The organism is Sphingomonas sp. 37zxx (assembly GCF_000786205.1).
Lineage (GTDB): Bacteria > Pseudomonadota > Alphaproteobacteria > Sphingomonadales > Sphingomonadaceae > Sphingomonas.
The window spans coordinates 56,482-114,152 of sequence record NZ_JROH01000009.1 but is presented as its reverse complement, the minus strand read 5'-3'; the positions used below and the strand labels follow the sequence as shown (position 1 = coordinate 114,152).

41 protein-coding genes (1 of these 41 running past the window's edge) are annotated in these 57,671 nt (G+C 64.7%); 28 read left to right on the top strand and 13 right to left on the bottom strand.

Annotated elements, in window-relative coordinates:
* Positions 1 to 15: 15 nt before the first annotated feature.
* The 4 genes from QU44_RS06015 to QU44_RS06000 all read left to right on the top strand — a co-directional run bounded on the left by QU44_RS06015 (position 16) and on the right by QU44_RS06000 (position 2,736).
* Positions 16 to 723: a CoA transferase subunit A gene (locus QU44_RS06015; RefSeq protein WP_033920883.1), complete on the top strand. Its 708-nt coding sequence runs from the start codon at positions 16 to 18 to the stop codon at positions 721 to 723.
* A 113-nt stretch (positions 724 to 836) separates the two neighbouring features.
* A complete protein-coding gene (locus tag QU44_RS06010; RefSeq protein WP_052134375.1) occupies positions 837 to 1,634 on the top strand; it encodes an HAD family acid phosphatase in 798 nt (265 codons plus the stop codon).
* 29 nt (positions 1,635 to 1,663) lie between these two features.
* Positions 1,664 to 2,101: a hypothetical protein gene (locus tag QU44_RS06005; protein ID WP_052134382.1), complete on the top strand. Its 438-nt coding sequence runs from the start codon at positions 1,664 to 1,666 to the stop codon at positions 2,099 to 2,101.
* Positions 2,101 to 2,736 (top strand): CoA transferase subunit B, encoded by a 636-nt coding sequence (locus tag QU44_RS06000; RefSeq protein WP_033920881.1) that lies wholly within the window; start codon positions 2,101 to 2,103, stop codon positions 2,734 to 2,736. Before QU44_RS06005 ends, QU44_RS06000 begins: the two co-directional genes overlap by 1 nt.
* Before the next feature lie 21 nt (positions 2,737 to 2,757).
* Here the strand turns inward: QU44_RS06000 and QU44_RS05995 are convergent, their stop codons facing one another.
* The 6 genes from QU44_RS05995 to manD form a co-directional block, all read right to left on the bottom strand.
* Positions 2,758 to 4,257, bottom strand: coding sequence for a tryptophan halogenase family protein (locus QU44_RS05995; RefSeq protein ID WP_033920880.1), 1,500 nt, complete (start codon positions 4,255 to 4,257; stop codon positions 2,758 to 2,760).
* A complete protein-coding gene (locus QU44_RS05990; protein ID WP_331377431.1) occupies positions 4,254 to 5,285 on the bottom strand; it encodes a cupin-like domain-containing protein in 1,032 nt (343 codons plus the stop codon). Before QU44_RS05990 ends, QU44_RS05995 begins: the two co-directional genes overlap by 4 nt.
* Entirely contained in the window at positions 5,282 to 6,007 is a 726-nt protein-coding gene (locus tag QU44_RS05985; RefSeq protein ID WP_033920879.1) for a SapC family protein, read from the bottom strand. The genes QU44_RS05990 and QU44_RS05985 overlap by 4 nt, the downstream gene beginning before the upstream one ends.
* A 121-nt stretch (positions 6,008 to 6,128) precedes the next feature.
* A complete protein-coding gene (locus QU44_RS05980) occupies positions 6,129 to 9,293 on the bottom strand; it encodes a TonB-dependent receptor (protein WP_081987882.1) in 3,165 nt (1,054 codons plus the stop codon).
* A 184-nt stretch (positions 9,294 to 9,477) separates the two neighbouring features.
* Positions 9,478 to 10,755: an MFS transporter gene (locus QU44_RS05975; protein ID WP_033920977.1), complete on the bottom strand. Its 1,278-nt coding sequence runs from the start codon at positions 10,753 to 10,755 to the stop codon at positions 9,478 to 9,480.
* Positions 10,756 to 10,781: 26 nt separating this feature from the next.
* Positions 10,782 to 11,993, bottom strand: coding sequence for a D-mannonate dehydratase ManD (gene manD, locus QU44_RS05970; protein ID WP_033920878.1), 1,212 nt, complete (start codon positions 11,991 to 11,993; stop codon positions 10,782 to 10,784).
* 152 nt (positions 11,994 to 12,145) lie between these two features.
* Here manD and QU44_RS05965 point away from each other — a divergent pair, with 152 nt between their 5' ends.
* The 6 genes from QU44_RS05965 (at position 12,146) to QU44_RS05940 (ending at position 19,633) form a co-directional block, all read left to right on the top strand.
* Entirely contained in the window at positions 12,146 to 14,317 is a 2,172-nt protein-coding gene (locus tag QU44_RS05965; protein ID WP_033920877.1) for an alpha-glucuronidase family glycosyl hydrolase, read from the top strand.
* A 21-nt stretch (positions 14,318 to 14,338) separates the two neighbouring features.
* Positions 14,339 to 15,913, top strand: a complete 1,575-nt coding sequence (locus tag QU44_RS05960; protein WP_033920875.1) for an aldehyde dehydrogenase (NADP(+)) — start codon at positions 14,339 to 14,341, stop codon at positions 15,911 to 15,913.
* Positions 15,914 to 16,066: 153 nt separating this feature from the next.
* On the top strand, positions 16,067 to 17,209 hold the full coding sequence (locus QU44_RS05955; protein WP_033920873.1) for a fumarylacetoacetate hydrolase family protein: 1,143 nt from the start codon (positions 16,067 to 16,069) through the stop codon (positions 17,207 to 17,209).
* 57 nt (positions 17,210 to 17,266) lie between these two features.
* Positions 17,267 to 18,067, top strand: a complete 801-nt coding sequence (locus QU44_RS05950; RefSeq protein WP_052134374.1) for an SDR family NAD(P)-dependent oxidoreductase — start codon at positions 17,267 to 17,269, stop codon at positions 18,065 to 18,067.
* Positions 18,064 to 18,942 (top strand): SMP-30/gluconolactonase/LRE family protein, encoded by an 879-nt coding sequence (locus QU44_RS05945; protein WP_033920871.1) that lies wholly within the window; start codon positions 18,064 to 18,066, stop codon positions 18,940 to 18,942. The genes QU44_RS05950 and QU44_RS05945 overlap by 4 nt, the downstream gene beginning before the upstream one ends.
* 31 nt (positions 18,943 to 18,973) lie before the next feature.
* Positions 18,974 to 19,633, top strand: coding sequence for an HPP family protein (locus QU44_RS05940; protein WP_033920869.1), 660 nt, complete (start codon positions 18,974 to 18,976; stop codon positions 19,631 to 19,633).
* A 222-nt stretch (positions 19,634 to 19,855) separates the two neighbouring features.
* Here QU44_RS05940 and QU44_RS05935 read toward each other — a convergent pair whose 3' ends face one another.
* From QU44_RS05935 to QU44_RS05925, 3 genes are all read right to left on the bottom strand, one after another.
* Positions 19,856 to 21,628: an IlvD/Edd family dehydratase gene (locus QU44_RS05935; protein ID WP_269429163.1), complete on the bottom strand. Its 1,773-nt coding sequence runs from the start codon at positions 21,626 to 21,628 to the stop codon at positions 19,856 to 19,858.
* A complete protein-coding gene (locus QU44_RS05930) occupies positions 21,628 to 23,037 on the bottom strand; it encodes a sugar porter family MFS transporter (RefSeq protein ID WP_033920867.1) in 1,410 nt (469 codons plus the stop codon). Before QU44_RS05930 ends, QU44_RS05935 begins: the two co-directional genes overlap by 1 nt.
* A 154-nt stretch (positions 23,038 to 23,191) precedes the next feature.
* Complete coding sequence (locus tag QU44_RS05925; RefSeq protein WP_033920974.1) at positions 23,192 to 24,238, bottom strand: LacI family DNA-binding transcriptional regulator; 1,047 nt, start codon at positions 24,236 to 24,238, stop codon at positions 23,192 to 23,194.
* A 172-nt stretch (positions 24,239 to 24,410) separates the two neighbouring features.
* On the opposite strand from QU44_RS05925, the gene QU44_RS05920 reads away from it, so the two are divergent.
* Positions 24,411 to 26,840: a glycoside hydrolase family 3 N-terminal domain-containing protein gene (locus QU44_RS05920; RefSeq protein ID WP_033920865.1), complete on the top strand. Its 2,430-nt coding sequence runs from the start codon at positions 24,411 to 24,413 to the stop codon at positions 26,838 to 26,840.
* Here QU44_RS05920 and QU44_RS05915 read toward each other — a convergent pair.
* Together QU44_RS05915 and QU44_RS05910 are read right to left on the bottom strand one after the other, a co-directional pair.
* Positions 26,827 to 28,587 carry a glycoside hydrolase family 9 protein gene (locus QU44_RS05915; RefSeq protein WP_052134373.1) on the bottom strand — a complete coding sequence of 587 codons (1,761 nt, stop codon included), beginning with the start codon at positions 28,585 to 28,587 and terminating at the stop codon, positions 26,827 to 26,829. The genes QU44_RS05920 and QU44_RS05915 overlap by 14 nt on opposite strands.
* Positions 28,584 to 30,284, bottom strand: coding sequence for a glycoside hydrolase family 43 protein (locus QU44_RS05910; RefSeq protein ID WP_033920863.1), 1,701 nt, complete (start codon positions 30,282 to 30,284; stop codon positions 28,584 to 28,586). Before QU44_RS05910 ends, QU44_RS05915 begins: the two co-directional genes overlap by 4 nt.
* Before the next feature lie 353 nt (positions 30,285 to 30,637).
* Between QU44_RS05910 and QU44_RS05905 the strand changes: the two genes are divergently transcribed.
* Positions 30,638 to 31,825 (top strand): endo-1,4-beta-xylanase, encoded by a 1,188-nt coding sequence (locus QU44_RS05905; protein WP_081987880.1) that lies wholly within the window; start codon positions 30,638 to 30,640, stop codon positions 31,823 to 31,825.
* Positions 31,822 to 33,030 carry an SGNH/GDSL hydrolase family protein gene (locus QU44_RS05900; protein ID WP_033920862.1) on the top strand — a complete coding sequence of 403 codons (1,209 nt, stop codon included), beginning with the start codon at positions 31,822 to 31,824 and terminating at the stop codon, positions 33,028 to 33,030. The genes QU44_RS05905 and QU44_RS05900 overlap by 4 nt, the downstream gene beginning before the upstream one ends.
* Before the next feature lie 91 nt (positions 33,031 to 33,121).
* Here QU44_RS05900 and QU44_RS05895 read toward each other — a convergent pair whose 3' ends face one another.
* A complete protein-coding gene (locus QU44_RS05895) occupies positions 33,122 to 36,346 on the bottom strand; it encodes a TonB-dependent receptor (protein ID WP_033920860.1) in 3,225 nt (1,074 codons plus the stop codon).
* Between the two features lie 216 nt (positions 36,347 to 36,562).
* On the opposite strand from QU44_RS05895, the gene galB reads away from it, so the two are divergent.
* The 7 genes from galB to QU44_RS05860 all read left to right on the top strand — a co-directional run bounded on the left by galB (position 36,563) and on the right by QU44_RS05860 (position 47,830).
* Positions 36,563 to 39,277 (top strand): beta-galactosidase GalB, encoded by a 2,715-nt coding sequence (gene galB, locus QU44_RS05890; RefSeq protein WP_081987879.1) that lies wholly within the window; start codon positions 36,563 to 36,565, stop codon positions 39,275 to 39,277.
* Between the two features lie 14 nt (positions 39,278 to 39,291).
* On the top strand, positions 39,292 to 41,730 hold the full coding sequence (locus QU44_RS05885; RefSeq protein WP_156140972.1) for a glycosyl hydrolase 115 family protein: 2,439 nt from the start codon (positions 39,292 to 39,294) through the stop codon (positions 41,728 to 41,730).
* Positions 41,727 to 43,013, top strand: a complete 1,287-nt coding sequence (locus tag QU44_RS05880) for an MFS transporter (protein WP_231621636.1) — start codon at positions 41,727 to 41,729, stop codon at positions 43,011 to 43,013. Before QU44_RS05885 ends, QU44_RS05880 begins: the two co-directional genes overlap by 4 nt.
* Positions 43,010 to 44,620 (top strand): glycoside hydrolase family 43 protein, encoded by a 1,611-nt coding sequence (locus QU44_RS05875; RefSeq protein WP_033920858.1) that lies wholly within the window; start codon positions 43,010 to 43,012, stop codon positions 44,618 to 44,620. The genes QU44_RS05880 and QU44_RS05875 overlap by 4 nt, the downstream gene beginning before the upstream one ends.
* A gap of 105 nt (positions 44,621 to 44,725) precedes the next feature.
* Positions 44,726 to 45,286 carry a sigma-70 family RNA polymerase sigma factor gene (locus QU44_RS05870; protein ID WP_033920856.1) on the top strand — a complete coding sequence of 187 codons (561 nt, stop codon included), beginning with the start codon at positions 44,726 to 44,728 and terminating at the stop codon, positions 45,284 to 45,286.
* The gene (locus tag QU44_RS05865) at positions 45,279 to 46,001 is read left to right on the top strand and encodes an anti-sigma factor (RefSeq protein WP_033920854.1); all 723 of its coding nucleotides are present in this window, start codon (positions 45,279 to 45,281) and stop codon (positions 45,999 to 46,001) included. Before QU44_RS05870 ends, QU44_RS05865 begins: the two co-directional genes overlap by 8 nt.
* A 329-nt stretch (positions 46,002 to 46,330) precedes the next feature.
* Complete coding sequence (locus QU44_RS05860; protein WP_033920853.1) at positions 46,331 to 47,830, top strand: CoA-acylating methylmalonate-semialdehyde dehydrogenase; 1,500 nt, start codon at positions 46,331 to 46,333, stop codon at positions 47,828 to 47,830.
* A 92-nt stretch (positions 47,831 to 47,922) separates the two neighbouring features.
* Here the strand turns inward: QU44_RS05860 and QU44_RS05855 are convergent, their stop codons facing one another.
* On the bottom strand, positions 47,923 to 48,261 hold the full coding sequence (locus tag QU44_RS05855) for a GIY-YIG nuclease family protein (protein WP_156140970.1): 339 nt from the start codon (positions 48,259 to 48,261) through the stop codon (positions 47,923 to 47,925).
* A gap of 138 nt (positions 48,262 to 48,399) precedes the next feature.
* On the opposite strand from QU44_RS05855, the gene QU44_RS05850 reads away from it, so the two are divergent.
* From QU44_RS05850 to QU44_RS05815, 8 genes are all read left to right on the top strand, one after another.
* Positions 48,400 to 49,545 carry an acyl-CoA dehydrogenase family protein gene (locus QU44_RS05850; RefSeq protein WP_033920849.1) on the top strand — a complete coding sequence of 382 codons (1,146 nt, stop codon included), beginning with the start codon at positions 48,400 to 48,402 and terminating at the stop codon, positions 49,543 to 49,545.
* Between the two features lie 208 nt (positions 49,546 to 49,753).
* The gene (locus tag QU44_RS05845) at positions 49,754 to 50,794 is read left to right on the top strand and encodes an enoyl-CoA hydratase/isomerase family protein (RefSeq protein WP_033920847.1); all 1,041 of its coding nucleotides are present in this window, start codon (positions 49,754 to 49,756) and stop codon (positions 50,792 to 50,794) included.
* Positions 50,791 to 51,564 (top strand): enoyl-CoA hydratase, encoded by a 774-nt coding sequence (locus QU44_RS05840; protein WP_033920966.1) that lies wholly within the window; start codon positions 50,791 to 50,793, stop codon positions 51,562 to 51,564. The genes QU44_RS05845 and QU44_RS05840 overlap by 4 nt, the downstream gene beginning before the upstream one ends.
* A 78-nt stretch (positions 51,565 to 51,642) precedes the next feature.
* Positions 51,643 to 52,674 (top strand): 3-hydroxyisobutyrate dehydrogenase, encoded by a 1,032-nt coding sequence (gene mmsB, locus QU44_RS05835; RefSeq protein WP_443018076.1) that lies wholly within the window; start codon positions 51,643 to 51,645, stop codon positions 52,672 to 52,674.
* A gap of 79 nt (positions 52,675 to 52,753) precedes the next feature.
* Entirely contained in the window at positions 52,754 to 54,778 is a 2,025-nt protein-coding gene (locus QU44_RS05830; RefSeq protein WP_156140968.1) for a protein-disulfide reductase DsbD family protein, read from the top strand.
* A gap of 89 nt (positions 54,779 to 54,867) precedes the next feature.
* On the top strand, positions 54,868 to 56,358 hold the full coding sequence (locus QU44_RS05825) for a circularly permuted type 2 ATP-grasp protein (protein WP_033920842.1): 1,491 nt from the start codon (positions 54,868 to 54,870) through the stop codon (positions 56,356 to 56,358).
* Between the two features lie 40 nt (positions 56,359 to 56,398).
* Positions 56,399 to 57,334: an alpha-E domain-containing protein gene (locus QU44_RS05820; protein WP_197054262.1), complete on the top strand. Its 936-nt coding sequence runs from the start codon at positions 56,399 to 56,401 to the stop codon at positions 57,332 to 57,334.
* A protein-coding gene (locus QU44_RS05815; RefSeq protein ID WP_033920839.1) for a transglutaminase family protein crosses the window boundary here: on the top strand, positions 57,334 to 57,671 show its beginning. The gene runs 466 nt beyond the window's last position; only the first 338 of its 804 coding nucleotides appear in the window; the start codon lies at positions 57,334 to 57,336; the stop codon falls past the right edge of the window. The genes QU44_RS05820 and QU44_RS05815 overlap by 1 nt, the downstream gene beginning before the upstream one ends.

Here is a 57,671-nt window from a genome sequence, read left to right as displayed (position 1 = left end):
TAGGAGACTTGCCCGATGAAGAAACTCTATCCCGATGCCGCCGCCGCGCTCGACGGGCTGCTCCATGATGGCATGACGATCTGCGCCGGCGGGTTTGGCCTGTGCGGTATCCCCGAACGGCTGATCGATGCGATTCAGGCATCGGGGGTCAAGGATTTGACGATCGCCAGCAACAATGCCGGTATTGATGGCGAAGGATTGGGCAAGCTGCTTCGCACCCGCCAGGTCAAGAAGATGATCTCGTCCTATGTCGGCGAGAACAAGGAATTTGAACGGCAATATCTGTCGGGCGAGCTGGAAGTCGAGTTCAGCCCGCAGGGGACGCTGGCCGAACGCTGCCGCGCCGGCGGGGCGGGGATACCGGGTTTCTATACCAAGACCGGAGTCGGCACCAAGGTGGCCGAGGGCAAGGAGACGATGATCTTCGACGGCGAGGAATATATTCTCGAACGCGGCATCCGTGCCGACCTTGCCATCATCAAGGGCTGGAAGGCCGATGAAGCGGGCAATTTGATCTTCCGCAAGACCGCCCGCAACTTCAACCAGCCGATGGCGACCGCCGGGCGGATCTGCGTTGCCGAAGTCGAAGAAGTGGTGCCGGTCGGCGCGCTCGATTCTGATGCGGTGCATCTGCCAGGCATTTATGTGAAGCGGATGATCGTCGGCGCGCCGTATGACAAGAAGATCGAGTTTCGGACGGTGCGCGAGCGGACTGTCGCGTGATTTCTGCCAGCCTCGTCCCCTCTTACAGGCGAAAGGGGTGGCTGAGGCTAGGCCGAGGCCGAAGCAAGCCTGTCGTGGCGATCGCCGCGTTGGTTGCGTTGTCTGCCTGCTCGATGAATCAGCGATCGCTGGTCCCTGCGCCCATTGCAGCGCCGTCGGTACCGATGGGCCAGCAATGGCTATATAGTTCAGCCGAAGGGGCAATCGCGGTTCAGCAGACCTATCATGCGTTGACGACATATGCGCTCGCCAAGGCAAAGGTGCGGCCTGTTGATAGCGTGATTATCGATGAGGCGACCGGGAAGCCTGTTGCGTGCGGCGACAAACCCCTCGCGGCGGTGTTCGATGCGGACGAGACGCTGATCTGGAATATCGGCCCAATGCGCTGGTTCGCGCTGAAGGGGGCACAGTTCGACGCCAAGACCTGGGACGACTGGGAAAAAACCGGCACCGGCAAGGCAGTAGTGATGCCGGGCGCGGTAGAGGCCTTGGCCGCCCTGCGTGCCGCTGGGATCACGCTGATCGCCAACACGAATCGCGATGCCGCCAACGCGGCGAATAGCGAGCAGACCCTTTCGGCAGCAGGGCTTGGTGATTTCAAGCATGGCGAAACCTTGTTCCTGATGGGCGATGACGCGAGCGGTTCGAGCAAGGACTTGCGCCGCGCCACGATCGCTGCGCGCTGGTGTGTCGTGGCGATGGCGGGGGACCAGCTTGGCGATTTCCGCAACGGCTTCAACAAGCCCGAATTGCCGCCGCTGCAACGCCGAGCGATGGCCATGGGCGCACCCTATGATGGCCTGTGGGGCAATGGCTGGTTCCTGTTCGCCAACCCGGTCTATGGCCCCTCCATCCGGGGCGATTTTGACGATGTTTACCCGCCCGAAACGCGCTGGGAACCGCAGCCGTGACGCGCCTTGGGCAGGGCAAAAGCTGGTTGATGGTTGGCGGTTGCCTGAGCTTGATTGCGGCCCTGCTGCATATCGGGGTGATCATCGGCGGGCCGGACTGGTATCGTTTCTTCGGTGCTGGTGAAGGGATGGCGCGCATGGACGAACGCGGCCTGTGGCAGCCCATGCTGATGACGATCGGAATCGCCGCGGTGCTTTCGGTCTGGGCACTCTACGCCTTTGCGGGTGCCGATCGCTTTCCGAAACTGCCGTTGATGCGCACCGCGCTGGTGTTGATCAGCGGCATTTATCTGGCGCGAGGGCTGTTGATCGTTCCGATCATGATCGAACCGCACGCACGCACCGCATTCAACATCTGGTCCTCGCTCATTGTCCTCGTTTATGGCCTCGTTCACGCGGTGGGCACTTGGCTGGTGTGGCCAGCCCTCAAACCAAAGCCGATTCTCTCGCAAAAGGAAGCGTTGTAATGCCCTGGACTCGTGACGAGATGGCGGCGCGCGCCGCCAAGGAATTGCAGGACGGTTTCTATGTGAACCTGGGCATCGGCATCCCGACGCTGGTCGCCAATCATATTCCCGATGGTGTCGAGGTGACGCTGCAGTCGGAAAACGGGATGCTCGGCATCGGCCCGTTTCCTTATGCCGGCGAGGAAGACCCCGATCTGATCAATGCGGGCAAGCAGACGATCAGCGAGCTGCCGCAATCGGTGTATTTCTCTAGCGCCGATAGCTTTGCGATGATTCGCGGCGGGCATATCGACCTGACCGTGCTCGGCGCGATGGAAGTCGCCGAAAATGGCGACATCGCCAATTGGATGATCCCCGGCAAGATGATCAAGGGGATGGGCGGCGCGATGGATCTGGTCGCCGGGGTGAAAAAGATCATCGTGGTGATGGAGCACACGTCAAAGAACGGCGATCCCAAGTTCATCCCGGCCTGCACGCTGCCGCTGACTGGACGCAACGTGGTCGACATGATCATCACCGACCTGGCGGTGTTCCAGCGGCCCGACCATGCCAGCGCGTTCCGGCTGGTCGAAATGGCACCGGGCGTCACCGCCGAGGAACTCGCCGCCAAGACGACCGCGCATTACGAAAGCTGATCGCCGGACGGGTACCGGCCATCAGGCGCGGGCGCGCAGCGGCACTGGTTCGAGTGCGACCAATTGATCGACGAAGGATTGGTGCGAGGGCAGCTTTTCCACGCCGGCGGTCACTTGCGCCGCCAGATTGCCCAGCACCTCCTTCAGCCGGCCCGGCGGCATCAGCATCGCCAGCCGGTTGTGCGCGGCGGGTTGCAGTTCCTGGCCCAGCATCACCTGCACCCAGGAGGTGACGGTGAATAATTCATCGCTGGCCTGAAATGCCTGGGCGCTCTGGCGGAACAGGTCGATCCGCTCGGCCAGGCTGTCGGGCAGCGACGCTTCGCGGTGCGCGCGCCAGAACGGTTCGTCGCGCTGGTTGAGGTGGTAATGCAACACGATGAAGTCGCGCACCCCTTCGATCTCGCGGCGCGACATGTCGTTGAATCGTGCCGCCGCCGCCGGGCTGACGCCGTCGAATGGGAATAGCTGTAACAGCCGGGTGAGGGTGATCATGATCAGGTGGATGCTGGTCGATTCGAGCGGCTCGACGAAGCCGCCCGCCAGGCTCAGCCCGACGCAATTGCGCTCCCACGCCCGCGCACGGCGGCCGGTCTGGAAACGGATCAGCCGCGGTTCGGTCAGCACCTTGCCCTGCACCGCGCGCAGCAGCCGGTCTTGCGCTGCATCGTCGGACAGATAGTCGCTGCAATAGACGATGCCGTTGCCGACACGGTGTTGCAGCGGAATCCGCCATTGCCATCCGGCGTCATGCGCGCTGGCGCGGGTATAGGGCAGGGCAGGGCCGGTCGCGGCGGTCTGTACCGCAAGCGCGCGGTTGGTCGGCAGCCAATGGCTCCAATCCTCATAGGGCACGCCCAGCGCATCGCCGATCAGCAGCGCGCGAAAGCCGGTGCAGTCGATGAACAAATCTCCTTCGATCCGCGAACCATCGGCCATCACCACCGCGGCGATATTGCCGGTTTCGGCGTCCAGCTCGGCGCGGGTGATCCGGCCCTCGATCCGGGTCAGGCCATCGGCTTCGCAGCGTTCGCGCAGGAAACGGGCATAGCGAGCAGCGTCGAAATGATAGGCATAGTTCAGCGCGGCATGGGGCCGGGCGGCGAAGCGTTCGGCGCGCGCCGCTTCATGCTCCAGGCAATAGGCGCCGATGTCGGCGACATTGCCCTGCGCCCTGGCTTCCAGCCAGAAATGGTGGAAATCGGCCATCCAGGTCGAGGTGCCCAGCGTTCCGAAGGAATGGATGTAGCGCGAATCGGGGTGCGACCACCCTTCAAACGAAATGCCCAGTTTGAACGTCGCCCCGGTTTCGCGGACGAAATCCTGCTCGTCGATCCCCAGCAGCGCATGAAAGGCGCGGACGGTGGGGATGGTCGATTCGCCGACGCCGACGGTGCCGATTTCGTCCGATTCGATCAGCGTCACCTCGACCGCGGCACCGATCTGCCGAGTCAGCAGCGCTGCCGCCAGCCAGCCGGCGGTGCCGCCGCCCGCAATTACCACACGTCTTACCGGCTTCATCGGTTCAGCCTCCGCAAGAGTTCAGCGCGCAGCCTTCGCGCGCCCATGTCGTCGAGTGGCGCAAGCGGCCCCTGCGCTGCCGATGGCAAATGCGCCGCCGGGCGGGCAGCGGGGCCAAAGACATAATAATCGAACATCGCCGCCCACGCATCCTTTTCAGCCTGGGGCCGATCGCGCAGGCTGAGCATGGCGTGCAGCAGCGCAGTCATCGGCGGATCGAGGAAGGCGGGCGCGGCGTTCCACCAGTAATTCACCAGAATGTTGAAATCGTCCTGCGCTTCCACCTGATGCCACCATAGCGCCGGATAGACGACCGCATCGCCCGGTTCGAGCTCGGCAATCTGCGCCGCCTGCGCCGCGATCGCGAAGTTGGGAAAGGCGGTGAGATCGGGATCGGCAAGGTTGACCAGCGAGACGACCTGGCCGCCGGGCGTAGGCTCCAGCGGGCCGGGATAGAGGTTCGCCACTTGATCGGGGGGGAATAAGGTGAAGCGCCGACGGCCTGCCGCGACGCAGGCGATGTTGTTCGACATGTCGTAATGCGTGGTCGCGGTGGTGCGGTTGCCGATCCAGATGCTGCGCAATGCCCGCTCGAACGCGGGACCGTTCAGCGCCAGGGGGTTGGCATCGCCGAAGCCGGGGAAATATTGGTCGAGGTCGGTCGATCCGACATAGAAGGATGGCGCGTCTGCATCCCCCAGCGCGCCGAGGATGCGCGCGAGATAGGCGTCGAGCTGTACGCGCTCGCGCTCGAAATCGAGCGCGGTCAGCGTGTCGTCGTAGAAATACCGCCCTTGCAGCGCCGGGCGGGCGGTATAGCCGGTGCCGGGGCGGCCATTGTAGAACCCCAGCAGGTAATCGACCGCCGCCTGCGCGCCGGTTTGGCCTGCCGCCACCATCGGCCAGTCGGCGACGAGACCCCGGATCACCACCGGCTGCCCCGCTGCAACCAGCGCTTCGAAATCCACCGCCGCCGGATCGTCGGCCGAAATCTCGCGCGCATGCCGGCTGGTGATGGGCGGTGTCACGTTGCGGCCCGCTTCCGATTCTTGCGCGTAATCAGCTCTTCGATGTTGCCAAGCGAACAGGCTGCCATGGTCGCTGCATGCAGCAGCCCGGATCGGTGCAGCCGTTCGAGCGGCTCGCCCGAAAGCTCGGCCAGCGCTTGCGGGTCGACCGTCAGCAGGTTGGGCAATTCATATTGGGTTTCGTCGTCCAGCGCGATTTGCATCGTCACCGGCTTGAGCAGCCCGGCTGCATCAAGCTCAGCATTGACCGCGTGCGCGGTCTGCATCCCTTCGAAAATGACGCGAAGCACCGCGCCGGTTTGATCGAGATATGGCGCATTGCCGCCATGTTCGCGAAACAGCGGCAAGCCCGCGGGATCGCCGACCCGGTCGTCGTCCAGATCGACATGGATCATCAAGTCATGGTTGGCGGGTGCCCCGTCGGCATCGGGCCGCGCCAGTGCGATCGAGAACGGGCCGCGCCGCTGCACCGCCGGGACATAGCGGCTGGTCCAGCCATGTTCGCCCAGGAACAGGTTTTCGTCGCGGTCTAGGCCGAGCAGCGCGAAAGCGTCGATCGCATCATGGTTGCGGCGAAAGACAATGGCGAATTCGCGCTGGAGTTCCTGAAATTCGGAAGGAAAGACCGGCAATTGATTGACGCAATCGCCAAAGGCAGCGCCGGTTCGGATCGCGACCTTCATATCGTGATGATCGACATTGTTGAGCAGAACGCGGTTCATGCGGTCGAAACGCCCTTCATAAGTACGACAGGGTAGCAATCGTCGGGGCCGGGTCCAAACGGAAAGGGCCGTCCATGACGAACGGCCCTTCCTGCTTTGTACGGTATCGCCGGGAAGACGATCAGAAGCGGTAACGGGCACCCAGCAGGAAGCGGGGCTTCAGTTCCTGCGCGAAGACCAGGTTGGTCTCGGTCCGGCCATAGGTGCGAACCACTTCGCTGGTCAGGTTGATGCCTTCCAGCGTTACCGCGATCGTGTCGTTCAGGTCGTAGCTGATGTTGACGTCGAGGGTGCCAAAGGCGTCGGTGAACAGCGGGTTGCGGTTGCCGCCCTGGTTGGTGGCGGTGAGGTAGCTCGCACGCCAGTTATACGCCACGCGCGCCGAAATGCCGTAGCGGTCATAGATGCCGGTGAGGTTCGCGCTGTCGCCAAGGCCGGTCAGTGCGAAGATGTTCACCGTCGGATCGGCGAACGGATCGACCCGCACATCGCCATTCACCTTGGTATACGACCCGGCAACGCCAAAGCCCGTGTCGCCAAAGAAGTGCGTTACCGCGAATTCAAAGCCGTTGAGCTTGCCCTCGCGGTTGTTGATCGGTGCCGATACCGAAAATTGGAACAACGGATCATTGGCGTCGGCGCGAATATCGACTTCGTTCAATATCCTATCGACAAACGACTGATTGAGACCGCCTCCGGCAAAGTTGGCGGCAAAGATCGCGTCGGCGGCGGCGGTGTTGCCGTTATTCTGGATCAGCAATGCGGTGTAGGTGAACAGGTTTACGTCGCTTAGATCATAGCTTTGGGCGGTCAGGCGACTGGCTGCTGTACCCGACCGGGTGCCGGGCGCGCCCGAGCTGGGATCGCGCAGACCGAACAGATTCTGTTCGGTCACGCCGCTACCGACGAAGTTGCGCACGCGCTTCTCAAAGAAGCCGATCGATATGAAGCTGGCCGGCTTGTAATACCATTCCAGCGACACGTCGAAATTGTCCGACAGCAGCGGCAGCAGCGCCGGGTTTTGGGTGCTGCCCGCAGCGATGCCGCCAAGCAACGTCGGACGGTTCGGCGCACCGGCAGATGCGGTGGCGAACAGATTGCCGTAGTCGGGACGTGCCAGCGTGCGGCTGAATGAGACGCGCGCCTTTACGTTGGTGATCGGCTCGATGCTGAAATCGGCGGCTGGCAGCAAATTGGTATAGCGGCCACGCCCGACAATCTGCGTAGCCACGCCGCTGTCGCGAATGAAGAAGTCGTTATCGGCCACCCAATCGATGAACGGTTCGCCCTGAACGGCTGTGGATTTGACCCGGGTTTCTTCATAGCGGACGCCCATCACCAGATTGGCCGCCCGGCTGGCGACTTCACCATTCCAGGTGAACTGGCCGAATACTGCCCAGGTTTGTTCGGCAACGGTGTCGTCAACCGGGGTGCCCGGTTGCGCCTGGTTGCCGCGCGCCGAATAATATGGCCCCAAGACATTGAGGAGATCGACCGCGCTGCCACGGAACGCGGTCAACGACGAGCCTTGGGCGTTCGGGTTGAACTTGTCGAACTTGCAGGTGAGGCAATAGGTTTCGACCAGGTCGCCGGCGATCTGTTCGATCAGGCCGGTGTCCTCGATGCCCCAATTGCCCAGCGTCTGGGTCGATTGCACCTGGGTCGATCGCATCTCCGAATCGATGTAGTTGGCCCCCACATCGACGCGGCTGCCACCGCCCAGATCCCAGCCGACCATCGCGCGGGCTTCGCTGATACGATGGGTTTGCCGCGACGTAATGGTGCGGCCGATCTGTGATCCAAGATCACCGATATCGAGCACGTTGTTGCAATTGCCCTTGCCGGCGCAATCGTTGATTGTCTGGGACTGCTGTGGGAAGCCATTCGAATAATCGACCGAATGGCCCGCGATGACCGGCGCGCCGATCGCGACCAGCGTTGCCGACGTGCCGTTGGGATTGTCGGGCGACGAGGTCGAGCGCGAATGATGCCCGTCCAACGTCAGCGTGAAATCATCGGCGAACTCCCATTTGGCGTTCAGGCCGACCGAGGCGAGGCGGCTCTTGGTGGCGAATTCCTGTTGCTCGAAGCCCAGATCCTTTGGCCCGCTGGGCAGGAAGTCCTGCAGGAAAATTGCGGTTGCCATGTTCGGATTGTCGTCGAAGGTTACGCGACTGAACGGGCGGTTGAACCAGTTGGTCTGTTCGGAGCGGTTTTCCTTCAGGCGGTTCTGCGCGAACAAGCTGTCGACACTGAATTCAAGCCGGTCGGTCGGGCGGAATTGCAGAACGCCCTGGAAGTTGATCCGTTCGCGATAGTTTTCGGAAAACTGATACCGGCTGTCGTTGGGAATCTGCACGAACGGCGTGGTCGGGCGATTGTCGACCACAGTCCCCGCATTCACATAGGTGCCCGGCCTGAAGAAGGTGCTGGTTGGAACGATGTTCCAGTAATTGGGGTTGGACTGGACCGAAGCTGAATCGCGGAGCTGATAACTGCCGAAGATGGCGGCACCGAAGGTCCGGTCCTCATTGGCATAATTCAACAGTCCAGAAAGTTCGGGCGTGATCCGGCTGCCGGCCCCTTCGTCGATGTCGACTGAAGTGTCATACAGCGCCTTTGCACCGATCGAGCCGTTGACACCCGTTTCGCGGGATTCGAGCGGGCGGCGCGTGACGATGTTGATCGCGGCACCGATGCCGCCCGAGGGGATGGCGGCGCGACCGGTCTTGTAGACCTCCAGCGTCGAGACGCCTTCCGATGCAAGATTCTGGAAGTCGAACGATCGGCCCGTTCCCCGGGCAAAGCCGTTGCCCGCGCTGGTATCGACGTTCGACGCCGGCATCTGCCGACCGTTGATCGTCACCAGGTTGAAACTGCCCGAAAAGCCGCGAACCGCGACTTGTGACCCTTCGCCATTGGCCCGGTTGATCGAGACACCGGTTACCCGTTGCAGCGACTCCGCCAGATTGGTGTCGGGAAACTTGCCGATGTCTTCGGCCGAGATCGCGTCGACGACGCCTGAGGAGTTGCGTTTGATGTCGATCGCACGCTGAAGGCTGGCGCGGACGCCGGTGACGACGATGTCTGCCTGCTGTTCGGCGGCATCCTGCGGATTTTGCGCCATGTCAGCGGCTTGGCTGTCGACGGTGGCGGTCGCGCCGGGCTGGGCGTTTGTCGGGGTATCGGTCGCTTGTGCGCTAGCTGCGCTTGGCAAAGCCAGCCACGTCAGCAACGCGATAGTCGATGTGGTGTGCGCGAGCGCACGCGTGCGTGAAGAACGCATGTAATCCCCTCCCTGCGCGGTCAGTGCCGCTTGCTATATGCCGACTCTTGCCGATCGACTTGATAACGCTACCACCGAGCTTAGTGCTGTCAATTGCTAAAGTACAAGTTACCCCACTAGATCGTAATGATGTTGCGCTAGTGTCACACTGTAGCTGATCTCTTTAGGCCAACAGCAATAAGTATTACGTAAGCCTGTCAGCATCGGCAGGCGTGTAGCGTGGCACGATCAGATGGATGACGAGCAGTGCCAATAAATACGCACACGACGCCACGATGAAGATCGGTTGATAGCTGCCGACTGTCTCCAGTATGTTGCCGGCAAAGCGCGCCATCAACATGCCGCCGACCGCGCCCGAAAGTCCGCCCAACCCCACGACCGAACCCGCCGCCCAGCGCGGCAGCAGATCGCCGGGCAGTGCGTAGAGGTTGGCCGAGAAGCCCTGATGCCCTGCACAGGCCAGCCCGATCAGCAGCACCGCCCACCACATCGACGGTACTTCGGTGGCAAAGGCGATCGGCACTGCGCACAGCGCGCAGGCGAACATCGCGGTCTTGCGGCCGCGATTGATGCTAGCGCCGCGCCCGATCAGCCGCGACGAGAACCAGCCGCCCGCCACCGATCCGACATCGGCAAGCAGATAGATCGCGATCAATGGCGGCCCGAAGGCGAGCATGGTGATGCCATATTGGCGATTGAAGAAATCGGGCAGCCAGAACAGGAACGTCCACCACACAGGATCGATCAGGAACCGCCCCGCCATATACGCCCAGGTCTGGCGCTGGCGCAGCAGCTTGCTCCACGCGACCGCGCGCATCGGCTCGACCGGATCGCTCTCGATGAACGCCAGTTCCTCCGCCGATACCCGTTTATGCTCCTGTGGTTTGCGGTAGAAGCCGAGCCAGGCAACCAGCCAGATCACGGTGAGCAGGCCGGTGAGGATGAACGCCATCCGCCAGCCCATCGTCACCGCGATGATCGGTACGATCAGCGGCGTCAGGATCGCGCCGATGTTGCTGCCGGCGTTGAAGATGCCGATCGCAAAGGCGCGCTCGCGCTTGGGAAACCATTCGTTGGTCGCGGCGATCGCGGCGGGGAAGGTGCCCGCTTCGCCGATCGCCAGCGGAATCCGCGCGAGGATCATGCCGCCGGTCGAGGTGAAAAAGATGTGCGCGACATGGCCGATCGTCCAGATCGCCACCGCCATCGCATAGCCGATCCGCGCGCCGACCTTGTCGATCAGCCGCCCAAAGATGACGTAGGAGATGCCGTAAGCCGCCTGGAACCAGATTGCGAGATCGGCATAGCCGGTTTCGGTCCAGCCATAGCGTCCTTGCAGATCGGGCTTGAGCGTGGGCAGCACCAGTCGATCGACGTAGCTCAACACCACGGCACAGAAGAGCAGCGCGCAGACGATCCAGCGGACGTTACCAGCAGGTTTCGGGCCCGACGGCTTCGGCATCGCGGCGGCGGTTGTGGCGGTCTTGCTCACCAGTCGTGCATCGTGCCGTCTTCGAGCCGGTTCACCGGCAGATAGGCGCGGCTATATTCATAGCCCGCCGCGAGTTCCTCGTCGATGTCGACGCCCAGGCCCGGCGCATCGCCCGGATGCATCGCGCCGTCGGCGAAGCTGTAGGCATGCGGGAAGACCGCATCGGTCTCAGGGGTGTGGCGCATATATTCCTGGATGCCGAAATTGGGCACCGACAGGTCGAAATGCAGCGCGGCGGCCATGCAGACCGGCGACAGATCAGTCGCGCCGTGGCAGCCGGTCTTGATCTGGTAGAGATCGGCGAGTGCGGCGATCCGGCGCAAATGGGTGATGCCGCCGGCATGGACCACGGTGGCGCGGATATAGTCGACCAGCTGGTTCTCGATCAGCGCCTTGCAATCCCAGATCGAATTGAAGATTTCGCCCACCGCCAGCGGGCTGGTGGTGTGCTGGCGGATCAGGCGGAAGGCATCCTGGTTCTCGGCCGGCGTCGCGTCTTCAAGCCAGAAGGGGCGATAGGGTTCGAGATCCTTGCCCAGCCGTCCGGCCTCGATCGGGGTCAGCCGGTGATGGATGTCGTGGAGCAAATGGACGTCCCAGCCCAGCGCCTCGCGCGCAGCTTTGAACAATTCAGGCACAACACGCAGATATTTGCTGGTCGACCAGACATTCTCGCTCGGCAGATCGGCGTCGGCGGGTTCATAGAAATAGCGGTTCTTCGACACGCCATAGGTCGATGCCATGCCGGGCACGCCGCATTGCAGCCGGATCGCCTTATAACCCTGCTGCTGATATTCGAGGGCGGCCTCGATCGTGTCGTCGATCGAGGTGCCGTTGGCGTGGCCATAGACCATCACGCTCTCGCGGCTCGCCCCGCCGAGCAGCTGGTAGACCGGCAGACCCGCGATCTTGCCCTTGATGTCCCATAATGCCGTATCGACCGCGGCGATCGCCGACATCGTCACCGGGCCGCGTCGCCAATAGGCCCCCTTGTACAGATACTGCCAGACATCCTCGATCCGGTGCGCGTCGCGACCGATCAGGCAGGGGATGACATGCTCGGTCAGATAGCTCGCCACCGCCAGTTCGCGACCGTTGAGAGTCGCATCGCCGACGCCGGTGGTGCCGTCGTCGCATTCGATCTTGAGCGTGACGAAGTTGCGACCGGGGCAGGTGATGATCACCCGGGCGGCGGTGATACGCGGCATCCAGTATCCTCTCAATTTTCAGGTCGAATCGATATGATTCGCCCGGATTTAGGTGATTGATTATCGCCTCTTTCTTGATAGCGCTACCATGTTATAGCCCCCACGTGTCAATGCTGGCCACGCACGAGCTGGCGAATCGGAGCGGATAAATTATGCAGCGATCGCTGACGAAATTGGGACTGGCGGCGGCAATGTTGAGCGCCACCGCACCCGCGCAGGCCGAAGACGGCTATGATTTGTGGCTGCGCCACGCGCCGCTTCCCACCGCACAGCGGCTTGCGGTCGATCCTTATGCCGGCTGCGTCGCCGCCGCGCAGCGCGCGACTGAGGCGACGATCGCGATCGCTGCGCGCGAGATCGAAACCGCGATCGATGCGATGACGCAGAAGTCGGCACCGCGCGATTGCAACGCCTCTTTGGCGGCTGCCGCACCGCACAGCTTGATGATCGGCACGCGCGACGACCCTGCGATCGCCGCGCTCGGGCTGCCGTTGGCCCAAGCGGGCGATGAAGGCTTCGTCATCCGCAGCATCGCGCGCGATGGGCGCAAGCTGATCGTCGTCGCCGCCAACCGCCCGGTCGGTGTGTTGTACGGTGCGTTCGCACTGCTGCGCGCGTTGCAGACCGGCAGCCCGATCGACGCGTTCGACGTCGCGCAGCAGCCCAAGGTCGATCTGCGGCTGCTCAACCATTGGGACAATCTCGATCGAACCGTCGAGCGCGGGTTTTCGGGCCAGTCGATCTGGGACTGGTGGAAGCTGCCCGATGTGAAGGACCAGCGCTACACCGATTATGCGCGCGCCAACGCATCGATCGGCATCAACGGCGCGGTGCTCAACAACGTCAACGCCAAGCCCGACAGCTTGACGGCGCCCTGGATTGCCAAGGCCGCCGCAGTCGCCGATGTGCTGCGCCCCTATGGCATCAAGGTCTATCTGTCGGCGCGCTGGTCTACCCCGGTCGAGCTGAAGCAGACCGCGACCGCTGATCCGCTCGATCCGGCGGTGGCGGCGTGGTGGAAGGCCAAGGCCGACGAAATCTATGCCGCGATCCCCGATTTCGGCGGGTTTCTGGTGAAGGCCAATTCGGAAGGCCAGCCGGGGCCGCAGGATTACAAGCGCACCCATGCCGAGGGCGCCAACATGCTCGCCGCGGCGGTCAAGCCGCATGGCGGCATCGTGATGTGGCGCGCCTTCGTCTATTCGGAGGCCGATCCCGACGATCGCGCGAAACAGGCCTATTCGGACTTCAAGCCGCTCGACGGCAAGTTCGCTGACAATGTCATCGTGCAGGTCAAGAACGGCGCGATCGATTTCCAGCCGCGCGAACCCTTCCACCCGATGTTCGGAGCGATGCCAAAGACCCCGCTGATGATCGAGTTCCAAATCACCAAGGAGTATCTCGGCTTCGCGACACATCTCGCCTATCTCGCGCCGATGTATGAGGAGGTGCTCGATGCAGATACCTTCGCCAAGGGCAAGGGATCGACCGTCGCCAAGGTGATCGACGGGTCGCTTGAGGGCCACAAGCTTAACGGCATGGCGGGCGTCGCCAATATCGGCAGCGACCGCAACTGGTCGGGGTCGATCTTCGACCAGGCGAATTGGTATGCCTTCGGCCGGCTCGCCTGGGATCATCAATTGTCGTCGGACGCGATCGCGCGCGAATGGGCGGCGCAGACCTTCACCCCCGATCCCGCCTTCGTCCAGCCGGTCACCGCATTGATGATGGGGTCGCGCGAAACCGTCGTCGATTACATGACCCCGCTGGGGCTCGCGCATGTGATGGCGACGGGGCATCATTATGGTCCGGGGCCGTGGGTGTCCGATCTGGCGCGTCCCGAATGGAACCCGGTCTATTATCACCGCGCCGACAAGGACGGCATCGGCTTCGATCGCACCGCGAGTGGATCGAACGCGGTCGCGCAATATATGCCGCAGGTGGCACGGCTCTTCGCCAGCCGCCGCAGCGTCGACGACAAGGATCTGCTGTGGTTCCACCATGTCGGCTGGGACGAGAAGATGCGCTCGGGGCGGACGCTATGGGCCGAATTGCTGCATCGTTATGATCGCGGCGTTGCCGGGGTGGGGCGGATGCAGGCGCAATGGGCGGCGCTCAAGCCGTTTGTCGATGCGCCGCGTTTCGACGAGGTCACCCGCTTCCTTGCGATCCAGCAGCGCGAGTCCATATGGTGGCGTGATGCCAGCATCGCCTATTTTGCGAACGTCTCGGGGCGAACCTTGCCGCCGACGGTTCAGCCACCAGCACATGACCTCGACCATTGCAAAGCCATCGAGCATCCCTATGCCCCTGGCCATCATTAAGTTTTGAACGGAGAATAATCTATGAAACTCACCGGCGATCTCTTCATCGGTGGCGCACGCCGCCAGTCGACCGAAAGCTTCCGCGCTTATGATCCCTCGAAGGGCATCGAGATCGACGATGCGTCGTTCTTCGGCGCGACCGAGCAGGACGTCGCCGACGCCTGCGCCGCAGCCGAAGCCGCGTTCCTGCCCTATTCGAGCGCGCCGCTGGCCGACCGCGCCGCTTTCCTCGACGCGATCGCCGACGAGATCGAGGCGCTGGGCGACACGCTGGTAGAGCGCGCCTGCCGCGAGAGCGGGCTTCCCGCTGCACGGATCACCGGTGAGCGCGGGCGCACGGCGGGCCAGATGCGGCTGTTCGCCAAGGAAATCCGTGACGGCCAGTGGCAGAAGCTGCGGATCGATCATGCCGACAAGCAGCGCACCCCGCCCAAGCCCGACCTTCGCCTGCGGATGATCCCGCTCGGCCCCGTCGCGGTGTTCGGCGCGTCGAACTTCCCGCTCGCCTTCTCGACCGCAGGGGGCGACACCGCCGCCGCGCTCGCTGCCGGTTGCCCGGTGGTGATGAAGGGGCACAGCGCGCACCCCGGCACCGCCGAGCTGATCGCCACCGCGATCGAGCGTGCGGTGGAAAAGACCGGCATGCCCAAGGGCGTGTTCAGCCTGGTCAACGGCATGTCGCGCAAGGTGGGTCAGGCGCTGGTCGCCGATCCGCGCATCATGGCGGTCGGCTTCACCGGATCGCGTGCCGGCGGCGAGGCGCTGATGAAGATCGCCGCCGAGCGTCCGCGGCCGATCCCGGTCTATGCCGAAATGTCGGCGATCAACCCCGTCGTGCTGATGCCGCATGCGCTGAAGGCACGCGGCCCAGCGCTGGCCGAAGCCTATGTCGCCAGCCTTGGCATGGGCGCGGGTCAGTTCTGCACCAATCCCGGGCTGGTGATGGCGATTGACGGCCCCGAACTCGACGCCTTCATCGCGCGTGCGGGCGAAGTGCTGACCGGACAGGCGGCGCAGGTGATGCTCACCGCGGGGATTTATCAGGCATATGAGGACGGCAAGGCCAAGCTCGAGGGCAGCCCGTTCGTCACCAAGGTCGCCGAGGGTGCCGAGCCTGCCGGGCCGACGCAGGGCCGCGCCGCGCTGTTCAGCGTCGCGGGCAAGGACTTCCTGGCCGATCCGGTGCATCTGCACGAGGTGTTCGGTGCGTCGTCGGTGGTAGTGCGCTGCGCCGATCTCGACGAATTGCTGGGGGTGCTGGGCGAACTGGAGGGCCAGCTCACCGCGACGTTGCAGATCGACGAGGGTGACTATGCCGATGCCAAGCGCGTGCTGCCGGTGCTCGAGCGCACCGTCGGTCGCATCCTGGCCAATGGCTGGCCCACCGGCGTCGAAGTGACGCATGCGATGGTGCATGGCGGCCCGTATCCGGCGACGTCGGATGGCCGTTCGACATCGGTCGGCACGCTGGCGATCGACCGCTTCCTGCGACCGGTAAGCTATCAGGACCTGCCCGAGGTATTGCTGCCGCCGGTGCTTCGCGAAGGCGGGCAGGGCGGGGTCTTGACGCGCCTCAATGGTAGCTGGCAGGTCTGATATAGACCATAGCATTTCCGCGCGTCTGATCGGCGCGCGGAAATACTGGTATTAAAATGGTGTGTACTGGCGCAGTCGGGCGGGTAGCGCTTGTTGCGGACATTGGTGAACGCTGATAGCGCTATCAATATCAGCGGGACTGGGGAGAGGATAATGCTCATCAACTGGAGCAAGCAGGCATTGCCGGTCGACCATGCCGAGGCGGTACTTGCCGGGCGGGTGCAGACACCGGACGGGCCGGTGCCGGTGGTTGTGCGCGATGGCGCGGTGATGTCGGTGTTCGCGCAGGTCGAAACGACTGCGGATTGGTTCGACCTGGACAATCCCGCAGCCATCGAAGGCGAGTATTTGTGCGCGGTCGAGGCGCTGGGCGTCCCCGGTTCGGACGCACGGTTTCAGTTGCTTGCGCCGATCGACCTGCAATGCGTCAAGGCGGCGGGGGTCACCTTTGCCGTGTCGGCGATCGAGCGGGTGATCGAAGAGCGCGCGCGCGGCGATTCGGCGGCAGCCTCGGCAATTCGCGACGAGCTGGAAGAAAAGGTCGGCGGCGGCATCCGCTCGGTCGTGCCCGGCAGCGACGATGCGGTGCGGCTTAAGGCCGCGCTGATCGAGGCGGGCATGTGGTCGCAATATCTCGAAGTAGCGATCGGCCCCGATGCCGAGGTTTTCACCAAGACCGCGGTGCTGTCGTCGATCGGTTGGGGCGGCGAGGTTGGGGTCCGGTCGGATTCGACCTGGAACAACCCCGAACCCGAAGTGGTGCTGGTGGCCGATAGCCGTGGCCGCGCGATTGGCGCGACACTGGGCAACGATGTCAATCTGCGCGATTTCGAAGGGCGTAGCGCGCTGTTGCTGGGCAAGGCGAAGGACAACAACGCCTCCTGCGCGATCGGGCCGTTCATCCGGCTGTTCGACGACCGCTTCACCATGGACGATGTGCGGAATGCCGAGCTGGACCTGACGATCGAGGGACCGGAAGGGTATATGCTGACCGGGCACAGCTCGATGCGCGAAATCAGCCGCGATCCCGAAGATTTGCTGCGCCAGACGATGAGCGAGCATCAATATCCCGATGGTTTCGTGCTGTTCCTGGGCACGTTGTTTGCACCCGTGCAGGACCGGGACGAGCCGGGGCGTGGTTTCACCCACAAGCAGGGCGATCTGGTGTCGATCCGCGCCGACCGGCTGGGAACATTGGTCAACCCAGTCACCACGTCGAAGGCGGCTGCGCCCTGGGCATTCGGTATCCGCGACCTGATGCGAAATCTCGCCGATCGCCGCAGCGCAGCGGCGTGAGCCACACTGGTGCCATTCTCCGGTACCGAAAACGAAAATTTGGATAGCAGAAACATTATGGCCGAAGCCGACCTGGACCTATCGAAACACAAAGCCGGTGAACGCAGCCTGCGCGCGACCTATCCCAGCCTGATGGGCAAGCGCGTGCTGGTTACCGGCGGTGGATCGGGCATCGGCGCGGGGATTGTCGAGGGTTTTGCGGCGCAGGGGGCTGACGTCACCTTTTTCGACATTGCCGAGGCCGATTCCCGCGCGCTGGTCGATTTGCTCGCCCCGGCCAAAGTTCGGTTCGAGGCGGTTGACCTCACCAATATCGCCGCTCTTCGCGCCGCGATTGCGAAGTTGATCGCCGAAGAGGGTGCGTTCGATATTCTGGTGAACAATGCCGCCAATGATGACCGCCATTCGATCGAACAAGTTGACGAAGCCTATTGGGACAATCGCTTTGCGGTCAATCTGAAGCATCTATTCTTCAGCGCGCAGGCAGTGGTGCCGGCGATGCGCGAAAAGGGCGGGGGAGCGATCATCAACCTGGGATCGATTTCCTGGCATTTGGCGCTGTCCGATCTGACCTTGTACCAGACGTGCAAGGCCGCGATCGAAGGGCTGACCCGCAGCCTCGCGCGCGAATTGGGGCCGGACGGCATCCGCGCCACCTGCGTCATTCCCGGCAATGTCCGCACCGAACGGCAGCTGAAATGGTACACGCCCGAGGGCGAAGCAGAGATCGTCGAGGCGCAATGCCTGAAGGGGCGATTGTTGCCGCACGACATCGCCGCGATGGTGATGTTCCTCGCCAGTGACGATGCCGCGTTGGTGACCGGGCATAGCTATTTCGTGGACGCGGGCTGGCGGTGAGCGCCGCCACCTGCGAACCGGGCAGCGTGTGGGCGCTGGGCGCGCCGCTGCTCGAAGGACCGGTCTGGGTCGAGCGCGACAAAGCCTTGTGGTTCGTCGACATCAAGGGGCGGTTCGTTCATCGCTTCGACCCGGCGAGCGGCTACAAGCGAAGCTGGGACGCGCCAGCGCAGATCGGCTTCGTGTTGCCCATGCGCGGCGGCGGCTTCGTCGCGGGATTGCAGACCGGGCTTGCCCGTTTCGATCCTGCCGATGGATCGTTCGCGCCGCTGATCGATCCCGAGCCCGATTTGCCGGGCAATCGCCTGAACGATGCCACGGTCGATCCAGCCGGTCGGCTGTGGTTCGGCACGATGGACGATGCCGAGGCGGCGGCGACCGGGCGTATCTATCGCTACGACGGCAAGGCTTGCGTCGCCGCGACTGCCCCGGTTTCGATCACCAACGGGCCGGCGATCAGCCCCGATGGCCGCACGCTATACCATGTCGATACACTGGGCGGCACGATCCATGCCTGTTCGCTCGCCGCTGACGGCACGCTCACCGATACGCGGCTGTTCGCACAGATCGCGCCCGAGGACGGCTATCCCGATGGCCCGGTATGCGATGCCGAAGGATGCGTCTGGATCGGACTGTATAATTGCTGGGCCGCGCGGCGGTATTCGCCCGCCGGCGAGCTGCTGGAAGCCGTCCGCTTTCCGGTGAGCGCGATCACCAAGCTCGCCTTTGGCGGTCCCGATTTGCGGACGGTGTTCGCGACCACGGCGGCAAAGCACCTCGATGCTGCGGCGCGTGAGCGCGAACCGCAGGCGGGCGATCTGTTCAGCTTCACCGTCGATGTGCCGGGGGTGGCGGGAGTCGAGGCGGCGTTCTAAGCGCCGGTCAGATGATACCGACTGGGCGATCATGAATCTTTTCAAACCGCTGCTGGCGGGTGCCAATTTCACCGATCGGTTGATCGGATGCGTGGGTGCGACGATCGGTATCGCGCTGACGATCATCGTCACCGGCGGGCTGCCGCTGACGACGGCGGATTTCCCGCTGATCGTGGCACCGCTTGGCGCTTCGGCGGTGCTGGTGTTTGCCGTGCCGTCGAGCCCGTTGGCGCAACCTTGGCCGGTCGTCGGCGGGAACGTCATCTCGTCGCTGATCGGAGTTGCCGCCTATAAGCTGATCCCCGAGGCGACGATCGCCGCCGGGGTTGCGGTGGGGGCGGCTATTCTGGTGATGTCGTTGCTGCGCTGTCTGCATCCGCCGGGCGGCGCTGCGGCGCTGACGGCAGTGATCGGCAGCGAAAGCATTCACCTTGCGGGCTATGGATTCGCCTTTGCCCCCGTCGCGATCAATTCGATCGCGTTGGTGGCGGTGGGATTGCTGTTTCACCGAGCCACCGCGCGCAGCTATCCACATGTTCCAGCGCCTGTGCCGGTATCACGTTTGCAGCATGCCGATATTGCGGCTGCGCTCGGCGACATGGACGAGAGCTTCGACATCGCGCGCGAGGATCTTGAGGCACTGCTGTCGCATGCTGAGCGCCACGCGGCGAGGCGCGAGGGCAAGCGCTAGTCCGCTACTCCGTCATTCCCGCGAAGGCGGGAATGACGGAGATGAGGGTGCCCTAGTGGTCCGATTCTGACATTTGCTACCTCCTTCGGCTTAGTCAGGAGCAAATGTCAGAATCTCCAGGACCACTAGCAATTATGCGATTCTAGTGGATTTTATGATTTTGACATTCGCAGCGAGAGCGTGCCGCAGGCGGGATGCGAATGTCAAAATCAATCCACTAGACTAGTGATTATGCCGCGGCGGCTTTTCCGACGTGCCGCGATATTTCAGCGCCATTTCCATCACGCCGCCCTCGGCAAGCTGGCCCGTTTTTTCGCGGTACAGCTCTTCCCAGGGCGTGTTGCTTGGCGGGATTGGCGGTGCGGGTTCGGCCTTGCGGCGTTCGATCTCAGCGGGTTCGACCAGCGCGTTGCATTCGCCGCGATTGAGATCGACGCGCACGCGGTCGCCGGTGCGAAGCCAGGCGAGGCCACCACCGCCGGCGCTTTCGGGCGAGGCGTTGAGGATCGAGGGACTGTCCGACGTTCCCGACTGGCGGCCATCGCCCAATGTCGGCAGGCTCTGGACGCCGCGCGCCAGCAGCGCGTCGGGCGGCTGCATGTTGACGACTTCGGCCGAACCCGGCCAGCCGAGCACGCCCGCGCCCCGGATCACCAGGATGCAGTCTTCGTCGATGTTCAGCGCGGGATCGTTGATCCGGTGATGATAATCGTCCGACCCGTCGAACACGATCGCGCGACCCTCGAAGATATTCTCCTCGCCGGGGCGCGAGAGATAGCGCGCGCGGAAAGCGTCGGAGATCACGCTGGTCTTCATGATCGCGAAGTCGAACAAATTGCCCTTGAGCACCAGGAAGCCCGCGCGTTCCTTTAGCGGGGCGTCATAGGGCCAGATGACGTCGCGGTCGCGCGTCTCGCGCCCGGCGATATTCTCGGCCAGCGTGCGACCGGTGATCGTCGGCACGTCGCCGTCGATCTTGCCCTTGGCGAGCAGTTCGCACAGCACCGCGGGCACGCCGCCGGCGCGATGGAAGCGCTCGCCCAGATATTTGCCCGCCGGCTGCATGTTCACCAGCAGCGGCAGGTCGTATCCGACCATCCAGTCTTCGGGGGTGATGTCGACGCCGGCGTGGCGCGCCATCGCCATGATGTGCGGCTGCGCGTTCGATGATCCGCCGATCGCGATGGTCAGCGCGATCGCGTTGAGGAACGCCTGGCGGGTGAGGATCGATGAGGGGCGGATGTCTTCATACGCCATCTCGACCGCGCGGACGCCGGTTTCATAGGCGATCTGCCCGCGCTCGCGATAGGGGGCGGGGATCGCCGCGCAGCCGGGAAGCGACAGCCCCAGCCCTTCGGCAATCGCGTTCATCGTCGATGCGGTGCCCATCGTGTTGCAATGCCCGGCCGACGGGGCCGATGCGGTGGCGGCATCGAGGAATTCGTCCTCGGTAATCTCGCCCGCGCCCAGCTTGCGCCGGCTGCGCCAGATGACGGTGCCCGAACCCACCAGCTCACCATCATGCCACCCATCAAGCATCGGCCCGCCCGACAGCACGATCGCGGGAATGTCGACGGTCGAGGCGGCCATCACCTGCGCTGGCGTGGTCTTGTCGCACCCGGTGGTGAGCACCACCGCGTCGATCGGATAGCCGTTGAGGATTTCGACCAGCCCCAGATAGGCCAGGTTACGGTCGAGCGCCGCTGTCGGGCGGCGGCAGTTTTCGAAGATCGGATGGAGCGGAAACTCCATCGCGATCCCGCCGGCATCGCGGATCCCGTCGCGCACGCGCTTGGCGAGCTCGACATGGATCCGGTTGCACGGCGCAAGGTCCGATCCCGATTGCGCAATGCCGATAATCGGCCGGCCCGAGCGCAGCTCATTCGGCGTGATGCCGTAGTTCATGAAACGCTCGAGATAGAGCGCCGCCATGTCGCTGCGCCCGGGGGCGGCAAACCATTCGCGCGATCGGAAGGGACGGACAGGAGTGCGCATCAGCCTTCCATCGCCTCGAGTTCCTTGCCCTTGGTTTCATGAATGAAACGCTGGACCAGGAAGAAGCTGATGAGCGCGCATACCGCATAGAAGCTGTAGCTGGCGGCAAGCCCCAGCGTTGCTGCCATGATGGGGAAGCTTTGCGCGATCAGATAGTTGGAGAACCATTGCGCGAAACCGCACACTGCCAGGGCCGATCCGCGAATCTGGTTAGGGAACATCTCCCCCAGCATCACCCACATGATCGGGCCCCAGCTGACGTTGAAGAACACGACGTACAGATTGGCGGCGATCAGTGCCAGCGTTCCGAGGTCGCTCGACAATTGGAGATTGCCGGTGGCGTCGAGGGTGCCGTTGGCGAAGGCATAGACCAGTGCGAACAGCGTAACCGCCATGCCTGCCGAACCAATCAGCAGCAGCGGCTTGCGGCCGATCTTGTCGACCAGCGCGATCGTGACGAAGCAAGCGGCGATCGACACGACGCCCGAGACGATATTGATCTGCAACGACTGGTCTTCGGTGAAGCCCGCCAGCTGCCACAGGGTAGAGCCGTAATAGAAGATCACGTTGATGCCGACCATCTGCTGGAACACCGCCAGCAACAGCCCGGCCCAGACGATGGGCCGAACGCCGCCCTTTACTGGGTCCATGATGTCCGACAGCCGTGGCCGGTGATCGACGTTGAAGCTGCCTTCGATCTCGCGCAGCTTCACATCGGCTTCGGTCGGGCCGAACAGCTTGACCAGCACGACCCGCGCTTCGTCGATCTGGCGCTTCGACACCAGAAAGCGGGGGCTTTCGGGAATGAACATCAGCGCGACCAGGAAGACTGCGGCTGGGATCGCCTGCATCAGGTACATCCAACGCCAGGCGGCGATGCCGCCCCAATAGGGCGCGGTGGAATCACCCGCGCTTGCCGCCAGGAAATAGTTCACCACGAACGCGGCGGTCAGGCCGGTGATGATCATGATCTGCTGCACCGTCGTCATCCGCCCACGGATGTTGGCGGGAGCGACTTCCGAAATATAGGCGGGCGACAGGACGCTGGCTGCGCCCACCGCCATGCCGCCGGCGACCCGCGCCAGGACGAACATCCATTGTTCGGGCGCAAAGCCCTGCACCAGCGCGCCGATCAGGAACAGCAGCGCCGACAGCATCATCACATTGCGCCGGCCCCACAGATCGGCGAGCCGCCCCGCCAGAAATGCGCCGATGAAGCAGCCGATCAAAAGCGAACCCACGGTGAAGCCAAGCCCGGCCTCGCTCAACGCGAAAGTTGCCTTCAGCCCCGGTTGCGTCCCGTTCACCGCCCCGCTGTCATAGCCGAACAACAGGCCACCGATCGTCGCCACTGCGACAATGGCAGCGATGAAGCCTATATTCGTGCGATTAGCTGCTGCCCCGTCCATGCCTGCTCCTGAAATCGTGCGCTCGCTGCGCCTCGTGTGTTAGCGGTAACTAAAGAGCGTAATTGCTCGCCGAATGCAAGCAGCCTGTATAGCCACGCAATTGTCCGCGCCAAGCCCTTCCGACGGTGTCGGTGCTCGGGTGTGCAAGAGGTTGTCAGCGCGGGTGTGCGGTCGATTCGCGGGCGATCAGCTCGTGCGGCAGGATATGCTCCTGCGTTTCTTGCGTAACGTGGCTGCCGCGATGGCGCAGCCTGGCCAGCAGCATCGTCACCGCCGTTTCGGCCATCCTCGCGATCGGCTGGCGGATCGTCGTCAGTTCGGGCCAGATATTGGTGGCCAGCGCGGTATCGTCGAAGCCGACGATGCTGAGGTCATGCGGCACGTGCAAGCCAAGCCGGTGCGCGACGCCGACTGCCGCCGCCGCCATATCGTCGTTACAGGCAAAGATCGCGGTGGGTCGCGACGGGTGCGCCAATATCGCTTCGGCGGCGGTCATGCCCGATCGGAAGGTGAAATAGCCTTGCTCGACCCGCATCTGGGCCGGATCGAGCCCGGCCTGCTCCAACGCCCAGGCATAGCCGCGATAGCGCTCCGCGCTGGCGACCTGGTTGGGGTGCCCCCGGATGAAGGCGATGTCGGTGTGGCCCAGGTCCAGCAGGTGGCGGGTCATCGCCACCGCGCCTTCGAAGTCGTCGATCCGCACGCTCATGCTGCCGGGGCCGGGCAGGGCCAGCGCAATCGCGACGGCGGGGATGCCCGCCGCTTCAAGTTCGGCGCGCACCGCCGCCGATTCGGACAGCGGTGGCGGCAGAATGACCCCCTGTACCTGCGCGCCGACGAATTGGCGCGTTGCCTCGGCCTGTTCCTCGGCGCTGTCGCCTTCGCATGGTTCGAGCACCAGATGGCAGCCGGCGCGGCGCGCTCCTGCCAGCGCACCGATCAGAAACTGGCTGAGATACGCATCCGACGGGTTCGAATAGAGCAAGCCAATCTGCGTCGCGTCCCCCGCCGCCAGCGTTCGCGCGGCGGCGTTCGGGCGGTATTGCAGCTTTTCGATCGTTTCCAGCACCGCCAGCCGCGTGCTCTCGCGGACATTGGTGCCGCCGTTGACGACCCGCGACACCGTCATGGCAGACACGCCGGCGGCACGCGCAACGTCCTGAACCGTGATGCTGCCTTGTCCCCGCCGTGTCGATCGCATGCATATCTCCTGAACCATAGCGTTATTGCGCTGCACGCGACTTGGCAAACGGGGCATCACTTGTTGCCCCGGCATTGACGGCCAGTTTGGGCTTCGCCTATCCCTGATAGCGCTATCACGATCGACACGACTGCGGGCGACGCGGTCGGCAGCGAAGATTTAGGAGAGTGACATGGGTAATCGAGCGTCCTTGCAGGCAGGCGCACGCCGCCTGGCGATCGCAACGCTGGCGGTGGGGACGGCGACTGCCGCGCTATATGCGCCGCAGCTTTTAGCTCAAACCCGCCCCGCCGATGCGCCGTTGTACAAGGATGCACGCCAGCCCATCCCTGCGCGCGTGGAGGATCTGCTCCAGCGAATGACGCTCGAGGAAAAGGTCGCGCAGATGGTGACGATCTGGGAGGGCAAGGCCAAGGTCCAGACCGAGACCGGGGTGTTTTCCGCCGAGATCGCCGCGAAGTCCTTCCCCAACGGCATCGGGCAGATCGCCCGGCCCTATGACCGACGCGGCGTCAAGGTCGCAGCACAGGGTGGGGAAGGGGCCGCGGGTGCCGTCGCCGGGGCCAGAAACCGCAGCCCCGCCGAAACCGCAGCCTATGTGAACGCCGCGCAGCGCTGGGCGGTCGAGCAGACCCGGCTGGGCATCCCGATGATCTTCCACGAGGAAGCGCTGCACGGCTATGTCGCGCCGGGCGCCACCAGCTTTCCGCAGTCGATCGGCCTGGCCAGCAGCTTCGACCCCGCCTTGGTCGAGCGCATCTTCGGTGTCGCGGCGCGCGAGATGCGCGCGGTCGGTGCGCAATTGGCGCTGGCGCCGGTGGTCGATGTCGCGCGCGATCCGCGCTGGGGGCGGATCGAGGAAACCTATGGCGAGGACCCGCATCTGGTGAGCGAAATGGGGCTCGCGGCGATCCGCGGTTTTCAGGGGACCACGTTGCCGCTGGCACCCGACAAGGTGTTCGTCACGCTCAAGCACATGACCGGGCATGGCCAGCCCGAGGGCGGCACCAACATCGCGCCTGCCAATATTTCCGAGCGCACGCTTCGCGAGAATTTCTTCCCGCCGTTCGAGCGCGCGGTGAAGGAATTGCCGGTGATGTCGGTGATGGCGTCGTACAACGAGATCGACGGTATCCCCAGCCACGGCAACAAATGGCTGCTGGGCGACGTGCTGCGCAAGGAATGGGGGTTTCAGGGGCTGGTGGTCAGCGACTATTTCGCGATCCGCGAGATGGTGACCCGGCACAAGATGTATAGCGACATCGGCGATGCCGCTGCGCGCGCGCTTGATGCCGGGGTCGATATTGAAACCCCCGATGGCGAGGGTTTCACCAAGCTTCCCGAATTGCTCAAGGCGGGCAAGGTCACGCAGGAGCAGATCGACACCGCGGTGCGCCGTATCCTGACGATGAAGTTCCAGGCGGGGCTGTTCGAGAACCCTTATGTCGATGGCAACGCGGCGCCCGCGAAGGTCAACACCCCCGACGCGGTGGCGCTGGCGCGCGAGGCGGCGCAGCGCGCGATGGTGCTGCTGAAGAACGATCAGGGCGTGCTGCCGCTCGACGCCACCAAGATCAAGCGGATGGCGGTGATCGGCACCCATGCCAACGACACGCCGCTGGGCGGCTATTCGGAGGTGCCGGCCAAGGTGGTGAGCGTGCTCGACGGGATGCGCGCCGAAGGGCAGGGCAAGTTCGCGGTCGATTATGCCGAGGGGGTGCGGCTGACCAAGAGCCGCTCCTGGTCAGCCGATGCGGTCGATCTGGTCGAGCCCGAAGTGAATGCGAAGCTGGCCGACGAAGCCGTCGCGACCGCGCGCAACGCCGATGTGATCGTCATGGTGCTGGGCGACAACGAGCAATTGAGCCGCGAGGCCTGGGCCGACGCGCATCTGGGTGACCGGACCTCGCTCGACCTGATCGGGCCGCAGAACGCGCTGGCGCGGCGGATATTCGCTTTGGGCAAGCCGGTGGTGGTGTTGCTGCTCAACGGGCGGCCATTGTCGGTGAACTATCTGTCCGAGGCCGCGCCCGCGCTGATCGAGGGCTGGTATATGGGCGAGCAGACCGGCGCTGCCGCCGCCGATGTGATCTTCGGGCGGGTCAATCCGGGCGGCAAGTTACCGGTGTCGATCGCGCGCAATGTCGGCCAATTGCCCAATTTCTATAACTACAAGCCATCGGCGCGGCGCGGTTATCTGTTCGACACCACCAAGCCGCTCTACCCGTTCGGCTATGGCCTCAGCTACACCAGCTTCACCATGGGCGCGCCCAGGATCGTGACGCCGCGGATCGGCGCTGGCGACACCGCGCGGGTCGAGGTCGAGGTGCAGAATACCGGGCGTCGGACTGGCGACGAGGTCGTCCAGCTCTATGTCCGCGACGACGAGGCCAGTGTTACCCGCCCGGTGCAGGAGCTCAAGGGCTTTCAGCGGGTGACGCTGAAAGCCGGCGAGCGGCGGACGGTGCGGTTCGAGCTGAAGCCTGCCGACCTTTCGATCTGGAACCAGCAGATGGAGCGCGAGGTCGAGCCGGGCACCTTCACGATTTCGACGGGGCCGAACTCGGTCGATCTGAAGAGCGCGACGCTTACGGTGCGGTAGCCGCCACCCACACCAACGGCGCGTTCCAGTTTATCGCGACTTCGTTCATCGTGAACGCGCCGATATCGTCGACCCAGCAACGCTGCGGCGCGCATTTGCCCTTTAGCTTTGCGGCGATCGGATCGCCCATGCTGGTGTTGTTGGGGCCGCCCGACAGCGCGCCGGGCGGCGGGCCGGGATAGGCGGCGTCGGCCTGGCGCGCCCAGAAACGGTGATGCGGGTTCTGCATCGCGCGCTCGCCATGGCCGCTGACATAGGACGTGCCCATCGGATTGCGCCCGAGGATGTAATCGAGCGAATCGTCCGCCGCCGCGCCGAAGCGCGCCTCACCGCTCCAGCGCTGCGCCATCCGCAACAGCATCGCTCGGTTGAGCAAATTGCTGTTCGATCCCCAGGCGTAGCGGTCGCCCGCAAAGGGGATGCGATAGGCGACGTCGTGGCGTTCGCGTTCGAACCGGTCGGCGGCGGCGGCGATCAATGCGCGCGATCGGTCGCGGCGCGGTGAATCGTCGCTCAAACCAAGCGCGATATGGCCGAGTGCCGCGACCGAGGACCAGCCGGGTTCGCCATCGAGCCGACCGGTATGGGGCGATTCATCTGCCGTCGCGGCGAAGCGCGGATCGCGGGTGGTGGCGTAGAGTTCGGCGGCAGCCCAGAACGCCTCGTCGGACACGTCGCCATCGCCATAGCCGCCCGACCCGGCGAAATCGCCGACCGCGAATAGCTGCGGATTGCGCTGCGCGGCGGCCCAGGCGCTGGTGGCGGCATTGAGGCATTGCTTGGCGAAGGCCGGGTCGATCGTCCGCCAAATCCGCGCCGCCTGCGCCGCGACGGCAGCCAGGTTGAGCGTGGCGGCGGTGCTGGGCGGGTAAAGGTGGCGGGTTTCGGGATCGCGATCGGGGCGCATCGGGATGCCGGTCCAGCGTTCGCCGGCAACCTTGTGATGCGCCATGCCGCCGACATCGACCGGGGTGAATGTCAGCGTCTCGGATGGGTCGTTCTGATTGACCGGCATTCGCATCGTCGTGCCCTGCGGCACCTGCATCGCCAGCAGGAATTCTACCTCATAGCGTGCCTCATCGAGCAGGTCTGACACTCCGTTGCCCGCTTCGGGGATCGGTTGTGCGCGATCGGGGAAGGCGGTGCCGGCGGTCCATTCGTGCAGGTTGAGCAGCGTCCAGGTCGCGATGCCGCCGTTGACGACATATTTGCCGTGATCGCCCGCGTCATACCAGCCGCCGGTGACGTCGAGGATATGGTTGCAGCCGGGCCAGATATTGCCGCGCTGATCCTTGCCCGCGAAGCAGGTGACCCGTTCGCCGACATGCGCGGCGGGGCGTGCCCATTGCGCGCCGCCGGCATAGCGCGCCAGGATCGGCGTGCCCGCGCGCTGGTGATAGAAAAAGGCCAGCGCATCGCTGGCGAGCGGGCGATAGGGTTGCGGTGCCACCGCGAACGCTGCGCTGGTGGCATTGCCGATGCGGATGCGATAGCCCTTGCCGGGTTCGGTCAGCGCCGACAGGTCGATCGCCTGCTGATGCCCGCCCGCGCGCGGGTCGGCGGGCAAGGGCCTGGTCTTGCCCGACAGCACCGTCAGGCCCGTATCATCCTCGATCCGCCAATCACGCGGCTTGGCATCGGGGGTCCGTGCGATTGCGAGCTTGGGGGCGTCGGGCGCGAAGCCGATCTGGTTGACGTCGATCGCGAGTTCGCCCTGCGCGGCAAGCAGCAACAATGCGGCTTTCACCGTGTCGCTCCGGTCGTGGCGTAGGGGCCGACCACTGCGCCGATGAAGCCGCCCGCAATCTTGGTGCTCAATATCTTGCCGTCGCGATTCTCGGCGAGAACCTGCCATTGGCCGGGCTTGGTGGCATAGGCAAAGTCATAGCGATCGCCGCGCGCGGTGATCCGTAGTTCGACCGGATGGCCGGGGGTGCCGGTCAAGGGCGTGTTGGCGATGGTCTTGCCCGCCTTGGGATCGTCCTTGCCCGCGCGCTGGTCGAGCCGGAGCACCTGCCTGCCCCCCTCGCGCGCTACGACAAGAGCATACCAATAATCGTCGCTTTGCAGCGCGACCAAGCCCGCCGCTTCGCCGTCGCGGGTGGGGGCGAAGCGAATGACGGTAGTGGCAGTGGCGTCGCGATGTTGCAGGCGACGCGCCAGGAACGACGGGTTGGCGTTGTCGCCCAATGTCTCGGGCCGTGCGCGCAGATGGAGCGCACCGCCTTCCAGCCGGTGCCATTGGTCGCGCGGGTTGCGCATCATCATCCATTGCGGCCCGAGCTTTTCGCCATCGAACTGCTCAAGCACCACGAACGCGCCGTTGGTGGGCAGCGCGGGCCTTGGCTGCGGCGGCAGCGAGGGGCGGGCGTGGCTATAAGGGATAACCTCGCCGGGCTTGGTAATGCTGGGCCAGCCATTTTCCCAGGTCACCGGCATCAGAAAGGTTTCGCGCCCGGTATTGTAGAAATCGCCCTCATAGGGACGCACCGCGAGGAAGGTCGCCCACCAGTCGCCATTGGGAAGCTGCACCAGATCGGCATGGCCCGCAGAGGTGACCGGGTTCGCGCGATCAGCGGGCAGGCCGCGCTGGGTGAGGAAGGGGTTGGCGGGATTTGGGGTGAAGGGGCCATCGGGGCTGCGGCTGCGCAGCGCGACCTGGCTATGCGCCTCGGCAGTGCCGCCTTCGGCGCAGATGAGGTAATACCAGCCGTCTTTCTGGATCAGATGCGGCCCTTCGATCCAGATCGGGTTTTTCGACGGATCGACGCCGCCATCGACCAGCACTTTGCGCGGGCCGAACGTCTTGTTGGTCTTGGCATCGAAGCGCTGGATCCAGATTGCGCGATGCCCCTCATAGCGCGGGGTGCCGACCGGCGGGCCATTATTGACGATCCAGGCGCTGCCATCGGCATCGAAGAACAGCGATGGATCAATCGCCCCCTCCAGGTCGGGCAGCCAGACCGGATCGCTCCACGGCCCCTTGGGATCGGTTGCGGTCACCAGGAAATTGCCGCCGCAATCGACACAGGTGTTGAGGATGTAGAAAATGCCGTTGCGATGCTCGATCGCGGGAGCGAATACCCCGCGTGACAGGCCGAGCTGTTTGAAATCGAGCTGGTCGGGGCGGTCGATCGCGTTGCCGATCTGCGTCCAATGGACGAGGTCGCGGCTGTGCCAGACCGGAATGCCGGGGAAATAGCCGAAGGTGGACGTCACCAGATAATAATCGTCGCCGACTCGGGTAATGCTGGGATCGGGATAAAAGCCCTGAAGGATCGGGTTGCGATAGTCGCCGGGGCCGGGGCGGGCGATGCTGTCGATCGGATCGCTGCCGCGATAATCGAACCAGTCGAAGCTGGCGGTGGGGGACGATTGCTGCGCCAAGGCGGGTGCGCTGGTGGCCAGCAATATCGCCGCGAACATGGGCGCAATCGATCGCATCAGTATCTCCCTATTTTGGCTCTTGATGGCTGGTGATAGCGCTACCTTGTCGATGGGTGCCTGCGCCAGCGGAAAAAGACGGGATCGGCAGATGGCCCGGCAATTTGTGAGCCGACAGCGCAATCGGCCGAAAGATGCTGCGCAACAAGAGGTGAAGGCTGCGCGGCTGCGACGGGCGCACGGTTCCATTGACAATAAGCCAGCGCGGGGCATGATACCGCTATCAATCCAGCGTCAAGCTGCCGTTACGATCCGCCGGTGTGAGTGCAGCATATGGATTGCCGCATCCGAAGGTTTCCCCTTCGGCGCGTCTGCCGTCGCCCTTGTCCGTCGCCTGTCTGATTGAGGAATCCATGAAAATCAATCCACCTATTGACCGCCGCACCTTGCTGGGAGGGAGCCTTTTTGCCGCCGGTAGCGCGCTGCTGCCCCCGGTTGCGCTGGCGCAGAACGGCAGCGACGGGCTGAACGCGATCGCCCGGGCGCGGAACCTTCGCTTCGGATCGGCCTTTGCCTGGAGTCCGCCGGGGGCCGATGCGGGGTCATTGGGCAACCCTGAATATGCCGCGTTGGTGAAGCGCGATTGCGGCGTGCTGGTGCCTGAGAATGAATTGAAGTGGCAGCGCACCCGCCCATCGGCGGCGACATTCGATTTCGCGCGGATGGATGCGATGATGGCGCAGGCAAAGGCGGCGGGCATGCCGGTGCGCGGGCATACCTTGTTGTGGCACTATACGCGCTGGTTCCCCGAATGGCTGAAAAGCCATGATTTCGGCAGCAAGCCCGCCGCCGAGGCCGAGCGGCTGCTCGATCAGCATATCCGCACCGTCGCAGGGCGCTATGGCCCGGCAATTTATAGTTATGACGTGGTGAACGAGGCGGTCGATCCCGATACCGGGGGCTTGCGCGAAACCGTGTTGTCAACGGCAATGGGCGGGGCAGAGCCGGTGCTCGATCACGCATTTGCCACCGCGCGTTCGGCGGCACCCTGGGCCGAGCTGGTGTATAATGATTATATGAGCTGGGAAGCGGGCAATGAAAAGCACCGCAGCGGGGTGCTGCGCCTGCTCGAAGGGTTCCGCAAGCGCGGTACGCCGGTCGATACGCTGGGGGTGCAATCGCATATCGGGCTGTTCGCGCCGACCAAATCGGTCGCGGCGGTGGTGGCCGAACTCACCCCGGCTTGGCGTGCCTTTCTGAACGAGGTGACCGGCATGGGCTATCGCCTGAGCATCACTGAATTCGACGTTCGCGATCGTGGCTTGCCGGCCGACATCGCGCTTCGCGATCAGGGCGTTGCCGATTTTGCGGGTGCCTATCTCGACTTGATGCTGTCCTATCCGCAGCTCACCGACGTGCTGGTGTGGGGGATGAGCGATAAATATAGCTGGCTGCGCGGGTTTGAGCCGCGGCCCGATGGACAGATCACGCGCGGCTGCCCCTATGATACCGACTTCAAGGCGAAACCGCTTCGCGCGGCGATCGCGAAGTCGCTCGCCGGTGCGCCGATTCGCCAGCCTGCGCCGGAGCGCGCGGCATGATGCGCGGTCTGCTGATTGCGCTGTTTCTGGCGTTTGCGGTGCCGCAAGCCCATGCGGGCGACCGCGATTGGGTTTCGAGCTGGGCCACCGCGGCGATGGCGATGGAGGGAGACAACGCCTTGCCGCCGGGCGAGGCGGGGCCGGTCACGATCCATCAAACGATGCGACTGTCGGTCGGCGGTACGCGGCTGCGGCTGAGGGTGTCGAACCGGCATGGTCGCCAGCCGCTGCGCGTGGCGGGGGTTGAGGTGGCGCTGGCGAATGCGGCGGGGGCATCAAGTGGCGTGCCCGGTTCGCAGCGGGCGGCGACCTTTGGCGGCGAGCGTGCCGTCGTCGTGCCGGCAGGGGCCGAATATTGGTCCGACCCGGTATCGCTGACGGTCGCGCCGCTGGGGCATGTCGCGGTTTCGCTGACGCTGGCCGAGCGCCCCGAGCTTGCGACCGGCCACCCCGGCGCGCGGACGATGACGCATATCGGTGCGGGGGCCAATGCGGTGAAGGTGCCGCGCTGGTATCATCTGTCGGCGATCGACGTTGATTCACCCGGCGCGTCGACGATCGCCCTGCTGGGGGATTCGATCACCGACGGCTATGGCGTGGTGCCCGACAGCAATGGGCGCTGGACCGATTATCTGGCGCAGCGGCTGGCGGCGAACCCGGCGACGCGAAAGCTGGCGATTGCCAATCAGGGCATTGGCGGCAACCGGCTGTTGCTGGACGGGCTTGGTCCGAATGCGATGGCACGGCTCGATCGCGATGTGCTGCTGCTGGCGGGGGTTGAGCAGTTGGTTGTCATGATCGGGGTGAATGACCTCGGCACGCTGACCCGCGAGCAGCCGGTTTCGGACCCCGAACATCGGCAATTGGTCGATCGGATGATCGCCGGCTATCGCCAGATCGTGGCGCGCGCGCGCGCCGCCGGGGTGCGGGTGATCGGCGCGACGATCATGCCCTATGGCGGATCGGCCTATTACCATCCCGACCAGCGCAACGAAGCCGATCGCCAGGCGATCAACGCCTTCATCCGCGCACCAGGCAATTTCGACGCGGTGATCGACATGGACGCGATCATGCGCGACCCGGCCAAGCCGACGCATCTTCGCACGGCGATGGATTCGGGCGACGGGCTGCACCCATCGGATGCCGGTTATCGTGCGATGGCAGCGGCAGTACCGTTGGCGGTGTTCGGGAACGCCGCGCGCTGAATACGAGCTGCCTGCACAAGGCATAAAAAAGTGGCCGTCACGAAGGTGGCGGCCACGAGGGGGAGGAAAGAAAGGGAGGAGGGGCAGCGGGTCAGAAGCGCCCGCGGACCCCGACCAATACCGTGCGACCCGGATTATATTCGTTGAAGGTCGCGTTCGGGAACTGGAAGTAAGAGGCGAGCGGCTGCTTGGTGATGTTGATTACGTTCACCACCAAGGTCGGCAGATAATCGTTGCCCAGGATCTCGCCGAGATCGACATTGCCTGAGAAATCGAGCTGCGAGAAATCGCGCCCGAAGATCGCCGCCTGTGGAATGCCGTTCTGGTTGGGGTTCGATCCCTGCGCGCCTTCGTTGTAAATATAGGTCAGGCGGCTGGAGATGCCGTTGCCTTCATAATAGCCGGTCGCGGTGTAGGTCGTCGGCGCGACGCCGATCGCGATGGCGGGTGCGCCGGCCCCTTCGCCGCGCTGGTCGATCAGCGTCAGGTTGCCCTGAAAGCCGAAGCCCCGCACGCCGATATATTGCGTCAGGAAATCGAGCGGCTGGGTGATCTGGAACTCAAGCCCGTTGACCTTCAGCTTACCGTCGGAGTTGACCTGCTGCTGAATCTGGATCGGCACCTCGGTAACCGGAATTCCCGCCGGTCCTGCGCGATCGAGCAGCGCCAACTGCTGTGCCTGCGTCAGCGAGGCAAAGGTGATGCCGAACGGTTCGAGTGTCGAGAACGGCACGGTGTTGATGCCGTTGACGGTGAAGCCGGTGATCGACTTGCGGAACGCAGCGAACGCGATCACGCCTTCCCCGCCGGTATAATATTCGAAGCCGAGGTCGATATTATCCGAGATGTACGGGTTCAGCGCATTGTTGCCGAGGGTGCCGATGTCCGCCGAAGGCTGGACGAACGCAGCGCCTGGCAGCAACTGATTGGGATCGGGCCGGGTCATCGTGCGTGAGATCGAGCCACGCGCCACCGCCTGGGTGCCGAAGTTAAAGGCTACGCTCGCCGACGGCAGGAAGTTGGAATAAAGCCGGTCGGTCTGGCTGAAGCTGATGATCGTCGGATAGCAGGAACCGTCTTGCGCGAAGGTTGGGTTGACGCCGGGGCAAGTCACCCCGCCACGCACGTTGAGCGGGTTTGGCACGGTGGTGCGACCGCCGACCAGCTGTTCGGTGCGGACATAGCGAACGCCGCCGTTGAGCCGGATCGTGTTTTCGGTGCCGACGTCAAAGATGCCGTTCATTTCGATGAAGGTGCCGGTGACCTTTTCACGGATCAGGCCGCCATTGGCACCGCTGCTGCCCGATCCGGTTTCGGTCGCACCGGCCAGCAGGGCGTCATAGCCGGTGTCTGCCTTGAACTTTTCCCAGTCGACGGTGACGAAGCCGTTGCTGCCCGGCAGCAAATAGCTGGGTACCAGGGCGGTGGGTACCAGCGAGCCGCCATAGGTGAGCGGCGCGCCGCCCGCGGTGAAGCCGGTGCCATAGCCCGGGTAGGTCGGATAGCCGGCGGGCGCGGACGTGCCCGGCTGGTTCGCGCCATCGCATGGCGGCTGACGGTTTGGCCCGGGCAACACGACGCTGGGGTTGTTGCCGCAAATCGCTGCCTGCCAGGGATTGGTGTTGTCGAACGGCGTGATCCGGCGGCTGACATCGTCATAGGCCGCGCCGACCCGGACGCTGAAGCGCTGTTCGTCGCCGAACAACAGGCTGCCGCGAATGCCCTTGGTTTCGGTCTCGCGCTCTTCGCCGTTCAGATTGACTCGGCCGCCACCTGCCCAGCCGAAGCTGGCGGGATTATTGAGATCGATATTGCTCTGAATATCGGGAATGCCGCCATTATTGGTGTAGTTGACCGTCAGGCCGCTGCTGGGCGGGGTGATGACCAGCACGGTCGGGCTCTCGCGACGGAAATTGCTGCGCGTGTAATTCGCCTGGAAATCGCCCTTGATGTAATCATTGACGATGAATTCGACGCCCGGATTGACGCCCCAATAATCCTGCGTGTCCTTGTACGGACGATATTCGAGGAAGAATTGCGAATTGGCATAGGTGCCGCCGGTGACGGTGCAGCCCGCCGAGCAATCGGCCTTGTCATAGGTCGTGTTCAGCGGGATCACCGCGCCGTTGCGCACGACCCAGTTCATCGCAGTGCGCGTGAATTCGGTCTCGCGATTGGCGTACATGCCATCGACATAGAAATGCAGCGCATCGCTTGGCCGCCATTCGAGCGATACCAGGCCGTTATAGCGGGTGCGTTCGCCGATTTCGGTGCGCGGGCGGCCCAGGCGGGGTAGGATGCCATTGTCGATCTGTTGGATCGTCGCGCCGGGATTATTGGCCAGCAGAAACGCCTGATCGATGGTCGCGCCGGTGGTCAGGCCATTGCCAGCGTTGACCGGCACGGTGCCGGGGATGGTGAAATTACCACCGCCCGTGGCGTTTCGCGTCGGGCTGGTGCTTTGGGCGGCGGTCAGGTTGGGGTTGGTGAAGCCGATGGTTTCATAGCCATCGACCTGAAAACGGTTCTTCACCGCCGCGCCGCCGATCAGGATACCGAAATCGCCGAAGGTCGCGCTGGCCAAGGCATGACCGCGATAGCCCCAGCGATCGGTGTTGCTGACCTGCGACCCCTGCAGACCATAAGTGAAATAGGGCTTGGGATTGTCGAACGGGCGTGCCGAACGAAGGTTCACGGTACCTGCCGCGCCGCCTTCGAGCTGGCTGGCGACGGGCGATTTGCTGACCGTCAACTGGGTGAACAATTCGGTCGGGATCAGGTCCAGATCGACTTCGCGGTTGGTGCTCTGCGCGTCGAAGCGAACCGATGCGATCGCGACGGGCGTGCCGTTCAGCAACACGCGGGTGAAGTTGGTGCCAAGGCCGCGGATCGCGACGTTCGATCCTTCGCCGGTTACTTCGCGGGTGATGGTCACACCAGGAATGCGGTTGACCGATTCGGCGATGTTGGTGTCGGGGAACTTGCCGATATCCTCAGCGAAGATCGTGTCGGTGAAACCGATCGAATTGCGCTTGGCGTTGGCCTGGCTTTCCAGCGAGGCGCGAAAGCCGGTGACGACGATGTCGTCATTGCCGCTGGCGGAAGGATCGGCGGAATCCTGATCAGTCGAATCGATCGCGGTCGGCTGGGTCTGGCCAGCGCCATCCTGTGCGGTGCCGGCGAGGGTTTCGGTGCTGGCGTTGGCCGTAACGGTGGGTGCGACTTCAGCGGCCTGCGCGAACGCTGGCGAGGCGGCGGTGGTGAGCAGCATTGCCGACATCGTGGCGATGCGGCGCGACCTTGCGATGGTATCCATTTCAGTTCCTCTCCCGTGTCTGCGCCCCGCGGTTCGGGGTCGCTTTGCGCCGTCTCGATCGATCGGCGACGAGTTTGATACCGCTATCAAGACATCGGTGTCAATTGCCGAAAACAGTGGCTAGACCAGCGACGTGGGGTTGACCGGACGATCCACTGCCGTGATGGTAACGCTAACTTAAAAAGGCCGGAAGCAGCGGCTGCGAAGGGAGAGACGATGCGATTGGACCGGACCAACTATGGGCAGCGTCTGCTGCCTGTCGCTTTCCTCTTGGCGTTGTTGTGGGCGCTGTTGGCCGGGGCGTCGATGGCGCAGGGTGGGGCTGGGAGCGAGCGAATCCGGCTGTCCGACGATTGGCGTTATACCCGCGGTGATCCGGCGGGGATGACCACCGATCTGCGCTATGATGTTCGCCCGGTGGTCGAACGCAGCGCTGATGGCAAAGTCGCCGATGCCGAGCCTGAGGATGCGGTGGCGGTGCGCGCCGGCGACAGCCGCGTGCTCAAGCCGTGGATACTGCCCACCGCCAACGCCTTCATCGCCGATCCCGCCAAGCGCCATGTCCGCCCCGCAGGCGATCCGGGCAGCGATGTCGCCTATGTCCAACCTGGGTTCGACGACAGCGCCTGGACCAAGGTGGTGCTGCCGCACGACTGGGCGATCGCAGGACCGTTCATCAAGGATGGGCCGTATGGCGGCATGGGTCGTCTCAAGAGCTGGGGGATTGGCTGGTATCGCAAGACGCTCGACATTCCGGCGCGCGATGCCGGGCGCTCGATCTTTCTCGATGTCGATGGGGCGATGTCCTATGCGACGGTGTGGCTGAACGGTCGGCTCGTCGGTGGCTGGCCCTATGGCTATAATGGCTGGCGGCTCGACCTGACGCCGCATGTTGTGCCCGGCGGTCGCAACCAGCTGGCGATCCGGCTCGACAATCCGCCCGAATCGGCGCGCTGGTATCCGGGCGGCGGGCTGTATCGCGACGTGTGGCTGGTGAAGGCCGCGCCCGTGCATGTCGGCCATTGGGGCAGCATGGTGCGCACCCCCAAGGTAAGCAAGGCAGCCGCCGAGATCACGCTGGCGCTGACGATCGATAATGATTCGGATGCGGCGGCAACGGTCGAAGTCGCGAGCGACCTGTATGTGCTGGGGGCCGATGGCCGCCGCACCGGTCGTCCGGTCGCGCGCATCGCGGCTGCTCAGCAGCAGGTAGCCGCCAAGGGCTCGGCGCGGTTCGATGGCACGACGGTGATCGCCGATCCGCAACTTTGGGGACCGCCGCCGACTCAGCAGCCCAATCGCTATGTCGCGGTGTCGAGCGTTCGCGTCGGTGGGCGTGTCGTCGACAGCTATGAAACGCCGTTCGGGGTGCGCGACATCGTGTTCGCAGGCCCGCGCGGGGTGATCGTCAATGGCGAGCCGGTGCGGCTGAACGGGGTGAACAACCACCATGATCTTGGCGCGCTGGGGGCGGCGTTCAACGTGCGCGCCGCCGAGCGCCAGCTCGAAATCCTGCGCGAAATGGGGGTCAATGCGATCCGCATGAGCCATAACCCGCCCGCACCCGAATTGCTCGACCTCACCGACCGCATGGGGTTCCTGGTGATCGACGAGGTGTTCGATTCGTGGGAGCGCAAGAAGACACCGCTCGATTTCCACCTGATCTTTCCCGATTGGCACGAGGCCGATCTGCGATCGATGCTGCGGCGCGATCGCAACCACCCCTCGATCATGTTGTGGAGCGTCGGCAACGAGGTGGGCGAGCAATATACCGGCGAGGAAGGCGCAGCGATCGCGCGCAAGCTGGTGAGCATCGTCCGCGAGGAGGATAGCCGTCCCGCGACCAGCGCGATGAACTATGCCAAGCCCGACATGCCGATGCCCGCCGAAGTCGATGTCATCAACATCAACTATCAGGGATCGGGCATTCGCACCTTGCCCAGCCAATATCCGACGTTCCGCAAGAAATTCCCCGACAAGGTGATTTTTGAAAGCGAGAGCGCGTCGGCGCTGAGCAGCCGCGGCGAATATCTGTTCCCGGTGTCGGGCAGCGTCAGCGGGCCGGTGCGCCCCGGATCGGGCGGCGATCCAGTGACGCATCATGTCAGCGCCTATGAGTTGCATGCGGCCGATTTCGGATCGTCTGCCGATCGCGAATTTTCGGCGATCGACCAGAACCCCGATGTCGCGGGCGAATTCGTCTGGACCGGCTTCGACTATCTGGGTGAGCCGACGCCTTATTACAGCTCACGCAGTTCCTATTCGGGGATCGTCGACCTGGCGGGGTTCCGCAAGGACCGCTTCTATCTTTATCAGGCGCGCTGGCGACCCGACCTCAAATTCGCGCATATCCTGCCGCATTGGACGTGGCCGGGGCGCGAGGGCGAGGTGACGCCGGTGCATGTGTTCAGTTCAGCCGACGAAGCCGAATTGTTCGTCAACGGCGTGTCGCAGGGGCGGATCAAGCGCGCGCCCTTTGCCTATCGCTTCCGCTGGGATTTCGTGACCTATCAGCCGGGCGCGTTGAAGGTGGTGACCTGGAAGGACGGCAAGCCCTGGGCCGGCGCCAGTGTCGAGACGGTGGGGGAGGCGAGCGCCTTGGCCGCCACCGCCGATCGGTCGCGGATCGCGGGCGATGGCCGCGACCTTGCCTTCGTCACCGTCGATGTCGTCGATTCGCAGCGCCGGATCGCGCCGCGCGCCAAGATGCCGATCCGCTTCCGCGTCGAGGGACCGGGCGAATTGGTCGCGACCGACAATGGCGACCCGACCGACCTTACTGCCTTCCCCTCCGCCACCCGCGCCGCGTTCAACGGCAAGGCGCTTGCGATCGTTCGCGCTCGCCCCGGCGGCAAGGGGCCGATCACCCTGGTCGCCGAAGCCGATGGGCTGGCACCGACTCGCGTCGTCGTGACGGCGACCGGCAAATGAACAGGAACCAGACCATGCGCACCGCCTGCCTGATCGCCACCGCGATCGTTTCGCTTGCCGCCACCCCCGCCTTTGCCTGCACCGACGCGGTGAGTGTGTGCGATCGGAACACCACCGGCGCGCTGTCGCTGATCGAGCGCGGGGTCGCGGCGCGGGTGGTGGTCGAGGGCGTTACCGATGCCGGGGCGCGCGACGCCGCCGAAGACCTGACGCGCGATCTGGCGGCGGTCGCGGGGCGGGCCGATGTCGCGGCCGATCGCGCGGTGCTGATAGGGGTGGTGGGCGCGAGCCCGCTGATCGACCAGCTGATTGCCGAGGGTAAGCTCGACGTGTCGACGCTCGCCGGGCGCTGGGAGGGCTATGTTCAGCAGGTGGTCGATGCGCCGATGCCGGGAGTCACGCGCGCGCTGGTGATCGCAGGGAGCGATCGGCGCGGCGCGATCTTTGGCACTTACGACCTGTCACGCCGTGCGGGCGTGTCGCCGTGGAACTGGTGGGCCGATGTGCCGGTTGCGACCAAGGCGAGCCTGTTCGTCACCGCTGGGCGACGGGTCGACGCGCCGGCGGTTCGCTATCGCGGCATCTTCCTCAATGACGAGGAGCCGGCGCTTGGCGAATGGGCGCGGACCAGCTTCGGCGGGATCAACGCCAAATTCTATGAGCGCGTGTTCGAGCTGACGCTGCGGCTGAGGGGCAATTATCTGTGGCCCGCCATGTGGGGCAAGTCGCTGTGGCAGGACGATCCCGAGAGCGCGGCGCTGGCGCAGCGGATGGGAATCGTGCTTGGCACCTCGCACCACGAACCGATGCAGCGCGCGCATGTCGAATGGGCGCGCGGCAAGGGCGGCGCATGGGATTACAACACCAACCCCGCCGAATTGCAGCGTTTCTGGGCCGATGGGATCAAGCGCAACGCGGGGCGCGAGACGGTGATTACCGTGGGCATGCGCGGCGATGGCGACGAGCCGATGACCAGCGGGACCGCGACCAAATTGCTCGAGACGATCGTCGCCGACCAGCGCAAGATCCTCGCCGACGTCACCGGCAAGCCCGCCGATCAGACGCCGCAGGTGTGGGCGCTCTACAAGGAAGTGCAGGATTACTACGATCAGGGGATGCGCGTTCCCGACGACGTCACCCTGCTGTTCGCCGATGATAATTGGGGCAATATCCGCCGCCTGCCCAAGCCCGGCGTCACCCGCCCCGGCGGTTATGGCGTCTATTATCACTTTGATTATGTCGGCGGGCCGCGCAACTATAAGTGGCTCAACGCCAACCAGATTTCGCGGACCTGGGAGCAGATGTCGCTGGCCGCCGCGCATGGCGTCGATCGCATGTGGATCGTCAATGTCGGCGACCTCAAGCCGATGGAATTGCCGACCAGCTTCTTCCTCGACATGGCGTGGAATCCTGCGGCGATGACAGTCGAGAAGATGGCTGGGTATCACCGGACCTGGGCAGCCGAGCAGTTTGGTGCCGGGCCGGCGGCGGCGATCGCGTCGATCCTCGATCGCACCACGCGCTATCTGGCGCGGCAGAAGCCCGAACTCTGGTCGCCCGATAGCTGGAGCCTGACCGACGGCACCGCCGATCGCGTGCTGGCCGAATGGGCGGTGCTAGATCGCGATGTCGCGGCGGTGCGCCCGAGGGTCGCGCCGGGGGCGAGCGATGCCTTTTTTCAACTGGTCGAACATCCGGTGCAGGCGGCGGGCAACCTCGCACGGCTGTATGTCGCCGTCGCGCGCAACCGGGCGGCTGCCGCAGCCAATGATCCGCGCGCCAATGCGCTGGCCGATGAGGCCGAGCGATTGTTCGCGCAGGATCGCGTCATTCGCGACCGCTATGAATCGCTGAACGGCGGCAAGTGGCAGCATATGATGGCGCAGACGCATATCGGCTATACCAGTTGGCAACAGCCCGATCGCGACATCATGCCGCAGGTGCAGCGTGTGGTGCCCGGCGGTCCGGTCAAGGCTGCACCGCGTGCCGTGCCGACTGCGCAACCGATCAAGATCAACGCTACCGCCTTCGCCGCCGCAACAGTGGGCAAGGATGAAACACGCTGGCTGACGGTGCCGGGGCTGGGCATCACCGGCGCTGCCATGACGCCCTGGCCGCAGACCGCGCCGATCGAGGTGCCGGGGCAGGGGCCGATGCTGGAATATGCAGTGACGCTGCCGCGTGTGGGCGATGTCCGTATCGAGGTGCTGGCCGCGCCTTCGCTCGATGTCGGCAATAGCGGTCGCCGCTATGCCATCGCGATCGACGATGCCGCGCCGCAGGTGATCGATCTGTGGAAGGGCACCGGCGAGAAGCAATGGGAAGAGGCGGTGGCCAATTCGGTGCGGGTGACCAGCTCGATTCACCAGGTGACCCGCGCCGGCCAGCACCGGGTTCGCCTGTGGATGATCGATCCCGGCGTCGTGATCGAACAATTGCGCATCACGCCGTGACGCTGGCGCGCCGCCCGATCAAGAATCTGCGCTGGTGGCTGATCGGCGTGGTGATGATCGGCACCAGCCTGAATTATCTGACGCGCAGTACGCTGGGCGTCGCCGCGCCGACGGTGCTCGCCGACCTGGGCATCGGCGAGCGCGAATATGGCTGGATCACCGGCGCGTTCCAGCTGGGCATCATGCTCCAGCCGGTCGCGGGCTATCTGCTCGATACGATCGGGCTGCGCATGGGGCTGGCGATCTTCGCCAGTGCCTGGGCGGTGATTACGATGGCGCATGGCCTGGCGACCGGCTGGGTGTCGCTGATGGGCCTTCGCGCGGCGCTCGGCTTTGCCGAGGGCACCGCGCATCCCGGCGGGCTCAAGGTGGTCGCCGAATGGTTTCCCGCGCGCGAACGCGGCTTTGCCAGCGGTATCTATAATGTCGGCGCGTCGTTCGGGTCGATGCTCGCGCCGCCGTTGGTCGCGGGCGCGATCCTGTGGTGGAACTGGCGCGCGGCATTCGTGGTGGTCGGCCTCATGGCGGGGCTGTGGGTGGCGCTGTGGCTGTTTACCTATCGATCGGTCGAGACGCACCGGCGGCTGAGCGAGGAAGAACGCACGCTGATCGCGACCGGGCGCGAGGCGCATCTGACGGTTGGCCCGCGGCGGTCTATCCCGACCTTGCTGCGCCAGCGCAATCTGTGGGGCATCGTGCTGCCGCGCTTCCTGGCCGATCCGACCTGGGGGACGCTTACCTTCTGGCTGCCGCTGTACCTGGTCACCGCGCGCGGCTTTGACCTGGCGCAGATCGCGATGTTCGCGTGGCTGCCCTTCGTGGCTGCCGATTTCGGCTGTATGGCAGGGCCGGCGATGGCGGCGTGGCTGCGGCGGCGCGGGGTCGGCTTGATCAATGCGCGGCGCTGGGCGTTTACGATCGGCGCGCTGCTGATGACGTGCATGATCTTTGTCGGCAGCGTCGAGAGCCCCTATGCCGCGATCGCGCTGCTTAGCCTGGGCGGTTTCGCGCACCAGATGCTGTCAGTGACCTGCATTACGCTCGCCACCGACCTGTTCCCGCAGAACGAGATCGGCACCGTCGCGGGGATCGGCGGCACCTTTGCCAATCTGGGGGTGCTGCTGTTCTCGGTCGCGATCGGCACGCTGGTGACGACGATCGGCTATGAACCGTTCTTCGTCGCGCTGTCGATGCTCGACCTGCTCGCCGCCGTGGTGCTGTGGACGGTCGTCAAGCCGCCCGCGGTCGCCCCTGAACCGCATGGACAGGAGGTCGCTGCATGATCCGCAATCCGATCCTGCCGGGGTTCAACCCCGATCCCTCGATCGTCCGCGTCGGCGACGATTATTACATCGCGACCTCGACCTTCGAATGGTTTCCGGGGGTGCAGATCCACCATTCGACCGACCTCGTGAACTGGACGCTGGTGGCGCGCCCGCTCGCGCGTGCCGACCTGCTCGACATGCGCGGCGATCCCGATAGCTGCGGCGTGTGGGCGCCGTGCCTGACCCATGCGAACGGGCTGTTCCACCTCGTCTATACCGACGTCAAACGCTATGGCCGCACCACCACCGGGGGCGCTTCGGGGGCGTCGCTGCGCGATTTCCATAATTATCTGGCCACCGCGCCGACGATTCACGGGCCGTGGTCCGATCGGGTGTATCTGAACAGCAGCGGATTCGATCCGTCGCTGTTCACCGACGATGATGGCCGCCAATATCTGCTCAACATGCTGTGGGACCACCGCGCTGGCCGCAATCGTTTCGCCGGCATCGTGCTGCAGGAATATGACCCCGCCGCGCGCGCGCTGGTGGGCGAGCGGCAGGTGATCTTCGCAGGCACCGAACTGGGGCTTACCGAAGCGCCGCATATCTACCGGCGCGACGGCTGGTATTATCTGCTGACCGCCGAGGGCGGGACGGGATGGAACCACGCGGTGACGATGGCGCGCTCGCGCACGCTTATCGGGCCGTATGCGTTGCATCCCGATCGCTATATCCTAACCTCGCGCAACCGCCCCGACGCGCCGCTCCCGCGCGCGGGCCATGCCGATCTGGTCGAAGCGCCCGACGGGACGCCGTGGCTGGCCTATCTGTGCGGCCGTCCGCTGCCCAATCGCGGGCGCTGCGTGATGGGGCGCGAGACCGCGATCCAGCCGATGCGCTGGGGCGACGATGGCTGGCTGTACACGCTTGCGGGCGACGCGATGCCGATGCTCGAGGTCGAGCATGATGCCGCGCCGCCCGAACCGCGCCGGCAGCGCACCAGCTTCGACACGCCCGGGCTGCCGATCGATTTCCAGTGGCTACGCACCCCCGAACCCGATCGCATCTTCTCGCTCACCGCGCGGCCGGGGCATTTGCGGCTTTATGGTCGCGAGACGATCGGCAGCGTGTTCGAGCAAGCGCTGGTCGCGCGGCGGCAACAGGCATTTTGCTACACTGCGCAGACGCGGATCGAGGTAGCGCCCGCACATTTCCAGCAGATGGCGGGACTGGTCTGCTATTATAACAGCACCAAGTTCCATTACCTGTACGTCAGCCACGACGATGCGGTCGGGCGGCATCTGGCGGTGATGTCGGCGCTGCCCGACAGCCCGCAGGCCGATGCCTTCACCGCGCCGATCGCGATTCCCGACGGCCCGATCGAGCTTGGCGTCGAGGTCGATTTCGAGCGGTTGCGCTTTCGCTATCGCTGCGAGGGCGATGCCGACTGGGCCTGGCTGCCGCAATTGTTCGACGCGAGTATCCTGTCGGACGAGGCGAGCGCACCGGGGATGGCGAACTTTACCGGCGCGTTCGTCGGCGTGGCGGCGCAGGACATGGCTGGCACCGCGATGCCCGCCGATGTCGCCTGGTTCGAGTATCGCGAACGGGAATATGTCGCGTGATGGCGGCGCAGCAACGTGCTGACGGCGCAACCGACATACCCTTGTGCCGCCAGCATTGTCGCAATAGGAACAAGGACATGCAGAAGTCGCCAGTGTTTTTTCGACATGACCGCCGCTGACGCCGCCCGCGCGCGGCTGTGCGACGATATTGCGCGGGTTGCTGCGGGTGACCGCGCTGCGCTGAAGGCGGTATATGACAACACTTCGGCGAAGCTGCTGGGGGTGTGCCTTCGGATCGTGAAGGATCGCGAATCGGCTGAGGATGTGTTGCAGGAAGTATATCTGAAGGTGTGGCATCGCGCCGCGCGCTTCGATCGCGAGCGGGCCAGCCCGATCACCTGGCTGTGCGCGATCGCCCGCAACAGCGCGATCGATTGGCGGCGCACCAGCGAGCGCCGGCTGGAAGAGCCCGACGACCTCATCCAGACCGCATTCGCCGACGTAGCTTCCACCGACGAGAATATGGTCGATCACGAAGGGAGGATGCTGCTGGCGCAATGCCTGGACACACTCGAGGAGCATCAGCATCATTCGATCCGCGCGGCGTTTTTTGACGGCTACACCTATGCCGAGCTCGCCGAGCGCGCTTCGGTTCCGCTGAGCACGATGAAGAGCTGGGTCCGCCGTGGTCTCGAACAGCTCAAACGGTGCATCGATCATGGCTGAGCCGATGTCCCCCGAAGAACGTGCGCTGTTGGCCGGTGAATTGTCGCTAGGACTGCTGAGCGGCGAAGACCGGCTGGTTACCGAGCGGCTGCGCGCCGAGGACAGCGTGTTTGCAGCCGAGGTCGATGCCTGGGATGCGCGGTTTGCAGGTTTCTATGGCGAGATCGTGCCGGTTACGCCCGAGGGCCGGGTCTGGAGCGCGGTCGAGCAGCGGCTGCCCGCGAATGATCCCGGCCCGGCTGGCGGAGCAGGCGGCTGGAAATGGGCGACCGCCGGCTTTGCCGGTATCGCCGCGGCGCTGGCAGTGATGCTGGTCACGCGCCCCGATCCGGTCGCTCCGCCGCCGGTGGTGGTGGCCGAGGCGCCGGCACCAGTACCATCCGAAACACTGATAGCGCAGATCAACGACGGCGACGGCGCATCGATGCTGGCGGTTCGCATCGATCCCGGCGATGGTGTGCTGCGCGTGCGAGCGATGGCGATCCCGCCGAGTGCGGGCGAGCCTGAATTATGGGTGATACCGGCTGGCGGCGCACCGACGTCGCTTGGCCTGATCGCACGCGAGGGCGGGAGCGAAGTGCGGTTGGCGGGCGATGTCGGGCGATTGATCACCGACGGCGCCACGCTGGCACTGACCCTCGAACCCGCCGATGGAGCCCCGCACGCCGCCCCGACCGGCGATGTTCTGGGAACCGCGCGGCTGACCCGCCTTTAGGTCCGGGCCAGGGTTAAGCGACAATCGCCTATACGGGGATCATGGTCGCGCAATGCCGTGGGTCGCGGCGCATGCCCAACAGCGGTTACCAACCAGTCGCATCGTCGGCATCGGGAATGCCGTATTCGACGTGTCGCCGGACCCCAGTCGCCGATAGATGGGCGAAAGCATAGCTGCTCGACTCGCAAAACCGGGGTGCGTGGCCATTTTCTTGTCGCGCCGGGTGCGTTAGGGGAGGCGCACACGATCTGCGGAACCCACGCAGGCAGCGCGATCGCTTCGCCAGGCAACGGTGGATCGGTCGCGAGAAATAGACGTCAGGAGATGAGATGCGGATCATTGACCATGTGATCGCGGGCGGTGCCGGCGGCACTTCGGCGCGTACCGGCGACGTGTTCGACCCCAATACCGGCCAGGTGCAGGCGCGAGTGAAGCTGGGCACGCAAGCGACGCTCGATGCGGCGATCGCGGCGGCACAAGCGGCGCAGCCGGCATGGGCGGCGACCAACCCCCAGCGCCGCGCGCGCGTGATGTTTCAGTTCAAGGCGCTGGTCGAGGCGCATATCGACGAACTCGCGCATCTGCTGTCGTCCGAACACGGCAAGGTGATCGCCGATTCAAAGGGCGACATCCAGCGCGGGCTGGAGGTGATCGAATTCGCGTGCGGCATTCCGCACGTGCTCAAGGGAGAATATACGCAAGGGGCAGGGCCGGGGATCGACGTGTATTCGATGCGCCAGCCACTGGGCATCGGCGCAGGGATCACCCCGTTCAACTTCCCCGCGATGATCCCGTTGTGGATGAGCGGCGTCGCGATCGCGTGCGGCAATGCGTTCCTGCTCAAGCCGAGCGAGCGCGATCCTTCGGTGCCGGTGCGGCTGGCCGAACTGATGCTTGAGGCCGGCTTGCCCGAGGGCATTTTGCAGGTGGTGCATGGCGACAAGGAAATGGTCGACGCGATCCTGGATCATCCGGCGATCAGCGCGGTGAGCTTCGTGGGGTCATCCGACATCGCGCATTATGTCTATCGGCGCGGTGTCGATGCCGGCAAGCGAGTCCAGGCGATGGGCGGCGCGAAGAATCACGGCATCGTCATGCCCGATGCCGATCTCGACCAGGTGGTCAACGACCTGGCGGGCGCGGCCTTTGGCTCGGCTGGCGAGCGCTGCATGGCGCTGCCGGTGGTGGTGCCGGTGGGCGAGAAGACTGCCGATGCCTTGCGCGAAAAGCTGCTGCCCGCGATCGCAGCGCTGCGGATCGGCGTGTCGACCGATAGTGACGCGCATTACGGTCCGGTCGTGAACGCAGCGCACCAGCAGCGCGTCGAAAACTGGATTCAGACCGGCGTCGACGAAGGCGCCGAACTGGTCGTCGACGGGCGAGGCTTCAAATTGCAGGGGCATGAGCAGGGCTTCTTCATCGGCCCCAGCCTGTTCGACCATGTCACCCCCGACATGCAGGCATATAAGGAGGAAATCTTTGGCCCCGTCCTCCAGATCGTCCGCGCGCCCGATTTCGAAACCGCGCTTCGGCTGCCGAGCGAGCATCAATATGGCAACGGCGTCGCGATCTTCACGCGCAACGGCCATGCCGCGCGCGAATTCGCCGCGCGGGTGAATGTCGGGATGGTCGGTATCAACGTGCCGATCCCGGTGCCGGTGGCGTATCACAGCTTCGGCGGCTGGAAGCGCAGCGCGTTCGGCGACAGCAACCAGCACGGGATGGAGGGGGTGCGCTTCTGGACCAAGGTGAAGACGATCACCCAGCGCTGGCCCGATGGCGGGGTGGGCGATGCGGCCAATGCGTTTGTTATTCCGACGATGGGGTGAGGGATGTCGGTGCTTAAGTCCGTCATCCCGGACTTGATCCGGGAGCCAGGGTTACAGGCGGTGCCGCCCGAGGCTCTGGGTCCTGACGTTCGTCAGGATGACGGTGGGGGTGGGTCTAGGGGGTCGAACCCGAAATCCAGCGCCAGGTCGCGCCAGGTCGGGTTGTCCTTTTCGATTAGTTCGAGCTTCCAGGCGCGGTGCCAGTTTTTGATCCGCTTTTCGCGGACGATCGCCGATTCCATCGTTTCGTGGACTTCGAACCAGACCAGGCGATCGCAATCATGGTCGGCGGTGAACCCCTTGAACGTCTTGGTGCGATGCTGATGGATACGCCCGAGCAGGTTGGACGTGACGCCGGTGTAGATCGTGCCGTTGCGCTGGCTGGCGACGATGTAGACGGTGGGGATTTTCGCGATGTTCGATCCCCTCATCGTCATCCTGGCGAAAGCCAGGACCCAGAGTCGCAGGCGACATCCTGCTTGGCCCTGGGTGCCGGATCAAGTCCGGCATGACGAATACGTGATGAAGACCGAAGCGACCATGACAACGGTCGCGGCAAAGGAATCGTAATGAACCAGTTCGACCTCACCGACGACCAGCGCGAGATTCAGGAGCTCGCGCGGAAATTCACCGCCGACCGGATCACGCCGTTCGCCGCCGAATGGGACGAGAAACACATCTTCCCGCGCGAGACGATCAAGGCCGCCGCCGAGCTTGGCTTCGCGGCGATCTATGTCAGCGAAGAGGGTGGCGGCATCGGGCTGGGGCGGCTCGAGGCGGCGTTGATCATGGAGGCGATGGCCTATGGCTGTCCCTCGACCAGCGCGTTCATCAGCATTCACAATATGGCCGCCTGGATGCTCGATCGTTTTGGCAGCACCGACCTGAAAGCCCGCTATCTCGCGAAGCTGGTGACGATGGACTGGATCGCGTCTTATGCGCTGACCGAACCGTCTTCTGGGTCGGACGCTTCGGCGCTCAAGACCCGCGCGGTGAAGGATGGCGACCACTATACCGTCAACGGCAGCAAGCAGTTCATCTCGGGTGCGGGCGAGAACGAGCTGTACCTGGTGATGGTGCGTACCGGAGAGGACGGGCCGAAGGGCATTTCTTGCCTGGCGATCGAGAAGGACATGGCCGGCGTCAGCTTCGGTGCGAACGAGAAGAAGCTCGGCTGGCATTCGCAGCCGACGCGGCAGCTGATCCTGGAGGATGTCCGCGTGCCGGCGGCCAATCTGGTCGGCGGCGAGGGCGAGGGCTTCCGAATCGCGATGATGGGGCTCGATGGCGGGCGGCTGAACATCGGCGCGTGCTCGCTCGGCGGGGCGCAGCGCTGCCTCGATGAGAGCATCGCCTATACCAAGGATCGCCAGCAATTCGGCCAGCCGATCGCCGAGTTCCAGAACACCCAGTTCATGCTTGCCGACATGGCGACCGATCTCGAAGCGGCAAGGGCGCTGCTGTATGTCGCGGCGGCCAAGGTGACCGCCAATGCCCCCGACAAGACACGCTTCGCCGCGATGGCGAAACGGCTGGCCACCGACAATGGATCGAAGATCGTCAATGATGCGCTGCAGTTGCATGGCGGCTATGGCTATTTGCAGGATTACCCGATCGAGCGCTTCTGGCGCGACCTGCGGGTGCATTCGATCCTGGAGGGGACCAACCAGGTGATGCGGATGATCGTCGGCCGCGATCTGGTGCGGCAGGGATGAACTCCCTCTCCCGCGAACTGGTTGCGAGACTTGGGTCGCATTCTTCATGCGGCCCTAGTCGAAGCTGGGTGAGGGTGGTGCGGTCGCGCTTGCGACCGCGCGGCGCAAGTGCGCCGCTCGACCCCTCACCAACTTTCGCTAGCCAGCAGGCTGGCAAGCTGCGGTATCCTCTCCCCTATCCAGGGGAGAGGGAAATCAAGGAGCAGGCGTGGAAGAAATTCTCATCACCACCGAGGGCCGCATCGGTCGAATCCGGCTCAATCGGCCCAAGGCGATCCATGCGCTGACGCACCCGATGTGCGACGCGATCACCGCCGCGCTCGATGCGTGGGTCGAGGAGCCGGCGGTCGAGGCGATCCTGATCGACCATGCCGAGGGCCGGGGCTTTTGCGCGGGCGGCGACATTCGCATGATCGCCGAGAGCGGGGCCAAGGACGGCGTCGACGCGCGCGCCTTTTTCCGTGCCGAATATACGATGAACCACCGGCTGTTCACCTATGCCAAGCCGATCGTCGCGTTCATGGACGGGATCACGATGGGTGGCGGCGTCGGCCTGTCGCAGCCCGCCAGGTTCCGGGTGGCGACGCAGAATACCAAGCTGGCGATGCCCGAGACCGGGATCGGGCTGTTCCCCGATGTCGGCGGCGGCTGGTATCTGTCGCGGCTGCCGGGGCGGATCGGCCAGTATCTGGCGCTCACCGGCGCGCGGATCGACGGCGGCGAATGCCTTGCGCTGGGACTGGCGACGCATTTCGTACCGGCAGAGGCGCTCGACGACGTGAAGCAGCGGATCGCGCAAGACCCGCAGGCGATCGAGGCGATCCTGAGCCAAGCGTCCGCCCCCGCGCCGCAAGCGCGCATCCTGGCGCAGCGCGAGGCGATCGACCGGCTGTTCGCCAGCGATCGGCTTGAGGACGTCTACGCCGCGCTGCGCGAGGATGGCGGCGAATGGGCGACGCAGACGCTCGCCACGCTCGACACCAAATCGCCGCAGACGATGAAGGTCAGCCTAAAGCTGCTGCTCGACGGGCGCACGATGCCGACCTTCGAGGACGAAATGCGGCAGGAATTCGCGGTGGCGAGCCATGTCGTCCAGCGCCACGACTTTATCGAAGGCGTGCGCGCGGTGATCATCGACAAGGACAACGCCCCGCGCTGGCAACCCGCCACGCCGGAGGATGTCACCGGCCATTTGATCGACCAGATTTTCGCGCCGCTGCCGGCCGATGAAGAATGGAATCCGAAATGAATTACGAAACCATCCTGGTCGAACAGCGCGGCGCGGTGACGCTGGTCACGCTCAACCGGCCCAAGGCGCTCAACGCGCTCAATGGGCAGGTGCTGACCGAATTGCTCGATGCGATGGCGGCGTTCGACGCCGATCCCTCGCAGGGGTGCGCGGTACTGACCGGCAGCGAAAAGGCGTTCGCCGCGGGGGCCGACATCAAGGAGATGCAGGCACAGGGCTTTGCCGACATGTACGGCCATGATTTCTTCGCCGGCTGGGACGCCTTCACCCGCACGCGCAAGCCGGTGATTGCCGCGGTCGCGGGTTATGCTCTGGGCGGTGGCTGCGAGGTGGCGATGATGTGCGACTTCATCCTGGCCGCCGACACCGCCAGGTTCGGCCAGCCCGAGATCAAGCTGGCGGTCTCCCCCGGCATGGGCGGATCGCAGCGGCTCGCGCGCGCGGTGGGCAAGGCCAAGGCGATGGAAATGTGCCTGACCGGGCGGATGATCGATGCGCAGGAAGCCGAGCGCGCGGGCCTGGTCAGCCGGATCATCCCCGCCGCCGATCTGGTCGAGGAAGCGGTGAAGACCGCCGCGACGATCGCAGGGATGGCCCCGCTGGCGGTGAAGGCGAACAAGGAAATGGTGAACGCTGCGTTCGACATGGGGCTAAGCCAAGGGGTGCAGTTCGAACGGCGGCTGTTCCACGGGCTGTTCGGGACGCAGGACCAGAAGGAAGGCATGGCGGCCTTTGTCGAGAAGCGCGCCGGGGTTTGGACTGGGAAGTGAGTTCTTCCCTCTCCCGCGAGCGGGAGAGGGTTGCGCAGACTTGGTCGTGCTCCTTCAGCACGGCCTAGTCGTAGCTGGGTGAGGGTGCAGCGGTCGCGTTTGCGACCGCGCGACGCGAAGCGCCGCACCACCCTCATCCAACCTTCGCTAGGCCGCTTCGCGACCAAGCTTCGGTATCCTTCTCCCGCCAGCGGGAGAAGGTTTGATATTCAGGAGAGCAACATGGCACGCATCGCATTCATCGGCCTGGGCAATATGGGCGGCGGCATGGCCGCGAACCTGGCCAAGGCCGGCCACGACGTCCGCGCGTTCGACCTGTCGGCCGACGCGCTCGCCCGCGCCAAAGACGCCGGCTGTCTGCCCGCCGAGTCCGCCGCGATCGCCTGTGCCGAGGCAGAGGCGGTGATCACGATGCTGCCAGCGGGCAGCCATGTCGAGGCGGTCTATGCGACCGACGTATTCACCGCCGCGCCACCTAGCGCGATCCTGATCGACTGTTCGACGATTGACGTCGAAACCGCGCGCCGCGTTGCCGAGGCGGCGGCGGTGAAGGGGCTGACGATGGTCGATGCGCCGGTATCGGGCGGGATCGCCGCCGCCAATGCGGGTACGCTCACCTTCATGGCGGGCGGCAGCGAGGAAGCGTTTCGCCGCGCCGAGCCGTTCCTGGCCGATATGGGCAAGACCGTGATCCATGCCGGGCCGGTCGGCGCCGGGCAGGCGGCGAAGATCTGCAACAACATGCTGCTCGGCGCGACGATGGTCGCGACGGGCGAGGCGTTTGTGCTGGCGCAGAAACTGGGGCTCGACCTCCAGACCTTCTACGACATCGCCAGCGTATCGTCGGGGCAAAGCTGGTCGATGACCAGCTATTGCCCGGTCCCCGGCGTCGGCCCCGAAACGCCTGCCGATCGCGACTGGCAGGGCGGGTTCGCCGCCGCGCTCCAGCTCAAGGATCTGCGGCTGGCGATGCAGGCGGCGGCGAGCGTTTCGGCCGACACGCCGATGGGCGCGCGCGCGGCGGAGATGTACCAGCGCTTCGTCGATGAAGGCGGCGCGGCGACCGACTTTTCGGGGATCATCAAGATGCTGGGATTGAAGCAGGCGTAACCCAACGGGGAAAGGGTGGTATGTGAATCGCAGCGGCTCGCGCTATGGTGTTCGCACACGCCCACCCCGAAAGCCGCCAATGCCCATGTTGCGTATCCTTGCCGCCCTGTTGATGCTCGCGCTGGCGATGCCGGCGTTCGCGCAAGGCACGGGGACCGCGCCGCACATCGCAATCGAGCTGGTGCCCGAAACCGCCACCCCCGCGGCCGGCGGCGAAGTGACGCTGGCGTTCGTCTCGACTCCCGAGCCCGGCTGGCATGGCTATTGGAAGAATCCCGGTGATGCCGGACTTGAAACCACGCTGGATTGGGGCTTGCCCGCCGGGGTCACCGCCGGGCCGCTGCAATATCCGGTGCCGCAGCGGCTGCTGATCGCGGGGCTGATGAACTATGTTTATGAAGGCCGCTTCACCCAGTTTGTCACGCTGAAGATCCCCGCCGATGCCGTGCCGGGCACGGTGATGCCAGTGTCGGTGAAGGCCGATTATCTGGTCTGCACCAACGAGATTTGCGTGCCCGAAAGCCAAAGGCTTGCAACCAAGCTGACCATTGGCGACGGCGCGATTGCCCCCGACATGCGCGCGCCGTTCGACCAATGGCGCGCGGGGCTGGCCAAGCCGCTGGGATCAAAGGCGAGCTTCGAGGTGGCCGATGGCATGTTCCGCCTTGCGGTGCCGTTCCCCGCAGAGGCCGCTGCGACCGACCCCTATTTCTTCGCGCTGACGCCCAATGCGCTGAATTACGCCGCGCCGCAGACGGTGCGCCGCGAGGGCGACTTGCTGATCATCGAGACCACTGGGCCGGGGGCAGGGCCACAGGCGGTCGAGGGGGTGTTGTCGATCGGTGAGGGCAAGGGCTTTGCGGTAACCGCAGTGCCGGGTTCGGTCGCGGCGGGGCAGGGGGCGGCGACGCTCGATGTCGCCACTGCGCTGCTGGCGTTCGGCGGCGCGCTGCTCGGGGGGCTGATCCTCAATATCATGCCCTGCGTCTTCCCGATCCTCAGCCTCAAGGCACTCAGCCTTGCGCGCGCGGGCGGTGATGAGCGCGGGGCGCGCGGCGAGGCGCTGGCCTATACCGCAGGCGTGGTGCTGGTGTGCCTGGCGCTGGGGGGCGTCCTCCTCGGGCTGCGCGCGGCGGGCGCGAGCGTTGGCTGGGCGTTCCAGTTGCAGGACCCGCGCGTCATCCTGTTCCTGTTGCTGCTGGTCACCGCGATCGCGCTGAACCTTGCCGGACTGTTCGAGGTCGGTGCGCCGGGCATCGCCAACCGGATGAGCGCGAAGGGGACTGGCAGCGCCTTCCTCACCGGCGCACTCGCCGCTTTTGTCGCGACGCCATGCACCGGGCCGTTCATGGGCGCGGCGCTGAGCGCGGCATTGGTGCTGCCGTGGTGGATGGGGATGCTGGTGTTTGCCGGGCTTGGGCTTGGCCTCGCGCTGCCCTTCCTGCTGCTCGGCTTCGTCCCCGCGCTTCGCCGGCGGTTGCCCAAGCCCGGCGCGTGGATGGCGACGTTCCGCCATATCCTGTCGGTGCCGATGTTCCTGACCGCGCTCGCGCTTGCCTGGGTGCTGGGGCGGCAGGCGGGGGTTGATGGCATGACGCTGGGGCTGGCGGCGGCGTTGGTGCTGGCGCTGGCATTGTGGTGGACCGGGCGGCGGCAATTCGCGGGCAAGGCGCTGCAATGGGCACCAGCCGGGGTCGCGCTCGCTATCGGTCTAGTCGCGGTCGGGAGTGTCGAGCGCAGCGCCGTCGACACCCGGCAAGTCGCCGCATTGGGGGCTGAACCGTTTAGCGAGGCGACACTCGAACGTTTGCGCGCCGAGGGGCGGCCAGTATTCGCCTATTTCACCGCCGATTGGTGTGTGACGTGCAAGGTCAATGAAAAGGCGGCGATCGAGACCGCGGGTGTCGCCAAGGCGTTTGGCGACGGCAAGGTCAGCGTGCTGGTGGGCGATTGGACCGATGGCGATCCGGCGCTGGGACGCTTCATCGAACGGCATAACCGCGCCGGCGTGCCGCTGTACCTTTGGTATGCCCCGGGGGCCACAGCGCCGCGCGTGCTGCCGCAATTGCTCACGCCGGCGATGCTGACCGAGCTGCCGCAATAGGCCACCCCTGCAACGTCGTTAACCCTTGTGCAGCGCAGCGATCGAAGGCAGCATGCAACCAACCGGCGGCTCGAAGCTTTTGAGGTCGAATGGAAGACACGCGCGCGTTCGATGAAATCTGGGGGAAGGGCGGACCACAGGCCCCCCGTCCCGAATTCGCGGCGCTGGCCGCCTGGATCGACCAAACCCCGCGCGAGGAGCTGCAGCGCCGCACCGAAGCGGCGGAAAACACCTTCCGACAATTGGGCATCACCTTTGCGGTCTATGGCGACCATGACGCCAGCGAACGCATCATCCCGTTCGACATCGTACCCCGCGTCTTCCTCGCTGATGAATGGGCAAGGCTCAGCCAGGGGCTGATCCAGCGGGTAGAGGCGATCAACGCCTTTCTCGACGACATTTACGGCGAGCGCCGCATCCTGGCCGAAGGCGTGCTGCCCGCCGAACTGGTGTTGGGCAATGCCCAGTTTCGTCATGAAGTGGTCGGCATCCGCCCGCCGCACGGCGTGTTCGCGCATATCTGTGGCATCGATCTGGTCCGCACCGGGCCGGATGAGTTTTATGTGCTTGAGGATAATGCGCGCACCCCGTCGGGCGTGTCGTACATGCTCGAAAATCGCGAGGCGATGATCCGGTTATGCCCCGAACTGTTCCGATCGTTCCGCGTGGCGGCGGTCGACAGCTATCCCGATCGGCTGCACGAAACGATGCGATCGGTCGCGCCCGAGGGCAGCGGCATGCGCCCGGTATGCGTCGTGCTGACACCGGGGCATTTCAACAGCGCTTATTATGAGCACAGCTTCCTGGCTGACAGCATGGGGATCGAACTGGTCGAGCCAGCCGATCTGCTGGTCGATGACGATGTCGTTTGGATGCAGACGATCGCGGGGCGGGTGAAGGTCGATGTGATCTATCGCCGGATCGACGATGACTATCTCGACCCGCTGGTGTTCCGCGCCGATTCGATGCTGGGCGTGCCGGGACTGATGGCGGCGTATCGCGCGGGCAATGTGACGCTGATCAACGCACCGGGCAACGGCATCGCCGATGACAAGGCGATCTATAGCTATATGCCGGAAATCGTTCGTTTCTATTCGGGCGGCGAGGCGCGGTTGCCCAATGTCGAGACATGGCGCTGCCGCGAGCCGCAGGCGCTGAAATATGTGCTCGAACGCTTGCCCGAACTGGTGGTGAAGCTGGTCGATGGATCGGGCGGCTATGGCATGCTGGTCGGCCCGACCGCCAGCAAGGCCGAGATCGAGACCTTCCGCGCCGCACTGATCGCCGAGCCGCACCGCTATATCGCGCAGCCGACGCTGGCGCTGTCGACGGTGCCGACGATGACCGAGGCTGGGCTGGCACCGCGTCATGTCGATTTCCGCCCCTTCGTGCTGACCGGGCGCGAGGGCGTGCAGGTGGTGCCCGGCGGGCTGACTCGCGTGGCGCTGCGCGAAGGATCGCTGGTGGTCAATTCGTCGCAGGGCGGCGGCACCAAGGACAGCTTCGTCCTGATGCCCGATGCGCGCCAGCAAATGCAGGCGATGGGCAGCATGTTGCAGCGGCAGGAATTGGGATCATGAGCGTGATCGAGATATTTGTCGGCGGATCTGCCGCATGGTGATGCTCTCGCGCACTGCCGCCTCGCTTTACTGGCTTGGCCGCTATGTCGAACGTGCCGATTTTGTCGCCCGGTTGATCGAGGCGACGGTTCGGCTCGACGCGCTGTCGCCGACGCCGGCGGGGGAGGTGGCCTGGGAAAGCGCGCTTCGCGTCACCTATACCGATAAGCTTTACGCCGATAGCGGCGCGCCGATCGACCAGGCCAATGTCGCGCGGTTCCTGACGATTGATCCTGATAATGCCGGTTCGCTGGTTCGTTGTCTCGACATGGCGCGCAACAATGCGCGGGCGGTTCGCACCGCGCTGACTCGCGAGGCATGGACCGCGATCAATCGCGCCTGGCTGTTGTTCAACAGCCGGCTTCGCCCCGGCAACACGATGGCTACGCTGAACTTGGTCGAAGCGGTGAAGGCCGAAACCCGCGGGTTCGAGGGCGCGGTGCTGCGGATGATGCGGAACGAGGCCGTCTGGCTGATCCGGCTGGGCGCGGCGATCGAGCGCGCCGACAACACTGCGCGGCTGGTCGATGTCAAATATCACCTGCTGCTGCCCGAGGGGGAGCCGGTGGGCGGCTTGGTCGATCGCGATCAATGGACGACGATCCTGCAGACGGTGTCGGCGGTGACCGCCTATCGCTGGCTCTATGCCGAGGGGCTGAAGCCCAATCTGGTGATTGACCTGCTGCTGACTCGCCCCGAATTGCCCCGGTCGCTGGCGGCTTGCGTCGAGGAGACTGTCGAAGTGCTCAGCTTGCTCGGCAAGCGCACCGGCTTGCAGGGCGAGGCCGACCGGATGGCGCGAAACCGCATGGCGCGGATGAGCCGCACGCGCACCCATGAGGTGATCTTGCGCGGCCTGCACGAATATCTCGACGATTTCATCGCGGAGAATGCGGCGCTCGATGCCGCGATCGCCCGCCAGTTCCGGTTCATCTGATGCGCATCACCATCGATCATCGCACCCATTATGCCTTTAGCGAGCCGCAATTACGGCTAGTGCAGGCGCTCCGCTTGTCGCCCGACGATACCAACGACCAGACGATCGTGAGCTGGCGGATCGACGTCGATTGCGACGCGCGGCTGCGCGAGGCGCGCGACGGTTTGGGCAACAAGCTGACGATGCTCTATGCCGACGGCCCGCTCGAAAGCATTGAGATCAGCGTGCAGGGCGAGGTGCTGACCGAAAACGCCGATGGTTTCGTGCATGGCACCGCCGAAACGCTGCCCCCTGCCTTTTACTTGCGCGAAACCGATCGCACCCGCGCGGGCGATCC

What these genes read in the sequence shown, in the direction of transcription:
- QU44_RS05840 (WP_033920966.1), top strand. Translation starts at nt 50,791, where the DNA reads ATGAATTACGAAACCATCCTGGTCGAACAGCGCGGCGCGGTGACGCTG.
- QU44_RS05865 (WP_033920854.1), top strand. Translation starts at nt 45,279, where the DNA reads ATGGCTGAGCCGATGTCCCCCGAAGAACGTGCGCTGTTGGCCGGTGAA.
- QU44_RS05995 (WP_033920880.1), bottom strand. Translation starts at nt 4,257, where the DNA reads ATGAAGCCGGTAAGACGTGTGGTAATTGCGGGCGGCGGCACCGCCGGC.
- QU44_RS05895 (WP_033920860.1), bottom strand. Translation starts at nt 36,346, where the DNA reads ATGGATACCATCGCAAGGTCGCGCCGCATCGCCACGATGTCGGCAATG.
- QU44_RS05870 (WP_033920856.1), top strand. Translation starts at nt 44,726, where the DNA reads ATGACCGCCGCTGACGCCGCCCGCGCGCGGCTGTGCGACGATATTGCG.
- QU44_RS05875 (WP_033920858.1), top strand. Translation starts at nt 43,010, where the DNA reads ATGATCCGCAATCCGATCCTGCCGGGGTTCAACCCCGATCCCTCGATC.
- QU44_RS05980 (WP_081987882.1), bottom strand. Translation starts at nt 9,293, where the DNA reads ATGCGTTCTTCACGCACGCGTGCGCTCGCGCACACCACATCGACTATC.
- QU44_RS05965 (WP_033920877.1), top strand. Translation starts at nt 12,146, where the DNA reads ATGCAGCGATCGCTGACGAAATTGGGACTGGCGGCGGCAATGTTGAGC.
- QU44_RS05985 (WP_033920879.1), bottom strand. Translation starts at nt 6,007, where the DNA reads ATGAACCGCGTTCTGCTCAACAATGTCGATCATCACGATATGAAGGTC.
- QU44_RS05910 (WP_033920863.1), bottom strand. Translation starts at nt 30,284, where the DNA reads ATGCGATCGATTGCGCCCATGTTCGCGGCGATATTGCTGGCCACCAGC.
- QU44_RS05975 (WP_033920977.1), bottom strand. Translation starts at nt 10,755, where the DNA reads ATGCCGAAGCCGTCGGGCCCGAAACCTGCTGGTAACGTCCGCTGGATC.
- QU44_RS05825 (WP_033920842.1), top strand. Translation starts at nt 54,868, where the DNA reads ATGGAAGACACGCGCGCGTTCGATGAAATCTGGGGGAAGGGCGGACCA.
- QU44_RS05925 (WP_033920974.1), bottom strand. Translation starts at nt 24,238, where the DNA reads ATGCGATCGACACGGCGGGGACAAGGCAGCATCACGGTTCAGGACGTT.
- QU44_RS05955 (WP_033920873.1), top strand. Translation starts at nt 16,067, where the DNA reads ATGCTCATCAACTGGAGCAAGCAGGCATTGCCGGTCGACCATGCCGAG.
- manD (WP_033920878.1), bottom strand. Translation starts at nt 11,993, where the DNA reads ATGCCGCGTATCACCGCCGCCCGGGTGATCATCACCTGCCCCGGTCGC.
- QU44_RS05940 (WP_033920869.1), top strand. Translation starts at nt 18,974, where the DNA reads ATGAATCTTTTCAAACCGCTGCTGGCGGGTGCCAATTTCACCGATCGG.
- QU44_RS06005 (WP_052134382.1), top strand. Translation starts at nt 1,664, where the DNA reads ATGGTTGGCGGTTGCCTGAGCTTGATTGCGGCCCTGCTGCATATCGGG.
- QU44_RS05950 (WP_052134374.1), top strand. Translation starts at nt 17,267, where the DNA reads ATGGCCGAAGCCGACCTGGACCTATCGAAACACAAAGCCGGTGAACGC.
- QU44_RS05960 (WP_033920875.1), top strand. Translation starts at nt 14,339, where the DNA reads ATGAAACTCACCGGCGATCTCTTCATCGGTGGCGCACGCCGCCAGTCG.
- QU44_RS05820 (WP_197054262.1), top strand. Translation starts at nt 56,399, where the DNA reads ATGCTCTCGCGCACTGCCGCCTCGCTTTACTGGCTTGGCCGCTATGTC.
- QU44_RS05900 (WP_033920862.1), top strand. Translation starts at nt 31,822, where the DNA reads ATGATGCGCGGTCTGCTGATTGCGCTGTTTCTGGCGTTTGCGGTGCCG.
- QU44_RS06010 (WP_052134375.1), top strand. Translation starts at nt 837, where the DNA reads ATGAATCAGCGATCGCTGGTCCCTGCGCCCATTGCAGCGCCGTCGGTA.
- QU44_RS06015 (WP_033920883.1), top strand. Translation starts at nt 16, where the DNA reads ATGAAGAAACTCTATCCCGATGCCGCCGCCGCGCTCGACGGGCTGCTC.
- QU44_RS05935 (WP_269429163.1), bottom strand. Translation starts at nt 21,628, where the DNA reads ATGCGCACTCCTGTCCGTCCCTTCCGATCGCGCGAATGGTTTGCCGCC.
- QU44_RS05850 (WP_033920849.1), top strand. Translation starts at nt 48,400, where the DNA reads ATGAACCAGTTCGACCTCACCGACGACCAGCGCGAGATTCAGGAGCTC.
- QU44_RS06000 (WP_033920881.1), top strand. Translation starts at nt 2,101, where the DNA reads ATGCCCTGGACTCGTGACGAGATGGCGGCGCGCGCCGCCAAGGAATTG.
- QU44_RS05885 (WP_156140972.1), top strand. Translation starts at nt 39,292, where the DNA reads ATGCGCACCGCCTGCCTGATCGCCACCGCGATCGTTTCGCTTGCCGCC.
- QU44_RS05930 (WP_033920867.1), bottom strand. Translation starts at nt 23,037, where the DNA reads ATGGACGGGGCAGCAGCTAATCGCACGAATATAGGCTTCATCGCTGCC.
- galB (WP_081987879.1), top strand. Translation starts at nt 36,563, where the DNA reads ATGCGATTGGACCGGACCAACTATGGGCAGCGTCTGCTGCCTGTCGCT.
- QU44_RS05920 (WP_033920865.1), top strand. Translation starts at nt 24,411, where the DNA reads ATGGGTAATCGAGCGTCCTTGCAGGCAGGCGCACGCCGCCTGGCGATC.
- QU44_RS05830 (WP_156140968.1), top strand. Translation starts at nt 52,754, where the DNA reads ATGCCCATGTTGCGTATCCTTGCCGCCCTGTTGATGCTCGCGCTGGCG.
- QU44_RS05855 (WP_156140970.1), bottom strand. Translation starts at nt 48,261, where the DNA reads ATGAGGGGATCGAACATCGCGAAAATCCCCACCGTCTACATCGTCGCC.
- QU44_RS05860 (WP_033920853.1), top strand. Translation starts at nt 46,331, where the DNA reads ATGCGGATCATTGACCATGTGATCGCGGGCGGTGCCGGCGGCACTTCG.
- QU44_RS05905 (WP_081987880.1), top strand. Translation starts at nt 30,638, where the DNA reads ATGAAAATCAATCCACCTATTGACCGCCGCACCTTGCTGGGAGGGAGC.